This window comes from Pseudomonas cavernae (assembly GCF_003595175.1).
Classification (GTDB): domain Bacteria; phylum Pseudomonadota; class Gammaproteobacteria; order Pseudomonadales; family Pseudomonadaceae; genus Aquipseudomonas; species Aquipseudomonas cavernae.
On sequence record NZ_CP032419.1, the window covers coordinates 4,780,169 to 4,834,956 of the forward strand.

Consider the following 54,788-nt stretch of genomic DNA (forward strand, 5'->3'; position numbering starts at 1 on the left):
GTCGGGGTCAACACCGAGCTGCTGAACATGCTGGTCAAGGGCGACTTCATCCCGGTGATCGCGCCGATCGGCGTCGGCGCCGAGGGTGAGTCGTACAACATCAACGCCGACCTGGTGGCCGGCAAGGTGGCCGAGGCGCTACGCGCCGAGAAGCTGATGCTGCTGACCAACATCGCCGGCCTGATGGACAAGCAGGGCCAGGTGCTGACCGGCCTGACTACCGAGCAGGTCGACGGGCTGATCGCCGACGGCACCATCTACGGCGGCATGCTGCCGAAGATCCGTTGCGCCCTGGAAGCGGTGCAGGGCGGCGTCACCAGCGCGCACATCATCGACGGCCGCGTGCCGCATGCGGTGCTGTTGGAGATCTTCACCGACAGCGGCGTTGGCACCCTGATCTGCAACCGCAAGAAGCACTGACATGCTCGTGCGCGCCGACTTCCGTTTCAGCCACCCGCTGCGGGTACGCTGGGCGGAGGTCGACCCGCAGGGCATCGTTTTCAACGGCCACTACCTGACCTACGCCGACGTCGCCATCACCGAATACTTCCGCGCCCTCGGGGTGGCCTATCCGGCCGACCTCAGCCGCGACGGCGGCGACTTCTTCGCGGTCAAGACCATTCTCGAATACTTCGCCCCGGCGCACTTCGACGACTGCCTGGAGATCGGCGTGCGGGTCGGCCGCCTGGGGCGTTCGAGCCTGAACTTCAAGCTGGGGATCTGGCGCGAGCAGACGCCGCTGACCGCCGGCGAAGTGATCTACGTGCATGCCGACAGCGCCAGCCGCAGCAGTCGAGCGCTGCCGGACTGGCTGCGCGAGAAGGTGCGCGCCTTCGAAGTGTGCGCGCCCAGCGAATGAAGGGATGCGCTCCCGGCAGTCGCCGGCAGCGCCAAACAGCCACGCGAGAATTCAGCCCCTCAGGGCTGGACACCCAGCAACTTGGCCAGCCGCGCGCGATCGGCGCCGAAACTCGCCTCGGCCTGCTGGCGGGCCGTCTCGTAACGCTGAATGTCCTGCTGCGCGTGCTCCTGCTCGGCTTTCAGGTTGTCGATCTGCGCCAGCAGATGCTCCGGCACTTGGCGCCCGGCGCGCTCCTGATCGGCCGCCTGGCCCTGCAGGTTGGCCTGTTGGCTGCGCAGCGACTGCAGATTACCGCGCGCCACGCCGATCAAGCCGTCCAGCTCGGTGAGCTTGCGCGCCTTGGCCCGGTCGACGTCCTCCAGAGTGCTATATAGCCGCAACAATTGGGCATCCGAACTGGCGCGCGCCTTCTCGTCGAGCTGACGCTGCATCTCTTCCGCACTGGGCGCCGGCGGAATCACCCGGATCACCCGCCCCTGCTCGTTGATTACCTCGTAGCCCTTGCCGATGTACTGCGGCGGCACGCCCTGGCGATCGAGGACGGTCACGCCCTTGTCGTTGACGTAACGGTACAGCTCGGTCGCCCCCGCTCCCAACGGCAGCAGCAACCCCAGCAACAACGCAACGCGCAGCGAACCCGGTTTGAGCATGGACGACACCTTGGCGGGGTTAGATTCCGTACTGTTCGCGGTAGGCCTGCACCGCCGACAGATGCTGCTTGAGCTCGGCATCCCCGGCCAGATACTCCAGCACCTGCTGCAGAGACACAATGCTGATCACCGGCATGCCGAAGTCGCGCTCGACTTCCTGAATCGCCGACAGCTCACCCTGGCCGCGCTCCTGGCGGTTCAAGGCGATCAACACGCCGGCCGCCTGCGCACCCTGCGCTTGAATGATCTGCATGACCTCGCGGATCGCCGTGCCGGCGGTAATCACGTCATCGACGATCAACACCCTTCCGGCCAGCGGCGCGCCCACCAGGGTGCCGCCCTCGCCGTGGTCCTTGGCTTCCTTGCGGTTGAAGCACCAGGGCAGATCGCGCTGATGCTTGTCCGCCAGCGCCACCGCGGTGGTCGCCGCCAGCGGAATGCCCTTGTAGGCTGGGCCGAACAGCACGTCGAAGGCGATGCCGCTGTCGACCACCGCGGCGGCATAGAACTGCCCGAGCTGGGCCAGGGCCGAACCGCTGTTGAACAACCCGGCATTGAAGAAATACGGACTGGTACGGCCGGATTTGAGGGTGAACTGACCGAAACGCAGCACCCCGCGTTCAATGGCAAAACGGATGAAATCGCGCTGGTACGCCTGCATGAAAAAGCCCCGAACGGCACGGATTTAGCTAATTGAAGTGAGCTCGGGTATCATACACGCACGTGTTTTTGGGGGCCATTTATGCGGATCATCAGTGTGAACGTGAATGGTATTCAAGCTGCCGTCGAGCGAGGACTCCTCAGCTGGCTGCAAGCCCAGAATGCCGACGTCATCTGCCTGCAGGACACCCGCTCCTCCGCCTTTGAACTGGACGACCCAGCCCTCCAACTGGATGGCTATTTCCTCTATGCCTGCGAAGCCGAAGTGCCTGACCAAGGTGGTGTGGCGCTCTATTCGCGGTTGCAACCCAAGGCGGTGATCAGCGGACTCGGTTTCGAGACCGCCGATCGCTACGGGCGCTACCTGCAGGCCGATTTCGACAAGGTGAGTATCGCCAGCTTGCTGCTGCCGAGCGGGCAGAACGGCGACGAGAGCTTGAACCAGAAGTTCAAGTTCATGGACGACTTCACCCATTACCTGGACAAGCAACGGCGCAAGCGCCGCGAGTACATCTACTGCGGCTCGCTGTATGTCGCGCATCAGAAGATGGATGTAAAGAACTGGCGTGACTGCCAGCAGGCACCGGGCTTCCTGGCGCCGGAGCGGGCCTGGCTCGACGAAGTGTTCGGCACCATGGGCTACGTTGACGCGCTGCGCGAGATCAGCCGCGAAGGCGAGCAGTTCAGCTGGTGGGCGGACAGCGAGCAGGCAGAAATGCTCAACCTCGGCTGGCGTTTCGACTACCAGTTGCTGACCCCAGGCCTGCGCCGCTTCGTGCGCGGCGCCCGCCTGCCGCGACAGCCGCGCTTCTCCCAGCATGCGCCGCTGATTGTCGATTACGACTGGACGCTGACGGTCTGAGGTCGAAGTCCGAGGCACAAAAAAGCCGGCATTGCGCCGGCTTTTTTGTGTCTGCTGCGCCTACTTGAGCAAGCGCCAGCAGAATGGGTAACGGTAATCCAGACCCTCGTTGGCCTTGATCCCGGCGATGATGGTCAGCACCAGGGCGCCTATGCCGAGCAGCCCAAGCAGCAGGAAGCCGATCACCACCAGCATCAGCAGGATGCACACCAGCGCGGCAATCGCCACGGTGATCTGGAAATTCAGTGCCTCCTTGCCCTGGGCATCGACGAAGGGGTCGAGATCCTTCTTGATCTGCCAGACGATCAGCGGCCCGAGCAGGTTGCCAAATGGGAAGGCCAAGCCGAGGAAGGCCGCGAAGTGACAGAACATCGCCCACTGGCGGGCTTCCTGACTGGGCGCCGGGCCCGGTAGCCGGTTGTCATCGTTCATGCACCACTCCTTGCGGTGGAACGGGTCAGTCCGCCAGGGCGGCGTTCTGCAACTCGACCAGCTCGGCCATGCCCTTCTGCGCCAACGCCAGCATGGCATTCAGCTCTTCCGGCTGGAACGGCGCACCTTCGGCGGTGCCCTGCACCTCGATGAAGCCGCCGCCTTCGGTCATCACCACGTTGAGATCGGTCTCGGCAGCGGAATCTTCCAGGTAGTCCAGATCCAGCACCGGTTCGCCCTGATAGATGCCCACCGACACCGCGGCGATCAACTGCTTGAGCGGGTCGCCGCCCTTCAGGCCGCCGCGCTTCTTGAGCACCCGCAGCGCGTCGACCAGCGCCACCATCGCCCCAGTGATCGACGCGGTACGGGTGCCGCCATCGGCCTGGATCACATCGCAGTCGACGTACAGGGTGATCTCGCCGAGCTTGGACATGTCCAGCGCGGCACGCAGCGAGCGGCCGATCAGGCGCTGGATTTCCAGGGTGCGTCCGCCCTGCTTGCCGCGGCTCGCCTCACGCTGGTTACGCTCACCGGTGGCGCGCGGCAGCATGCCGTACTCGGCGGTCAGCCAACCCTGGCCCTGGCCCTTGAGGAAGCGCGGCACGCCCGTCTCGACGCTGACCGTGCAAATCACCTTAGTGTCACCGAACTCGACCAGCACCGAACCCTCGGCGTGCTTGGTGTAGTTGCGGGTGATACGGATCGAGCGCAACTGATCGGCGGCGCGGCCACTGGGACGTTTCATCTGGGTCTACCTATACGGGACGGGAATCTGCTCGCCATTATAGGGCGGCCCAGCCGGTGCGACACAGCAAATTGGGAGCGGCGGACGCTCTGCGCTACAATCCTGCGCCTTTCGTTCCGTCTCTTATCCGCGAGGTATTCCCATGGTGCACAGCATGACTGCCTTCGCCCGCGTCGAGCGGGCCGGTACCCACGGCACCCTGAGCTGGGAATTGCGCTCGGTCAACCATCGCTATCTGGAGCCGCACCTGCGCCTGCCGGAGGCCTTTCGCGACCTCGAAGGCGCGGTGCGCGAGGCGCTGCGCCAGGGCCTGTCACGCGGCAAGGTGGAATGCACCCTGCGCTTCGCCGAAGACAGCGCCGGCCAGCCGCTGCAGGTCGATCGCGAGCGCGCCGCCCAGGTGGTCGCCGCCGCCGAGAGTGTGGCCGCCCTGATTAAGCAGCCCGCCGCCCTCAACCCTGTGGAAGTGCTGGCCTGGCCCGGCGTGCTGGTAGCCGACGCCGCCGACCCGCAAGCCTTGAACAAGGCCGCGCTGGAACTGCTCGAGCAGGCCCTCGGCGAGCTGAAGGGCGGCCGCGCACGCGAAGGCGCCGAGCTGGCCAAGCTGCTCAACGAGCGCCTGGACAGTATCCTCGCCGAGGTCAGCGCCCTGCGCGCGCTGGTGCCGCAGATGCTCGCCGGCCAGCGGCAGAAGATCCTCGACCGCTTCACCGAGATGAAGGCCGAACTGGACCCGCAGCGCCTGGAGCAGGAGCTGGTGCTGCTGGCGCAGAAGAGCGACGTCGCCGAAGAGCTCGACCGCCTCAGCACCCACGTCAGCGAAGTGCGCCGGGTGCTCAAGGCCGGCGGCGCCGCCGGCCGGCGCCTGGACTTCCTCATGCAGGAACTCAACCGCGAAGCCAACACCCTCGGCTCCAAGGCCTTCGACCCGCGCAGCACCCAGGCCGCGGTCAACCTCAAGGTGTTGATCGAGCAGATGCGCGAACAAGTGCAGAACATCGAGTAAGGCAAACCCGACATGAACGCCCCCACCGGCACCCTCTACATCGTTTCCGCGCCCTCCGGCGCCGGCAAGACCAGCCTGGTCAAGGCCCTGATCGACACCCAGCCGCAGATCCGCGTGTCGGTTTCGCACACCACTCGCGGCATGCGTCCCGGCGAAACCGACGGGATCAACTATCACTTCGTCGATCGCGAGGCCTTCCTCGCCATGCTCGAGCGCGATGAATTTCTCGAGCATGCGGAAGTCTTCGGCAACCTCTACGGCACCTCGCAGCGCTGGCTGGAACAGACCCTTGGCGAAGGCTACGACCTGATCCTGGAAATCGACTGGCAGGGCGCCCAGCAGGTGCGCAAGCTGATGCCGCAGGCGAAATCCATCTTTATCCTGCCGCCGACGCAAGAAGCCTTGCGCCAGCGCCTGACCAACCGCGGCCAGGACAGCGACGAGATCATCGAGCGGCGCATGCGCGAGGCGGTCAGCGAGATGAGCCACTATGTCGAGTACGACTATCTGGTGATCAACGATGATTTCGCCCACGCCCTGGACGATCTGAGGGCGATCTTCCGCAGCAACCAGCTGCAACAAGCCCCTCAGCAGCAGCGTTTCGGCCGGTTGCTGGCGGAGTTGCTGGCCTGAGCCAGGGGCGGGGCGGAAAATCCGCTCTTCCCTAAATGCTGGCTATTTTTTAGACTATCCAGTCCGCCCGCCCATTCGGGCACGGTTTTTTGCTCATTTACGTCGCTAGAGGAACACCATGGCCCGCGTTACCGTTGAAGACTGCCTGGACAACGTCGATAACCGCTTCGAGCTGGTCATGCTCGCCACCAAGCGCTCCCGCCAACTGGCCACCGGTGGCAAGGAGCCCAAGGTCGCCTGGGAAAACGACAAGCCGACCGTAGTCGCCCTGCGGGAAATTGCCGCCGGCCTAGTCAATTATGATGTCGTCGCCCAAGAAGAAATCGTCGATGACGAGCCGTTGTTCGGCAACTTCGAGGAAGAGGCCAACGAGGCCCTGTAAGCCTATGCCTGGTCGAAGTGTCGCGACGCAGGAGCCAAGTCGGCCGGGGGTGAACCCGTGCCGAGCATAGACGCCCTCGCCGATCGACTTTCGGCCTACCTCGGCGCCGACCAGGTCAACCTGGTCCGCCGCGCCTACTTCTACGCCGAGCAGGCCCACGACGGCCAGCGCCGCCGCAGCGGCGAGGCCTACGTCACTCATCCCCTCGCGGTGGCCAACATCCTCGCCGACATGCACATGGACCATCAGAGCCTGATGGCCGCGATGCTGCATGACGTCATCGAGGACACCGGCATCGCCAAGGAAGCCCTCAGCGCGCAGTTCGGCGAGACCGTCGCAGAGCTGGTCGACGGGGTCAGCAAGCTGACCCAGATGGACTTCCAGACCAAGGCCGAGGCGCAGGCCGAGAACTTCCAGAAGATGGCCATGGCCATGGCCCGCGACATCCGCGTGATCCTGGTCAAGCTCGCCGACCGCCTGCACAACATGCGCACCCTCGATGCCATGCCGCACGAGAAGAGCCGACGGATCGCCAAGGAAACCCTGGAGATCTACGCGCCGATCGCCAACCGCCTGGGCATGCACAGCATGCGCGTGGAGTTCGAGGACCTCGGCTTCAAGGCCATGCACCCGATGCGCTCGGCGCGCATCCGCGCCGCGGTGCGTGGCGCGCGCGGCAACCGCAAGGAAATCGTCAACAAGATCGAGGAATCGCTGACCCACTGCCTGACCCGCGAAGGCATGAGCGGCGAGGTGATCGGCCGCGAGAAGCACCTCTACAGCATCTACAAGAAGATGCGCGGCAAGCGCCGGGCGTTCAACGAGATCATGGACGTCTACGCCTTCCGCATCATCGTCGACAAGGTCGACACCTGCTACCGCGTGCTCGGCGCCGTGCACAACCTGTACAAGCCGCTGCCCGGGCGCTTCAAGGACTACATCGCGATCCCCAAGGCCAACGGCTACCAGTCGCTGCACACCACCCTGTTCGGCATGCACGGCGTGCCCATCGAGATCCAGATCCGCACCCGCGAGATGGAAGAGATGGCCAACAACGGCATCGCCGCGCACTGGCTGTACAAGTCCAGCGACGACGACCAGCCCAAGGGCAGCCACGCCCGCGCCCGTCAATGGGTCAAGGGCGTGCTGGAGATGCAGCAACGCGCCGGCAACTCGCTGGAATTCATCGAGAGCGTGAAGATCGACCTGTTCCCCGACGAGGTCTACGTGTTCACGCCCAAGGGCCGCATCATGGAGCTGCCGAAAGGCTCCACCGCGGTCGACTTCGCCTATGCGGTGCACACCGATGTCGGCAACTCGTGCATCGCCTGCCGCATCAACCGCCGCCTGGCGCCGCTGTCGCAGGCCCTGGAAAGTGGTTCGACGGTGGAAATCGTCACCGCCCCCGGCGCCCGGCCGAACCCAGCCTGGCTCAACTTCGTGGTCACCGGCAAGGCGCGCACACATATCCGCCATGCGCTCAAGCAGCAGCGCCGCTCGGAGTCGATCAGCCTCGGCGAACGCCTGCTGAACAAGGTGCTGACCGGCTTCGACAGCCATCTGCAGAAGATTCCTGCGAAGCGCCTGCAGCTGGTGCTGGGCGAATACCACCTGGAAGTGCTCGAGGACCTGCTGGAAGACATCGGCCTCGGCAACCGCATGGCCTATGTGGTGGCCCGCCGCCTGCTGGCCGAAGGTGGCGAACAGCTGCCGAGCAGCCAGGGGCCGCTGGCGATCCGCGGCACCGAGGGCCTGGTGCTGAGCTACGCCAAGTGCTGCACGCCGATCCCCGGTGACCCGATCGTCGGCCACCTGTCGGCCGGCAAGGGCATGGTGGTGCACCTGGACAACTGCAAGAACATCAGCGAAATCCGCCACAACCCGGAAAAATGCATCCAGCTGTCCTGGGCCAAGGATGTCACCGGCGAATTCAACGTCGAACTGCGCGTCGAGCTGGAGCACCAGCGCGGCCTGATCGCCCTGCTGGCCAGCAGCGTCAACGCCGCCGACGGCAACATCGAGAAGATCAGCATGGACGAACGCGATGGCCGCATCAGCGTGGTCCAACTGGTGGTCAGCGTGCATGACCGCGTGCATCTGGCCCGCGTGATCAAGAAACTGCGCGGGCTGTTAGGCGTGATCCGCATCACCCGCGTCCGCGCCTAAAGGCAACCTTATTTCGCGGCGACGCAGCGCCAACCGCTGCGTCGCCCTTCCCCCGGCACCCCACAAGGAGTTCCCATGAGCAAGACCGTCATCCACAGCGACAAGGCCCCCGCCGCCATCGGCACCTATTCCCAGGCGATCAAGGCCGGCGATACCGTGTACCTGTCCGGACAGATCCCGCTGGATCCGCAGACCATGGAGCTGGTGCAAGGCTTCGAGGCGCAGACCGTGCAGGTGTTCGAGAACCTCAAGGCGGTGATCGAAGCCTCCGGCGGCTACATGAGCAACCTGGTCAAGCTGAACATCTTCCTCACCGACCTGTCGCACTTCGCCACGGTCAACGAGATCATGGGCCGCTACTTCCAACAGCCCTACCCGGCCCGCGCCGCCATCGGCGTGGCCGCCCTGCCGCGCGGCGCGCTGGTGGAAATGGACGGCATCCTGGTGCTCGAGTAAGAGCCTGTTCACAATCTCGCGAGCTAGAGCCAGACAAGGCAAAAGTGGCCGAGGGAGCGGAGTTTACGCGCTGTAAATGAGCATGACTCGCTTCGCTCGCCCCTTCGGGGCCGCACTGAAGTGCGTTAGCCGCAAGCGGCTTCCGAGGTCACTTTTAACGCCGGATGGCCGACGCGCAGCAGATTGTAAACAGGCTCCAAGACCCTCCGGCGGGGCCTGCGCCCCGCTTCTTCCCGCATCGACAAGGATTCGGTTATGCGTCACACCCGTGCGCTGCTGCTCAGTGCCGTCCTGCTCGGCGGCTGCGCCAGCGCTCCGCCGGATCCCAATGGCATCTGGATCAACCAAGCGGCCATCGATGCCGCCAGCGCCGGCGGCCCGCTGCGCGAGGCCCTGCTCGCCTATGGCCCCAATCTGGAATGGCGGATCGACAGCGGCCGCCAGCTGGCGACCTTCAGCAACGGTTTCGAGCTCGGCGAAGGGCAACTGCACGCCGACCCCACCGGCGGCTGGCAGGTGGATTTCTACGGCGACTTCCACGAGCGCCTGAATCTCGAAGACGACCAGCTGGTCCAGGTCGAAAACGCCACCAGCCCGCAACAGCGCTTCGTCCGCCCACGGGTCGAGGTCGCGGCGGATGCGCCGCAGGGCAGCAGTTTCGAACAAACCCTCTACGCGGCGTACCTGGGCGGCAGCTGGACGATCGAGCAGGGCCCTGGCCAGGGCGGCCCGGTGCGCTTCCACCCGGACGGCCAGGTCGAAGGCCTGCCCCGCGCCGAGCGCTACGCGCTGTGCCTGGCCGGCGACTGCGCGGCCATGAGCGGCGAGCACGACAGCCTGTGGCTGCAGCTCGGTCAGCAGGGCAGCCCGTGGATCTTCCGCCGCGACGGCCAGCAACTGAGCATCTTCGAGGCGCGCAACCAGGCGCAGAGCGACGAGATGCCCGACTACAGCCCCGGCGCACAGCGCTGGCTGCTGCAGCGCGACTAACGCAGCAACCCGGCCTCCGCCAGCACCGCCGCATACCCCTCGCGATAGCTCGGGTAGCGCGGCTGCCAGCCAAGCGCACGGGCGCGGGCGTTGCTGCAGCGCTTGCTGCCGGTGCGACGCATGCTCGCCGCCTCGGCCCACGCCGTCACCCCCAGATAGTCGCGCAGCCAGGCCACCACCTCGTGCAGCGGCGCCGGCGCGTCGTCGACGCCGAGGTAGCAATCCGCCAGCGCCACACCACGGGCGTCTGCCTGCAGCAGGAAGGCCAGCAGCCCGGCGGCATCCTCGGCATGGATGCGGTTGGCATACAACGGCGGCTCGCTGGCCACGCGATAGCCTTGGCGGACCTGATCGAGCAGCCAGTTGCGCCCCGGCCCGTAGATGCCGGTCAGGCGCACCACGCTGGCCGGCACGCCGCAGCCCAGCGCCAGCTGCTCGGCCTCGCGCATGATCCGTGCGGAAAACCCTTCGGCCACGGCCGGCGAACCCTCGTCGACCCACTCGCCGTGCTGCTGGCCATACACCCCGCTGCTGGAGACGAACAGCAGACGCCGCGGGCGCTGACCGTGCTGCGCCAGCCAGGCCAGCACATGGGCGAGGCCGTCGACATAGGCCCGCCGGTAGCCGGCCTCGTCAGGCGCGCTGGCGGCGGCGCTATACACCAGATAATCCAGTTGCTGCGCTGGCCAGGCCGGCGGGCAGACGGCGCTGTCGAGATCGGCGGCCAGCGGCAGCACCCCGGCCGGCAGGGCGGCGACCGTGCGGCGCAGGCCATGCACGCGCCAGCCAACCGCGAGCAGCTGGCTGGCCAGACGGCCACCGACATCGCCACAACCGGCAATCAACAGAGAGGGCATCGACAACTCCAGGAATAGGTGGGTAATCCTCAGCCTAACCAGACGCCACGCGCCGGCCAAGGTCCGGTGACGGCAACCGCCGGAGAAGAAAGCTACAAGATCTCTTTTGCTAACAAGAATTACTTGCAATAATGCCCGACCTTTCGCCAGCGTCGCCGCATGTGCCGCTGGCCAAGCTGACTTCTTTCCTTTCAGGTCCGGCCCGCATGAACGCTATCCACTCCAACGCCCAGCCTAACCCTCTTGCCCGTACCTGGCGCGGCGTCGCAGCCCTGCTCTGCAGCCTGCTGCTGGTGCCCACCCTGGCCTTGGCGCAAGAGCCCGCCAGCGCCCCGAGCGCGCCGGCCACCGCCAGCACAGCGGTCACGTCCGCAGTGCCGGCCCCGACGAGTGCCGCCGACACCGGCGCGGCGGCGCCCGCCGAGCAGACCGCCGCCGATGCAGCCGTCGTGGCCGCCGCCGAACAGCAGGAACTGCTCGCCGCCGAACAGGCGCTGGAGCATGACCTGTCGCCCTGGGGCATGTACCAGAACGCCGATATCGTGGTGAAACTGGTGATGATCGGCCTGGCCCTCGCCTCGGTGATCACCTGGACGATCTGGATCGCCAAGGGTTTCGAGCTGCTCGGCGCCAAACGCCGCCTGCGCGGCGAGCTGGCGGCGCTGAAAAAAGTACGCTCGCTGAAGGAGGCCGGCGAGCAGACGGCACGCCCGGGCAGTCTGGCCCAGACGCTGGTGCAGGACGCCCTGGAAGAACTGCAGCTGTCGACCAACACACGCGAGAAGGACGGCATCAAGGAGCGCGTCAGCTTCCGCCTCGAGCGCCTGGTGGCCGCCAGCGGCCGCAGCATGAGCCAGGGCACCGGCGTGCTCGCCACCATCGGCTCGACCGCGCCCTTCGTCGGTCTGTTCGGCACCGTCTGGGGGATCATGAACAGCTTCATCGGCATCGCCAAGTCGCAGACCACCAACCTCGCGGTGGTCGCCCCCGGCATCGCCGAAGCCCTGCTGGCCACCGCCCTCGGTCTGGTCGCGGCGATCCCGGCGGTGGTCATCTACAACGTCTTCGCCCGCTCCATCACCGGCCACAAGGCCCAGGTGGCCGATGCCTCGGCGCAGGTGCTGTTGCTGGTCAGCCGCGACCTCGACCAGCCGCCGGCCGAACGCAGCCAGCCGCACGTGGTGAAACTGGGGTAAGCCATGGGACTGCATCTGAACGACGGCGGCGACGACCTGGTCGAATCGCACGAAATCAACGTCACGCCCTTTATCGACGTCATGCTGGTGCTGCTGATCATCTTCATGGTCGCCGCACCCCTGGCCACCGTCGATATCAAGGTCGACCTGCCGGCCTCCAGCGCCCAACCGGCGCCGCGCCCGGACAAGCCGATCTACCTGAGCATCAAGGACGACCAGAGCCTGTTCCTCGACAACCAGCAGGTCAGCAAGGAGCAGCTCGGCGCGGTGCTGGACCAGCAGACCCATGCCGACAAGGAGCAGACCATCTTCGTCCGCGGCGACAAGACGGTGAACTACAGCCTGCTGATGGAGGTGATGGACGCCCTGCGCGGCGCCGGCTACCTGAAGATCGGCCTGGTAGGACTCGAGACGGTCGGCCAGCAATGAGTAAGCGCTTGCACAAGCTGTCGCGCTATGGCGTCAGCCTGGCCGTCGTGCTCGGCCTGCACCTCGGCCTGGCACTCTGGGCGCTGTACTGGCACCCGCAGGCCGCGCCGGTCGAGTTGCCGCCGGCGGCCATGCTGATCGAACTGGCGCCGCTGCCGCCCGCGGCGCCGAAGCCGGCCCCGCCACCGCCGCCCGTGCAGCCGCAGGAGCCGGAGCCGCAGCCAAAACTGATCGAAGCGCCGAAACCGAAGATCGCCCTGGCGCCCAAGCCGAAGCCCAAACCCAAGCCGCAACCACCGAAGCCGGTCGAGCCCAAGCCGCAGCCCGAGCAGCCGCCGCAGGAAATCGCGCCGGCGCCGCCGGCCAAAACCGAGAGCCAGCCCGCCGCCCCGCAGCTGGCGGCGGTCAGCGCACCGTCAAAGGCCAAGGAGACCTGGCAGAGTAAGCTGCTCGGCCACTTGGCGCGCTACAAGCGCTACCCCGACGATGCCCGCCGGCGCGGCTTCGAAGGCGTCACCAAGGTGCGCTTCCGGGTTGACGGCGACGGCAAGGTGCTGAGCGTGGGACTGGCCGGCAGCTCCGGCAGCGCCTCGCTGGACCGCGCCACCCTGGCGATGATCCGCCGCGCCCAGCCGTTGCCGAAGCCACCGGCGGAGCTGCTCGACGGCAACAGCCTGGAAGTGGTCGCGCCCTTCGTCTACTCCCTGGATCGCCGCCGCTGAACGAACTGCGCCCGGCAGCGGGCGCAGATTCCCGCACAGGTTGGTTCCATCCAGTGCAGCCGCTATGATTGCTCGCACTCTCATGGAATTTACCTATGACCCTCACCGAGCTGCGCTACATCGTCACCCTCGCCCAGGAACAGCATTTCGGCCGCGCGGCGGAGCGCTGCCACGTCAGTCAGCCGACCCTGTCGGTGGGGGTGAAGAAGCTGGAAGACGAACTCGGCGTGCTGATCTTCGAGCGCAGCAAGAGCGCGGTGCGCATGACCCCGGTCGGGGAAACCATCATCACCCAGGCGCAGAAGGTGCTGGAGCAGGCCCAGGGCATCCGTGAGCTGGCCCAGGCTGGCAAGAACCAGCTGGCCGCGCCGCTCAGGGTCGGCGCCATCTATACCGTCGGCCCCTACCTGTTTCCCCACCTGATCCCGCAGCTGCACCGGGTCGCCCCGCAGATGCCGCTGTACATCGAGGAAAACTTCACCCACGTGCTGCGCGACAAGCTGCGCAACGGCGAGCTGGACGCGATCATCATCGCCCTGCCATTCCAGGAAGCCGACGTGCTGACCATGACGCTGTACGACGAGCCCTTCCAGGTGTTGCTGCCCGCCGGCCACCCCTGGGGCCAGAAGGAGACCATCGACAGCGCGCAGCTCAACGACAAGAGCCTGCTGCTGCTCGGCGAGGGCCACTGCTTCCGCGACCAAGTGCTGGAGGCCTGCCCGACCCTGCGCAAGCACGGTGACGAAGGCAGCCAATACACCACGGTGGAATCCAGCTCGCTGGAAACCATCCGCCACATGGTCGCCTCCGGCATGGGCATCTCGATCCTGCCGCTGTCGGCGGTGGACAGCCACCACTACGCTCCGGGCATCTTCGACGTGCGCCCGCTGACCCCGCCGGTGCCGTTCCGCACCGTGGCCATCGCCTGGCGCGCCAGCTTCCCGCGGCCGAAGGCCATCGACGTGCTGGCCGACTCGATCCGCCTGTGCTCGGTGGCGCAGCCGCAGACCAGCGCCGCCTGACCATGACCGAACTGGCGGCGGTGTCGGTCACCGCGCTGAAGGGGGTCGGCGCCGCACTGGCGGAAAAGCTCGCCAAGGTCGGCCTGGAAAGCCTGCAGGACTTGCTGTTCCACCTGCCGCTGCGCTATCAGGATCGCACCCGCATCACCCCCATCGGCGCCCTGCGCCCCGGCCAGGACGCGGTGGTCGAGGGCGTGGTGGCCGGCGCCGACGTGGTCATGGGCAGGCGCCGCAGCCTGCTGGTGCGCCTGCAGGACGGTAGCGGCACGCTGTCCTTGCGCTTCTACCACTTCAGCCAGGCGCAGAAGGATGGTCTCAAGCGCGGCACCCAGCTGCGCTGCTACGGCGAGGTGCGCCCCGGCGCCTCGGGGCTGGAGATCTACCACCCGGAATACCGCGCCCTCAGCGGCAGCGACGCGGCGCCGGTGGAGCAGACCCTGACGCCGATCTACCCGACCACCGAAGGTCTCACCCAGCAGCGCCTGCGCCAGCTCAGCGAACAGGCGCTGGCACGCCTGGGCCCGCACAGCCTGCCCGACTGGCTGCCCGCCGAACTGGCCCGCGACTACCGCCTCGGCCCGCTCGACGAGTCGATCCGCTACCTGCACCGGCCGCCGCCGGATGCCGACCTCGAGGAACTCGCCGAAGGCCGGCACTGGGCCCAGCACCGCCTGGCCTTCGAGGAACTGCTGACCCACCAGCTGTCGCTGCAGCGCCTGCGCGAAGCCGTGCGCGCGCAAGCGGCGCCACGCCTGCCGCCGGCCAAGCGCCTGCCGCCGCAGTTCCTGCTCAATCTCGGTTTCCAGCCCACCGGCGCGCAGCAGCGGGTCGGCGCCGAGATCGCCTACGACCTCAGCCAGGACGAGCCGATGCTGCGCCTGGTGCAGGGCGACGTCGGCGCCGGCAAGACCGTGGTCGCCGCCCTCGCCGCCCTGCAGGCGCTGGAGGCCGGCTATCAGGTGGCGCTGATGGCGCCCACCGAGATCCTCGCCGAGCAGCACTTTCTCAACTTCAGCAAATGGCTGCAGCCGCTCGGCCTCGAGGTCGCCTGGCTGGCCGGCAAGCTCAAGGGCAAGGCGCGCGCGGCGGCGCTGGAGCAGATCGCCGCCGGCGTGCCGATGGTGGTCGGCACCCACGCGCTGTTCCAGGACGAGGTACGTTTCCAGCGCCTGGCCCTGGCGATCATCGACGAGCAACACCGCTTCGGTGTGCAGCAGCGTCTGGCGTTGCGCCAGAAGGGTGTGGCCGGCCAGCTCTGCCCGCACCAGCTGATCATGACCGCCACGCCGATTCCGCGCACCCTGGCGATGAGCGCCTATGCCGATCTGGACACTTCGATCCTCGACGAGCTGCCGCCCGGGCGCACCCCGGTCAACACCCTGGTGATCGCCGACAATCGCCGCCTCGAGGTGATCGAACGGGTGCGCTCGGCCTGCCGCGAAGGCCGCCAGGCCTACTGGGTATGCACCCTGATCGAAGAATCCGAGGAGCTGACCTGCCAGGCCGCGGAAACCACCTACGAGGAGCTCGGCGCCGCCCTCGACGGCCTGCGCGTCGGCTTGATCCACGGGCGCATGAAGCCGGCGGAAAAGGCCGCGGTGATGGACGAGTTCAAGCAGGGCCGCCTGCAACTGCTGGTCGCCACCACGGTGATCGAGGTCGGCGTCGACGTGCCCAACGCCAGCCTGATGATCATCGAGAACCCCGAGCGCCTCGGCCTAGCCCAACTGCACCAGCTGCGCGGCCGGGTCGGTCGCGGCAGCGCCGCCAGTCACTGCGTGCTGCTCTATCATCCGCCGCTGTCGCAACTCGGCCGCGAGCGCCTGGGCATCATGCGCGAGACCTGCGACGGCTTCGTCATCGCCGAGAAGGACCTGGAACTGCGCGGCCCCGGCGAGATGCTCGGCACCCGCCAGACCGGCCTGCTGCAGTTCAAGGTCGCCGACCTGATGCGCGATGCCGACCTGCTGCCGGCCGTGCGCGATGCCGCCCAGGCCCTGCTGGCGCGCTGGCCGCAACACGTCAGTCCGCTGCTGGAGCGCTGGTTGCGTCACGGCCAGCAATATGGTCAGGTGTGATCCACCACCCTACGCTGGTCGCCTGTGACCCGCAGTCTTAATGCCCGCTGGTTATACTCGGGCCACAGATTCCTAGCCGGACACCGCCCATGACCGAACTCGCCCTCGCCACCGATAGCTCGCCCCAACCACCGACGGTGATCCTGCAGCAGCTGGAAAAACTCGCCGTGCCCTACCAGGTGTGCCACGAGCAGCCGGGACTGGCGGCGGCGCGGCGGGTGCAGGCGGTGCTGCTCGAGGACGCCGTCGGCGCGCTGCTGGTGTTGTTCCCGCAGAACCAGCTGCTCGACCTCAATCGCCTGGCCGAGCTGACCGGGCGCAAACTGGCGGCGCTCAAGCCCGAGCGCCAGGAGCGCATGCTCGGCAAGCACAGCCTCGGCCGCCTGCCGGCCCTGCCCCCCCTGCTCGGGGTGCCCTGCCTGTATGACGAGCGGCTGCTGCACGAGCCGCAGTTGCTGATCGAGTCGGGGCAGCCCGGGGTCCTCCTGGCCATCCCTGCCGAGGCCTTCAAGCCGCTGCTGGCCAAGGCCAGCGCCGCCCGCTTCGGCGAACCGCTGACCGGCATCCGCCCCAACCTCGACCGCCCGCACGACGACCGCAACGAGATCAGCCAGGCGGTCCAGGCCTTCACCGCCCGGCGCATCCAGCAGCGTCTGGAGGAAACCATCGAGATCCCACCGCTGCCGGAAACCGCTCAGCGCATCATCAAGCTGCGCGTCGACCCGAATGCCACGGTGGACGACATCACCGGCGTGGTCGAGACCGATCCGGCGCTGGCGGCGCAGGTGGTCAGCTGGGCCGCCTCGCCCTACTATGCGGCGCCGGGCAAGATCCGCTCGGTGGAGGACGCCATCGTCCGCGTGCTCGGCTTCGACCTGGTGATCAACCTGGCCCTCGGCCTGGCGCTGGGCAAGACCCTCAGCCTGCCCAAGGACCAGCCGCAGCAGGCCACGCCCTACTGGCAGCAAGCGATCTACACCGCCGCCGCGATCGAGGGCCTGACCCGCGCCATGCCCCGCAGCCTGCGCCCGGAAAGCGGCCTGACCTATCTCGCCGGGCTGCTGCACAACTTCGGCTACCTGGTCCTCGCCCATGTGTTTCCGCCGCACTTCTCGCTGATCTGCCGGCATCTGGAGGTCAACCCGCACCTGCCGCACAGCTACGTCGAACAGCACCTGCTGGGCATCAGCCGCGAACAGATCGGCGCCTGGCTGATGCGCCACTGGGACATGCCCGAGGAACTCGCCTGCGCCCTGCGCTTCCAGCACGACCCCGGCTATCGCGGGGCGAATGCCGCCTATCCGAACCTGGTTTGCCTGGCCGTCAGCCTGCTGCGCAAGCGGGGCATCGGCGCCGGTCCGCAGGTGCAGATTCCCCAGAGCCTGTACGAGGATCTCGGCCTCAGCCGCGAGAAGGCCGAGGAAGCGCTGGACAAGGTGCAAGCGGCGGAAGCCGCGCTGCGCGAGCTGGCGGCGCAGTACCAGCACGGCCATTGACCAATGGCCAGGCAAGCAAAAGGGGCCCAGCGGCCCCTTTTTTACCCCTCGGCCTTTGTCACCGCAGTGCCGCGCGACGCCCGGCGAACAGCGCCGGCAAGGCTTCGACACTGGCCTTGAGCAACAAGCGCACCGGGTCCTGCTCATACAAGCCGGCATAGTCGCTCAGCTCGTTGCTGGGCATCTGTCGATAGGCGTAGAGCATGAAGGACTGCACCGCCTGGCGGCTGGAGGCCCGCAGCGTCTCGGCCTGCTGGGCGGTCTGCTGGCTCAGGGCCGCTTCGCTGAGGCTCTCGCCGCGTGCCCGCAGGGTCAGCAGGGCCTGGGTCTTGCCGGTCTCATAACGCAACAGGGTGGCCAGCTCGGTGGTGTGCGCCGCCTGGTCGAGGCGATCGACCAGGGCCAGGCGCTCCTGACGTGGCGGCTTGGCCTTGAGCTGTTCGCGATAACTGGCCAGGCCTTCGCCGCCAGCCGGCTCACCCACCACTTGCTCCGCCGCGGTGAACCGCTGGGCCAAGGGACTGGCGAGCAGCGCCTCGACCTGGCGCACCTGCGCCGCGTCCAGCTGCTTGGCGACCCGCTCGGCCAGCTCGGCGCACAGCGGCTCGGCGGCGAATTCGCGGGCCACTTGCTCCTGCTGCGCCGGCGCCAGGCCGCGCTGGATCAACGGCGCGCTCTGCTCGCAGAGCAGACGGATGCCGGCCAGCTCGAAGGCCCGGAGCACGGTGCCGGGATTGGCCGGTTCGGCCTGAGCCAGCAGCGGGGTGAACAGCAGTGGTAACAGCAGGAGAAAACGCATGGGCGGAGATCCGACAAGAACTGCCGCCAGCCTAGCGAATGGCTCTGGCGCCGGCCAGCGGCGCCCGCACGGATTGCGCGTCAGGCCGCTTTTTTCACGGCGGCCTGCTTCTTCGGCACGAGGAATTTGGTCAGGCCCTGAAACCAGATCACCAGTGCCGGATTGCCCTGGATCTGGATGTCCTTGTTCTGGATGCCCTGCATGAAGGCCAACTGCTTGTTCTTCGCGCTCATGGTGGCGAAGCCGTAGGCGGCATCCTTGAAGCCGATGGCGAAGGCCGGAGCGCTAGCCGGACCGCGCTTGCTGACCAGGCGCTGGTCCTTGACGATGAAGTGGCGAGCCAGCTTGCCGTCCAGGGTATGCAGTTGGAAGGTCAAGTCTTTGTCGGCCAGCTGCTGCTGGAAGGCGGGATTGTCGCGACTGGCTTTGGCCATCAGGCGGCCCAGCATCCAGAGGAGAAAGCGGAATTTCATGCGCACGGCCTCGGCGGGAAATAGAACGGCGGCGCATTGTAGCGATTTGCGGCAGAGGACTACAGCCAGCCTTAGGTTGGGACCAAAGGCTGGGCCAAGCAGCCCGGAGCCGGCTGGCTCCGGGCGCGAGCACGGCTCAGTTGACCGCGTCCTTGAGGGACTTGCCCGGTTTGAAGGCGACGGTGTTGCTGGCTTTGATCTTCACCGGCGCCCCGGTTTGCGGGTTCTTGCCGGTACGCGCGCCGCGATGACGCTGGATGAAGGTACCGAAGCCGACCAGGGTGACGCTGTCCTTGCGGTTCAGCGCGTTGGTGATTTCTTCCAATACCGCATTGAGCACGCGGTTGGCCTGATCCTTGGTGAGATCAGCCTTGTCCGCGATGGCGGCGGCGAGTTCCGGTTTACGCATAAGAAGCCTCTTTGACGTTTTGTTGTTGTTGTGTGTCTGTGCTGCTCGTCCAGAACAGCGCCCAAGGCGCCGCAACAGCTCTGCGCTGCGGCAGACCGCTGGGAGAATGGCACGCCAAAGGGCCTCGCGCCAGTCTTGTCGGACAGTTTTGTCAACCGATATTTGCGTCTAAAGCGACAGAACCTAAGGCATTCACGCCAGCAAGGCCGGCAGCTCCTTATTCAACGCCAGCTTTTCCTGTACGGCCGTGCCGGTCAACGCATAACCGAGCAGGCGACCGCCGCTATCTCGGCACAGCGCCTTGATATCGGCCCCGCTGCCTTCCACCGTCCACTCGCCATTCAGGCCTCGCGGCGGCGGCGAGATCACCAGCGGGCAGACCGGGGTCTTCACCAGCACCGGCATAGGCCCATAACTCACCGCCGTCGGCTTGCCCGCCAGGGTCTGCGCCAGGGCGCGGGCGCAGCTCATCAGCGGCATGACGTAGAGCAGATTGAGGCCGTCGACCTCGGCGCAGTCGCCCAAGGCGTAGATGTTGGCGTGCGAAGTTTGCAGTTGGCGGTCGACCACCACGCCGCGATTCACCGCCAGGCCGGCGGCGGCGGCCAACTCGGTGCGCGGCCGCAGACCGACCGCCGAGACCACCAAATCGCACTCGATCAGGGTGCCGTCGGACAGATGCGCCTCCAGGCTCTCACCCTGGCGTTGCAGGCGGGCCAGCACCGGGCCGAAATGGAAGCGCGCGCCGAGGCTTTCCAGCCCGCCCTGTACCGCGGCGGCGGCGGCCGGATGCAGCAGGCCGGGCAGCACCTGTTCGCAGGGCGCCACCAGTTCGACCTGGTAGCCGCCGAGGCTGAGATCGTTGGCGAACTCGCAGCCGATCAACCCGGCGCCGAGCAGCAGCACGCGCTGCTTGCCGGCCGCCGCGGTGCGGAAGCGGGCGTAATCCTCCAGATCGTTGATCGGGAAGATCGCCTCCTCGGCATCGCCCTCCACCGGCACGCGGATGGTCTCGGCGCCCCAGGCCAGCACCAGGTCGCGATAGGCCACGGCTTCCTCGCCGATCCACAGGCGCTTGTGGCCCGGATCGATGCCGGTGATGCGCGTATGGGTACGGACCTCGGCCTTGAGCTGCTCGGCCATGGCGCCCGGCTCGGCCATGGCCAGGCCGTCGGCGTCCTTGTTCTTGCCGAAGCCGGTGGACAGCATCGGCTTGGAATAGGAGCGGCCGTCATCGGCGGTGATCAGCAGCAGCGGCGTGTCGCCATCCAGCTTGCGAAACTCCTTGGCCAGGTTGTAGCCGGCCAGGCCGGTGCCGACGATCACCACGGGTGCACTCATGACTCACTCCTGAAATTCATAAAACCTGCTGACAGAAACGACACGGCGACCCGCAGGTCGCCGTCCAACTGTATCGCGGGCCGCTGGCGTCAGCTGATCGCGATCATCTCGAAATCCTGCTTGCCGGTGCCGCAATCCGGGCACACCCAGTCCGCCGGGATGTCCTCCCACGGCGTACCCGGAGCGATGCCTGCCTCCGGCAGCCCTTCGGCTTCGTCGTAGATGAAGCCGCAGACGATGCATTGCCACTTGCGCATCTGCCCACCTCCCCGGCGCAAACTCTCACTTCGACCCTACCGCAATTGCCCGCGCGCCGCCAACCGCGATGCGGGCCCACCCTACTGAGGATAGGCCCGCTGGCGACCTGCCAATCACAGCGCGGTGAGGAAGGACACCCCATACACGCCGACGAAACCCGGCCCCGCGGCCACCGGCTGGCCGGCGGTCGCATCGCCGTGGTCGGCGTTGAGCACCCGCGCCACCCGGTAGCGGTGCAGATTGGCGAGGAACTGCCGGGCCGGCAGCACCGGCTCCTCGCGCAGGCCATCGCCGAACAGCTGGCGATGCAGCGCCGGCAGGCGATACCAGGGCGTGGTCGGCTTCTCGTGGTGGGCGTTGTGGTAGCCGAAGTTGAGCACCAGCAGGTTGAGCGGCTTTGAATGGCCGAACGGATTGGAGAAGGTATTGCGCTGCTCGTAGGCGTAGCTCGGCCGCTCGCCGGGCTCGGCGTCCAGACCGACCACCACCTCGTAGGTGTGCTGATGCATGTCCAGGCTGCGCATGACGTTGAGGAACAGCAGGTAGGCGACGATATAGCCGAGCAGCGCCGGCCACGCCAGCCAGGCGAGCAGGGCCAGTGCGCTGCCGCGCAGCGCCAGCCAGGTCAGCACGCGGCGCCGGCGCGGGCGGTACTGCGCGACGACGAACGGGCTGAAGATCACCAGGCCATGCATGAGCATTTCCACCGCCGGCACATAGGCCCACTCCAGCGCCTGCACCAGGCGCAGCAGCCAGGGGCGGGCGAGGAGCATGGCGCGGTAGTCGAAGGCGACCACGTCGGCGCGGTCGACGTGGTGGCGCATGTGCTTCAGGCGCAGGCCGTCGTAGGCGCCGTAGCAGCCGCCGACCAGCACGCTGAGCAGGCTGCCGAGGCGGGCGTTCCAGTCGCGCCCGAAGAACACCGCCTGGTGCGTGCAATCGTGGATCAAGTAGGCGCCGATCACCAGGCCGTGGCCGAGCAGCAGCACGCCGAGCGACCAGCTCCACCAGCTGGCGTGGATCAGCAGGGCGAAGCCGCCGAGGTAGGCGGCGAAGGCGTAGGACAGGGCCAGCGCGGTGGGCAGCAGGCCATCGGGATGACGCAGTTTCGGCAGTTTCATCAGACAGTCCTCACCGCTGGCCGGTGGCCGCGCAGCGCTGGAAGTGCGCGCGCTCGGTGCTGGCGATCCAGCGGTTGATCTGCCAGAGGTCGGCCACCGGCTGGTCGGTGAAGGGCAGGCAGTGCAGGTAGCCGTCCGGACCGAATTCCGGGGTCAGGCTGGTCAGCGCATAGCCGCGGCGGCGCTGCGACGCCCACACCGCGGCCCAGAAGCGCTGGTGGAATACCAGGCAATCGGCGTACTCCGGCGCCGCCGGATGCGGCACCTGCGGGCCCTGCGGATAGCCGATGCGGCCATGGAGGTGATGGACCTGCTCGGCGATGGCCAGCAGCAGCTCCCAGTCGTCATCCAGCAGGCGCTCGCTGACCACCACCCAGTGGCTGATGTCAGCGGTCAGGCGCAGCTCCGGCAGCTGGCGGAGCAGCTCGGCGGTGACCCAGGGGTTGAACAGCGAGCGGCCGCGATGGGTCTCGAAGCTCAGTTGCACGCCGTGCTTGCGCCCCACTTCCAGCGCCGCGGCGAAGAACTCCAGCTGCACGGCCAACGGCCAGGCGTCGCAGCCGGCCGTCACGTTGAAGAAGCGCGGCGCCAGCGGCAGACCGTTGACCAGCTTGCGCTCCAGATCGGCGAGGTGCTCGGCCGGCGTGGCATGCCGCGCCGGCACGTAGCTGCCGGCGGTGCAGATCTCGGCGATGAAGTCGAGGTTATGCTCGGCCAGCAGCGCGGCAAAAGCCGCGCACTCGCCCGCCGGCTCCGGCGCCGGTGCTTCGAGGCCATCGAAACCGGCATCCAGCGCCTGGCGCGCCGCCTCTTCGACGCTGCCGGCATGGCCCCAGAAGGTTTTGAATAACTTCAACTGCATGGCATTCTCCCCGCTCGGCATGAGCACTTGAATGCCTTTGAGCAACTGCTGTGCCAGCTGCGTGGAAACACTATTAAAGTGCTATATTTCATGCACTTCTGCATATTTAAGGATGCACAAAGCCGACTCGAATACCTCGAGAGTGCCCTCGAATAGCGCAATACATGCAGAACTGCACAAATATAATCACAACCCAGGACGAGATCGGCCCATGACCCGCCGCTATAGCCAGAGCAACCGCCGCGCCGTCGCCGCAGCGATCATCCAGATGGACGAAAGCTGGATCGCCCTGTTCAGCGACATCGGCCTCAGCGACCTGTGCTACTGCGACCTGTTCACTCACATGTGGCTGCGCCGTGAGCAGTCGCTGCGCAAGACCGACCTCTACACCTACATGCCTAGCATCAGCCGGCGCACGGCGGTGAAGTACGTGCAGCAGTTGATCGACCAGCAGTTGCTCGAGGAATGCAGCGCGGACAACGACAAGCGCGTGCGCTGGGTGACCCTGACCGTGCCGGTCAGCGAGCGCCTGGAGCGCTTCTACGATCAGGCATTCGAGAATTACAGCCGCCTGGGTAAGGTTTGAGGCAAAGCCCCTTTCCCGCAGCCAAGGAGCGGGCGGAAATCTCGTCCCTCTCCCCGGCCCTCTCCCGTAAACGGGAGAGGGGGCTTAAGAACGCAGAAACGACAACGGCGACCAATGGTCGCCGTTGTCGTGAATCGCCTCAGTCAGAACCTGTTCATGGGCTCGCGAGCTAAGGCGAGACAAGGCAAAAATGGCCGAGGGAGCGGAGTTTACTGATGTAAATGAGCAGCCCGAGGCCATTTTTAACGCCGTATCGCCGACGCGCAGCAGGCCATGGGCAGGTTCTCAGGCGATTTCGATCATCTCGAAGTCGCCCTTGCTGACGCCACAGTCCGGGCACAGCCAGTCTTCCGGCACGTCCTGCCAGGCGGTGCCGGCGGCGATGCCTTCATCCGGCCAGCCCTGGCTTTCGTCATAGATCAGGCCACAGACCACACACTGCCACTTCTTCATCGCAAACTACCTCGGTTCTCAGGCTTACGGCACGGCGGTCGATGCAGAAAGGGTGCCGCCCGGCTCAGGGCGTTTTGTACTGATCCAGCGGCCCGGGCGCAAGTGCCATCCGGCGCCCCCAACCTTTTGGCTGGTCGCCGGAGGGCACGGGCAATCGTGCTAAGCTCGCCGCCTCCCATCCGCTTAGATAGCCGCTTCCGTGCCGCACGCCGCCCTTGCCCGACCGCCGCGCTGGCTCAGCGCCGCCCAACTGCACCCCAGCCCCGTCGCCGCCCTGGCCGACTGGCTGTTCGACCAGGGTTCGCTGACCCGCCGCCTCACCGCCTTGGCCGCCGGCCAGTTCAGCGTCAGTCCGTTGCAGGAGGGCTGGCAGCCGCTGCGCCTGGACGAGTGCCAGGCCCTCGGCGTGCCCGCCGACAGTCAGGGCTGGGTGCGCGAGGTGTATCTGCACGGCCATGGCCAGCCCTGGGTGTTCGCCCGCAGCGTGGCCGCGCGCAGCGCCCTCGAAGGCTCCGGCCTGGCCCTGCACGAACTGGGCAGCCGCTCGCTCGGCGAACTGCTGTTCAGCGACCGCGCGTTCGACCGCGGCAGCATCGAGGTCTGCCGCTACCCGGCGCTCTGGCTGCCGCTGGAGGTGCGCGCCGAACGGCTGTGGGGACGGCGCTCGTGCTTCAGCCGCAGCAGCCTTGGCGTGCTGGTCGCCGAGGTGTTTCTGCCCGAGCTGTGGCGGCAGGCCCGGGTCGACGCCGTATAATCCCGCGGCCTGGAATCGCCGCACCTCGCTGGGAGCGCCCTCGATGTACCAACACCTGCTGAAATCGCTGAACCGCCTGCACCCGCGCACCTGGGACTTCATCCAGCTGATGCGCCTGGACAAGCCGATCGGCATCTATCTATTGCTGTGGCCGACCCTGTGGGCGCTGTGGATCGCCGGACAGGGCGCGCCCAGCGGCAAGAACCTGCTGATCTTCGTCGTCGGCGTGATCCTCATGCGCGCCGCCGGTTGCGTGATCAACGATTATGCCGACCGTGACTTCGACGGCCACGTCAGGCGCACCCAGGCACGCCCATTGGCCGCCGGCAAGATCAGCGCCAAGGAGGCGCTGGTGCTGTTCGCCACGCTGGTGGCGGCGAGCTTCGGGCTGGTGCTGTTCACCAACGCCACGACTATCTGGCTATCGTTCGGCGGCCTGGCGCTGGCGGCCTGCTACCCGTTCATGAAGCGCTACACCTTCTACCCGCAGGTGGTGCTCGGCGCGGCTTTCTCCTGGGGCATGCCGATGGCCTTCACCGCCGAGACCGGCGCGCTGCCGGCGGCGGCCTGGCTGCTGTATCTCGCCAACCTGCTGTGGACGGTGGCCTATGACACCTATTACGCGATGACCGACCGCGACGACGACCTGAAGATCGGCGTGAAGTCCACCGCCATTCTGTTCGGCGACGCCGATCGCCTGATTATCGCCAGCCTGCAGAGCCTGGCGCTGTTCTGCCTGCTGCTGGCCGGTAACCGCTTCGAGTTGGGCGGCTACTTCCACCTCGGCCTGCTGGCCGCCGCCGCCTGCTTCGTGTGGGAATACTGGAGCACGCGCACGCGCGAACCACAGGCTTGCTTCCAGGCCTTCCTGCACAACCACTGGGCCGGGCTGGCGATCTTTATCGGCATAGTCGCCGACTACGCCCTGCGCTGAAAACCTATCCACGATTTGCTGCGCGTCGGTCATACCGCGTTGAAATCGGGCTCGGGCTGCTCATTTACAACTTGTAAACTCCGCGCCCTCACCCGATTGACTCGCTACGCTCGCCCTACGGGCCAGCCTTCGGCTGTTACTCCGCTTCGCTGCGTTACGCCTTGTCTGGCCTTAGCTCGCGAAATCGTGCAACAGGTTTGAGCACATAGGCAGGATGGGTATCGCTGCGCTCAACCCAGCCTACGGTTCCGCGCTACGTCCGCGAGCTTCACTCCGGTTTGGCGATGTGCCAGACGCCCATCTTGCCGTCGCCGGTGACATCCCCGGGTTTCTTGTCCTGGATGAAGGTGTACAGGGGTTTGCCGTAGTAGGCCCATTGCATGCTGCCATCGTCGCGCTTGACCACCGTCCAGTCGTCATCGGCCTTGGCACCGGCGGCGGCCATCAGCGGCGGCCAGTTGGTCGCGCACTGGCCATTGCAGTTGGACTTGCCCATGGCGTCCTGGTCGTAGGTGTACAGGGTCATGCCCTTGGCGTCGACCAACATGCCGTCTTTGGTCATCGCCGGCTCATCCGCCCAGGCCAGCCCGGGCAGGACCAGCAACGCGCCGGTCAGGGTCAGTAAAGGCAAAGTCTTGCTCATCGTATGGCTCCTCTGGATCAACAGAGGCGATCTGACGGCAAACGCGAAGGTTTCGGATAGCCTCGCCGGGGGGGTTGGAGACCTGCACCATCGAGGTTCGGCACTCCGGATTCGACAGTACCCGACTCGGGAATCGGGCACCGCTGACAGCATAGTCCACGTCGCCAGCGGCGAAGCGTTAACATCGGCATGTCACATGCCTGCAATAATTCCGTTATCTAATGCCCAGCACTCAAGAACTACCCCGAGGTTCTCCATGGTTGGCAAGAACATCCTCATCGTTGACGACGAAGCGCCGATCCGCGAAATGATCGCGGTGGCCCTGGAAATGGCCGGCTACGACTGCCTGGAAGCGGAAAACACCCAGCAGGCCCATGCCATCATCGTCGACCGCAAGCCGGATCTGATCCTGCTCGACTGGATGCTGCCCGGCACCTCCGGTATCGAACTGGCCCGCCGTCTCAAGCGCGACGAGCTGACCGGCGACATCCCGATCATCATGCTCACCGCCAAGGGCGAAGAGGACAACAAGATCCAGGGCCTGGAAGTCGGCGCCGACGACTACATCACCAAGCCGTTCTCGCCGCGCGAGCTGGTGGCGCGCCTGAAGGCCGTGCTGCGCCGCGCCGGCCCCAGCGATGGCGAGGCGCCGATCGAGGTCGGCGGCCTGTTGCTCGACCCCATCAGCCACCGCGTGACCATCGACGGCAGGCCGGCGGAGATGGGCCCCACCGAATACCGCCTGCTGCAATTCTTCATGACCCATCAAGAACGGGCGTACACCCGCGGCCAGCTACTCGATCAGGTCTGGGGCGGCAACGTGTATGTCGAGGAACGCACCGTCGACGTGCATATCCGCCGCCTGCGCAAGGCACTCGGCGAGGTCTATGAGAATCTGGTACAAACCGTACGCGGTACCGGCTACCGTTTCTCCACCAAGAGCTAGGGCGCTCGATTGACGAACCAAGACTGGCGCGGCGCGGTCATCCGCAACCTGTTACTGCTGGTGAGCGCCTGCCTGCTGGTCGGCCTGCTCAGCGGCGAATACGCCTGGGCCCTGGCCGCCGGCCTCGGCGCCTACCTGGGCTGGATGCTCTGGCAGCTGCTGCGCCTGCAGCACTGGCTCAAGCATCACCAGCCGGAGGAACCGCCGCCGCACGGCTACGGTCTGTGGGGCGAAGTGTTCGACAGCATTTACCACCTGCAGCGCCGCGACCAACGCGCCCGCGGCCGCCTGCAGGCGGTGATCGACCGCATCCAGGAGTCCACCGCGGCGCTCAAGGACGCGGTGGTCATGCTCGATGCCGATGGCAACCTGGAGTGGTGGAACCGCGCCGCGGAATCCCTGCTCGGCCTCAAGACCCCGCAGGATAGCGGCCAGTCGGTGACCAACCTGATCCGCCACCCGCGCTTCAAGGAATACTTCGAGCAGAACCAGCATCCCGACCCGCTGGAGCTGCCCTCGCCGGTCAACGACCGTCTGCGCCTGCAGTTCCAGCTGACCCGTTACGGCAACGGCGAGCACCTGATGCTGGTGCGCGACGTCACCCGCGTGCATCAGCTCGAACAGATGCGCAAGGACTTCGTCGCCAATGTTTCCCACGAGCTGCGCACGCCGCTGACGGTGATCGCCGGTTATCTGGAAACCCTGCTGGACAACGCCGACGATCTCAACCCGCGCTGGCTGCGCGCGCTGCAGCAGATGCAGCAGCAGGGCGGGCGCATGCAGACCCTGCTCAATGACCTGCTGTTGTTGGCCAAGCTGGAAGCCACCGACTACCCCTCGGACAACCTGCCGGTGGCGGTCGACCTGCTGCTGCTGTCGATCCAGGCCGACGCCCAGGCACTGTCGGCCAACCGCCACCACAAGATCAGCCTGGAAACCGACTTCAGCATCAAGCTCAAGGGCAGCGAGGCCGAGCTGCGCAGCGCCTTCTCCAACCTGGTGTTCAACGCGGTGAAATACACCCCGAACGAAGGCGAGATCCGCATCCGCTGGTGGGGCGACGAGCAGGGCGCGCACCTCAGCGTCAGCGACAGCGGCCCGGGCATCGAGGCCAAGCACCTGCCGCGGTTGACCGAGCGCTTCTACCGGGTCGACTCCAGCCGCGCCAGCCACTCCGGCGGCACCGGCCTCGGCCTGGCCATCGTCAAGCATGTGCTGCTGCGCCACCGCGGGCGCCTGGACATCAGCAGCACGCTCGGCCAGGGCAGCACCTTCACCTGTCACTTCCCCGAGCCGCAGCTGCTCCGGCGTTAGCTTGGCCGCCGGTCGCGATCTGGCCCGCGGCTTGCAAACTCACGACTCAACCTGCACCCTTATCCGGTCATTAGCCAACCCAAGCCGCAATGGACCCCTCCTCTAGTAGCTCTACCCTCCTCACCTACTTCGCCGATTTCGGCCTCATTCTCTTTGCCCTGTTGCTGGTGTTGCTCAACGGCTTCTTCGTCGCCGCCGAGTTCGCCATGGTCAAGCTGCGCGCCACCAAGGTCGAAGCCATCGCCAGCCAACATGGCTGGCGCGGGCATATCCTGCGCACCGTGCACAACCAGCTGGACGCCTACCTGTCGGCCTGCCAGCTGGGCATCACCCTGGCCTCGCTGGGCCTCGGCTGGGTCGGCGAACCGGCCTTCGCCCACCTACTCACGCCGCTGCTGGCAGAGCTCGGCGTCGGCTCGCCGGCCGTGATTCACGGCATCGCCTTCTTCACCGCCTTCTTCATCATTTCCTACCTGCACATCGTGGTCGGCGAGCTGGCGCCGAAATCCTGGGCGATCCGCAAGCCGGAACTGCTGTCGCTGTGGACGGCGGCGCCGCTGTACCTGTTCTACTGGCTGATGTACCCGGCGATCTACCTGCTCAACGCCAGCGCCAACACCATCCTGCGCATCGCCGGCCAGGGCGAGCCGGGGCCGCATCACGAGCACCATTACAGCCGCGACGAGCTCAAGCTGATCCTGCATTCCAGCCGCGCCAGCAATCCCAGCGACCAGGACATGCGCGTGCTGGCCTCGGCGGTGGAGCTGGGCGAACTGGAAGTGGTCGACTGGGCCAACTCCCGTGAAGACCTGGTCTACCTGGAGCTGAACGCGACCCTGGATCAGGTCTTCAGCGTGTTCCGCCGGCACAAATACAGCCGCTACCCGGTGTACGACGAGGCCAGCGGCGACTTTGTCGGCGTCCTGCACATCAAGGATCTGCTGCTGCACCTGTCGCTGCTGGAAATGCTGCCCTCGGCCCTCAAGCTGGGCGAGCTGATGCATCCGCTGGAGCGGGTCAGCCGGCACATGCCGCTGTCCAGCCTGCTCGAGCAGTTCCGCCAGGGGGGGTCGCACTTCGCCGTGGTCGAGGAGGCGGACGGCAAAGTCATCGGCTACCTGACCATGGAAGACGTGCTGGAAGCCCTGGTCGGCGACATTCAAGACGAGCACCGCAAGGCCGAGCGCGGCATCCTCGCCTACCAGCCGGGCAAACTGCTGGTGCGCGGCGACACCCCGCTGTTCAAGGTCGAGCGCCTGCTCAGCGTCGACCTCGACCATATCGAGGCGGAAACCCTCGCCGGGCTGGTCTATGAAACCCTCAAGCGCGTGCCGGAAGAGGAAGAAGTGCTGGAGGTCGAGGGCCTGCGCATCATCGTCAAGAAGATGAAGGGGCCGAAGATCATCCTCGCCAAGGTGCTCAAGCTGGATTGAGCGGCGGGCGCCCCTTTCACGGGCCTGCGCCGCCCTGCCGCCCCCTATCCCCGCCTGCGCGGGGATCCAGCAACCGCCGCGCCGGCGTCAATGCAGCTCGGCAAGGTCGTCATGTAGCAGGCCGAGGATTTGCCGCTTCATGCCGATGAACTGCGCTTCCATGACCATGTCGAGGGTGCGCGGTCGGGCGATCGGCACGTCGAGGATCTGCTTGATCCGCCCCGGCCGGGCGCCCATCACGTAGACGCGGTCGCCGAGCAGGATCGCCTCGTCGATGTCGTGGGTGACGAACACCACGGTCTTCTTGCTGTGCTCCCACACGCGCAGCAGCAGCTGCTGCATCTGCAGGCGGGTCTGGCTGTCGAGGGCACCGAAGGGTTCGTCCATCAGCAGGATCTGCGGGTCGTTGGCCAGCGCGCGGGCGATCGCCACGCGCTGCATCATGCCGCCGGAGAGCTGCTTGGGATGGTTGTCGGCGAACGCCTTGAGGCCCACCTCGTTGAGGTAGTACTCGACGATCTCGCGCCGCTCGGCGGCGCCGATGCCGCGGCGCTTGAGGCCGAACTCGATGTTCTCGCGCACCGTCAGCCAGGGGAACAGGGTGTAGCTCTGGAACACCATGCCGCGGTCGGTGCCCGGCCCCTCGACCTTGGCGCCGCCGACATAGATGGCCCCGGCGCTGGGTTCGGCGAGGCCGGCGGTGAGGTACAGCAGGCTCGACTTGCCGCAGCCGGACGGCCCGACTATCACCGCGAACTGTTGATCCGGCACCTCGAAGGAGACCTGCTCGAGGGCGCTGAAGGTGCTGCCGCTGGGCGTCTGGTAACGCAGGCTGACATTCTCCACCCGCAGCCGCGGTGCGGCCTCGCTGTGTGGCGCGGCGGCTGCCGCGCTGGTCGGTTGCATCATCGCTACTGCGCCCATGCGGCAATCCTCAGTCGAAGAAGTCGGAACAATTGGTCGGTGATCAGCCCGAGCAGGCCGATGATGGCGATGGCGAGGAAGATCACGTCGACCTGGAAGCCGCGCATCGCCTTGAGGCTGATGTAGCCGAGGCCGCTGCTGGCGGCGACCAGTTCGGCCACCACCAGGTAGGTCCAGGCCCAGCCCATGGTCACCCGCAGGGTATCCAGCACGCCGGGCAGCGAGGCTGGGGCGAGCACGTGCAGGACCACGTCGCGGCGGTTGGCACCGAGGGTGTAGCTGGCGTTGATCAGGTCCTTGGCCACGCCCTTGGAGACGTCGGCGATCATCACCAGCTGCTGGAAGAACACGCCGAAGATGATCACCGTGACGCGCTGCTCCAAGCCGATGCCGATCCACAGGATGAACAGCGGCACGAAGGAGGTCACCGGCAGGTAGCGGATGAAGTTGACCAGCGGCTCGAGCAGCGCCTGGACGATGCGGAAGCTGCCCATCAGCAGCCCCAGCGGCACCGCCACCAGCGACGACACCGCGAAGCCGATCAGCACCACCTCGACGCTGGCCAGCACATGCTTGCCGAGCGTGCCGTCGGCGCCCAGGCGCAGCGCGGCATCGACCACGGCGCCGGGAGTCGGCAGGAACATCGCCGGCACCACGCCGCCATAGGACAGCCCGGCCCACAGGCCGAGCACCAGCAGCCAGCACAGGGTGCTGGCGGCGAACACGAGTCGCGCCGGCAGCCCGACCTTGGGGGTCAGGCAGCGGTTCAACCAGGATTTTGCAGTGGCCATGGCGCCACCTCCACTTGAACAGGGCTAGGGACGCCGCCACGCCCGCCTGCGCAGGCGCGGCGGCAGGCAGTTACGGGGTGACGAAGGCGCTGTTCACCAGGTCGTCGTAGCTGACCTCGTAGCGCTTGCCCTGCAGGCTGCTCCAGGTCTCGTTGGCCAGGCGGATCACACCCTTGATCTCGCCGGGCTTGCCGGGGGTGCCGAGCAGTTTTTCGCTCATCGCCTGGTCGTAGAAGCGCACGCCCTTGGCCGCATTGGCCATCTCGAGCGGGTCGGAGAGGTAGCCGCCGACGCCCTTGGCCATGATCGCGTAGGCCTCCTGCGGATGCGTCTTGGTGTACTCGACAGCCCTGTACAGGCCCTTGACCAGCGCCTTGACGTCGTCCGGCTGCTGCTCGACCACGTCGCAGTTGAGCGCTACCACGTCGACTATCACCCCCGGGGTCTGGGTGCTGTCGACCAGCACCTTGCCGCCGCCCTTGGCGCGCACCAGCGACAGGTGCGGCTCCCAAGTCACGGCGGCGGGCACGCGACCGGCGATGAAGGCGGTGGCGGCATCATCGGCGGTCATGTTCTGGATATCCAGATCGGCCATGGTCATGCCGTTGTGCTTGAGCAGGTAGGACAGCCAGAACTGCGACACCGAACCTTCGTTGACCGCCACCGACTTGCCCTTGAGCTCCTTCAGGCTGGTCACCTCGTTGCCGACCAGCACGCCATCGCCGCCGTAGCTGTCGTCCAGCGCGGCGACCGCCTTGAAGCAGAAATCCTTGGAGCGGTACTTGAGAATCTCGTCGATGGTCGAGGCCGAACCGGAGAGTTTTCCCGAGGCCTGCGCGGCCATGTACATCGAAGCTTCCTCGATGGTGGTCAACTGCAGGTCCAGGCCCTGCTCCTTGAAGTAGCCGAGGTCACGGGCCAGGTACAGGGTGCCGTAGCCGACCCACGTGGTATGGCCGATGGTCAGGGTGCCGGCCTGGGCGCCGCTGGCGACGCCGGCGGCCAGCGCAGTGAGGGCGAGGGGACGGGTACAACGGGTAAGCAAGGACTTGATCATGAAGCACTCCCACAGCCTATTGGCTTAGTTATTGGATTTCTGCGGCAGCGACCAGATGGCCGGAAGATCTCATCTCACCTGTAAGCGCGCTGCGCCCCTGAATCTCTGCGGATTCTGCTTCCCGACCCGGAAACGCTCCGGCGGGTGGCGGCATGGCGGTACACAAGGCAAGGCCGATGGTGGACGAAGCGGCTGACACGGAAAATTAGTAAATATGTCGTCGCAACATAAGAAAAAGCTGGGTTGCGCCGGCCGACGCAATGTCTGCGGCGATCGGCTGCGCCCGCACTATGGTTAAGGCATCATGCCGTTTCCCCCATCGAAGGCCCTCCCCGATGCCCAGCCGCCACCCGCTGTATTGCCTGCCCCTGCTGTTCTGTCTGCTGCTCGGCCTGCCGCCGACCTACGCGGCGCAGCCGCAGACGGCGCCGGCGCCCTCGCCGGCCACCCTGCAATGGCCGCGGGACTTCACCGCCGGTGAGCAACATATCCAGATCTACCAGCCGCAGATCGAAGACTGGGACGGCACCCACATGGCCGGCCGCGCGGCCATCGCCGTGGGCGCCCCCAAGGCCGCGCCGACCTACGGTGTGGCGCACTTTTCCGCCACCGCGGATATCGACAAGAGTTCGGGGCTGGTGCAACTGAGCGAGATCAAGATCGACAAGGTCGAGGTGCCCACCGCGCCGGACAGCGCCGAGCAGATCGGCCAGGCCCTGAGCGCCCAGCTGCCGGCCAACGGCCTGACGGTGCCGCTCGACCAGCTGCAGGCCAGCTACGTGGTGGCCCAGCAGCTGGACAAGGTCAAGCAGGCGCAGGTGAAGAACGACGTGCCGCAGATCCTCTTCGCCAACACCCCCAGCGTGCTGGTGCTGATCGACGGCACGCCGCGCTGGCAAGCCGTGGAGGGCAGCGCCTTCGAACGGGTGCTCAACAGCCGCGCGCTGATCCTGCGTGACGCCGACGGCAACTGCTACCTGCAGGCCGCCGGCTACTGGTATCTGGCCCGCGACCTCGAGGGCAGCTGGTTGGTGCTCAGCCAGCCGCCGCAGAGCCTGCTGGCAGTCGCCAAGCAAGCCATCGCCACGGCCAAGCCGGACCCGCTGCTGCCGGCGGACGGCAAACAGGCGGCGCAAGCGCCGAGCATCGTCCTCGCCAGCCAGCCCAGCGAACTGATCATCACCAGCGGCGCCGCGCAGCTGAGCCCGGTGGCGGGCGTCGGCCTGCTGACCCTGGCCAATGCCGACCACGCGGTGTTCGTCGATCCGGCCAGCAACACCTACTACGTGCTGATTTCCGGGCGCTGGTTCAGCGCCCCGGGCGACCAGGGGCCGTGGCGCTATGTGCCCGGCAAGGAGCTGCCGGCCGACTTCGCCAAGATCTCGCCCGAGGACCCCAAGGCCAACGTGCTGGTCTCGGTGCCTGACACCCCGCAAGCCAAGGAAGCCGCAATCGCCGCCAACATCCCGCAGACCGCCAGCGTGTCGCGCAGCCAGGCGAGACTGACAGTCGACTATGACGGCACGCCGCAATTCGCGCCGATCACGGGCACCGCGCTCAGCTATGCGGTGAACACCGCGACGCCGGTACTCGAGCTGGCGCCCAACCAGTTCTACGCGGTAGCCAACGGCGTGTGGTTCGTCGCGCCGACGCCGACCGGCGCCTGGCAGGTCGCCACCCAGGTGCCCGCGGCGATCTACGCGATCCCCGCCAGCTCGCCGCTGTACTACGTCACCTACGTGCATATCTACTCGGTGACCCCGACCACCGTGGTGGTCGGCTACACCCCCGGCTACCTGGGCGTGGTGGTCAGCCCGAACGGCACCGTGGTGTATGGCACCGGCTACAGCTACGCACCCTACGTCGGCAGCGTCTACTACGGTTACCCGCCGACCTACGGTTACGGCGCCGGCTTCGCCCTCGGCACTGTCGAGGGCTTCGCCTTCGGTTTCGCCGCAGGCGCCATCTGGGGTTCCGCCTCGCCCTGGTGGGGGCCGTACTGGTGGGGCCCGCATCCCTACTATGGCTGGAGCTACACCAACATCAACCGAGCCAACTTCTACGGCCGCTGGGGCCAGGGCACGGTCAGCCACGCCTACGGCTGGAACGCCTGGACCGGCACCCAGTGGCAGGGCAGCGCCGCCAGCGGTTTCAACCCACGCACCGGCGCGCACTTCCAGGGCAGCCAGGGCGGGGCCTTCAATCCCTATTCGGGCAACTTCGCCGCCGGCCGCCAGGGCTCCTTCGTCAACCCCGCCACCGGCCGCGAGGGCGCCGCGCGCGGCGGCGTGGTCGGCAACCAGTACACCGGCGACTATGCCGCCGGCCGCCAAAGAGTCGGCTACAACGCCCAAACCGGCCGCGCCGGTGCCGCCGAGATCGGCGTCAGCGGCAATGTCCAGACCGGCGAGCGCACGGTGACCAGCAAGGGCGCGGTGGTCAACCGCAGGACCGACAGTGCCGTGGTGTGGAACAACGGCGACGTCTATGCCGGCCACGACGGCAACGTCTACCAGCACAGCCAGGACGGCGGCTGGCAGAAACACACCAGCAGTGGCTGGCAACCGGTGCAAACCAACAACCACGTGGCGACCCAGTTGAATCAGCAACACCAAGCCCGCAAGCTCGGCCAGCAGCGTTTCAGCCAGACCGCTCACCAGTGGAACCTCGGCGGTGGCGGGCATTTTGGTGGCGGGCGCTTGCGCCGCTAAGAACCTGTATCGGATCTGCTGCGCGTCGGCCAAACGGCGTTAAAAACGGCTTCGGAATGCTCATTTACAACTCGTAAACTCCGCTTCCTCAGCCGTTTTTGCCTTGTTCGACTCTAGCTCGCGAGATCCGAAACAGGTTCTAAGCGCCGCCGGCGTCGAACACTCCCGGATTACAGGCGGGCTACCTGGGGCCTCGCCTGTGCGGGCACGACGGCGCGGGCGGAAATCTGCCCCTCACCTCGTCATTCCCACGCAGGCGGGAGCGCGGCTTGGTTGCGTAACAACGCTGGCGCGGATGGAGACAATGCCAAAGATGCCGGAACCGCGGAACGACGCTCGCACCGCCGGCTGTTCCTGCGCCCTACCATCTGGGCGCCGGGCAGCTCAGGTCGCCAGCCTCGCACTGCGCCAGCGCCTGCAACTCCGCCGTGCGCTGGGCGGTCTTCTGCGCCAGGCAGCCGTTCAGCACCATGGCGTAGGCCGGGTCGCCCGCCACCCCGGAGGCCTCGAACTTGCAGGCCAGGTCGCGGAACCTCAGCCAGGCCTGCTGGGCATCCGCGAGGGCTTGTTTGTGCGGCTTCTCCAGGCCTTTGTGATAGCCGTTGTAGAGCGCTCTGAGGCGCTTGTCGCGGGCCGCATAATCCTTCGCCGCGCAGCGGTTGAGGCTCTGCTGGTCGGCAGGCTTGGCGCAGTCGTCGGCCGCCTGGACCAGCGGCGCGACGGACAGCAGGGCAAGGGCAAGCACAGCGGTTTTCATCGGCGGCTTCCGGCAATGGCCATCACCCCCTTCACTCTAGCCGCGCTTGCAGCCCAGGTCAGACCGGATCAGCGTGCCGCCCAGGCGTTGAAGCGCTGCTCCAGCTCTTCCCCATAGTCGACCCAGAATTCGGCATCCACCGCGCGGGCGCCGGCGAGGTTGGCCGGGGCGGTCGGCAGGTTGGCCTGGACCTCGGCCGGCAGCAGCGCGAGGGCGCCCTTGTGCACCGGGCCGTAGGGGATGTTCTCGGCGAACACCTTCTGGGTCTGCGCCTGGCTGGCGAAGGCGATGAACTGCTCGGCCAGCGCCTTGTTCGGACTGCCCTTCACCACCGCCCAATACTCCGGGTCATACAGGCTGCCCGGCCAGGCGATGGCCAGCTTGACGCCTTCCTTCTGCGCGGCGGCGATGCGCCCGTTGTAGGCCGCGCTCATCACCACGTCGCCGGCGGCCAGCCATTGCGGCGGCTGCGCCCCGGCTTCCCACCACTGGATACTGGGCTTGAGCTGATCGAGCTTGGCGAAGGCGCGGCTGACACCGGCCGGGGTCGCCAGCTGCGTATAGATGTCCTCCGGCTTGACCCCGTCGGCCAGCAGGGCGACCTCCAGGGTGTACTTGGCGCCCTTGCGCAGGCCGCGCTTGCCGGGGAACTCCGCGACGTTCCAGAAATCCGCCCAGGACACCGGCGCCCTGGCCAGCTTGGCGCTGTTGTAGGCCAGCACCATCGACCACACGTAGGTGGCCACCCCGCACTCGCTGAGGGTGCCGGGCAGGTACTGGCCGGCATCGCCGAAGCGCGCCGGGTCGAGGCGCTCGAACAGGCCCTCCTCGCAGCCGCGCAGCAGCTCGGGACTCTCCACTTCGACCACGTCCCAGCTGACCTTGCCGACATCGACCATGGCTTTGACCTTGGCCATCTCGCCGTTGTACTCGCCGGCCACTATGGTGCCGGCGCCGGACTGGTTGAAGGGTTTGAAATAGGCCTGCTCCTGCGCCGCCTTGGTGGCGCCGCCGAAGGAAATCACCGTGAGGTTTTGCGCTTGGGCCTGGGCGATGCCGGCACACGCGGCGAGGGCGGCACAGGTGAGGGGAAGACGCTTGAGCAAGGACGGATACATGGAACTACTCCCACAGACGATTGATGTTGTCGTGATGTTGCTGGGCAGTTGCTGGCCACGGGCCAAAACGGTTCCACCGCGCGGGCTTCCTGAGCCCGCGGCGTTGTGTCAGGACCTTCCTGGTCGGTGAGGGGATGATGCGCCGGCCATTGCCACCCAAGGGGCGCTGGCCGGCGCTGCGGCGGCCGTTACAAGCGGCCGATTTCCTGCGCGGTGCGATCCACCGCGCGTTTGGTCTTCTCCACCAGCTCGTCGAGCTCGGCGTGGGTCGCCACCAGCGCCGGCGCCATGATCATGCGACCGAGGGTGGAGCGGATGATCACCCCTTCCTCGAAGCCGATGGTGCGGCAGCGCCAGGTGATGTCGCTCTCGTTGGCGAAGCGCTTGCGGCTGGCCTTGTCCTCGGCGAACTGCAGCGCGGCGACCAGGCCGGTGCCCTGGATCTCGCCGATCAGCGGGTGATCGGCGAACGCCTCGCGCAGCGCCTTGTGCAGGTAGGGGCCGGTGTCCTGCTTGACCTGTTCGACGATGCGCTCGTCGCGCAGCGCCTGGAGGTTGGCGATGGCCACGGCGGCGGCCACCGGGTGACCGGAATAGGTCAGGCCGTGGGCGAACACCCCGCCCTGCTCGACCAGCACCTCAGCCATGCGCTTGGAGAGCACCAGGCCGCCCATGGGGATGTAGCCGCTGGTCAGGCCCTTGGCGATGGTCAGGGTGTCCGGCTGGAAGCCGAAGTGCTGGTGGGCGAACCATTCGCCGGTGCGGCCGAAGCCGCCGATCACTTCGTCGGCGCACAGCAGCACGTCGTACTGGCGGCAGATGCGCTGGATTTCCGCCCAGTAACCGGCCGGCGGGAAGATCATCCCGCCGGCGCCCTGGAAGGGTTCGGCGACGAAGGCGGCGACGTTCTCGGCGCCCAGTTCGAGGATCTTGCTCTCCAGCTCACGGGCCGCCTTGAGGCCGAATTCCTCCGGGCTCAGGTCGCCCCCCTGGGCGTACCAGTAGGGTTCGCCGATGTGGGCGAAGTCCGGCAGCATGCCGCCCATTTCGTGCATGAAGCCCATGCCGCCGAGCGCGGTGCTGCCCAGGGTGGAGCCGTGGTAGCCGTTCCAGCGGCCGATCATGATCTTCTTCTGCGGCTTGCCGAGGATCTGCCAGTAGCGGCGCACGGTGCGGATCAGCGCCTCGTTGGCCTCGGAGCCGGAGTTGGTGTAGATGGCGTGGCTGTAGTGGTCCGGCAGCAGGCTGAACAGCAGCTCGGACAGCTCGATCACCCGCGGGTGGGTGGTGTGGAAGAACAGGTTGTAGTACGGCAGCTCCTCGAGCTGGCGGCTGGCGGCGGCGGCCAGGTCCTTGCGGCCGTAGCCGAGGTTGGTGCACCACAGCCCGGACATGCCGTCCAGGTAGCGCTTGCCGTCGTTGTCCCAAAGGTTCAGGCGCTCGCCCTTGACTATCACCAGCGCGCCTTTCTCGTTCAGCGCCTTCTGGTCGAGGAAGGCATGGATGTGGTGGGCCGCATCCTGGGCCTGGTAGTCACGGGTGCTACGGGTAGGGTTGTGGGGGACTGTCATAACAGCGACCTCGCCTGTTTACGTGTTATCGAATGGCCGGGGCAGCAACGCCCCGGCGGTAGCTCATTTGCGCGCCAGAACCTCGTCCAGCGGCACCGGGGTGAACAAGGGTTTACGCATCACCAGTTTGATCCACAACACCGCGATCAGCGACACCAGGCCCAGCACCACGCCGGCACTGGTGAAGATCGAGACGGCCATCTCCGGGGTCGGTGAGGCGTAGTAGATGGACACCAGCATGCCGAGGATGCCGAGCAGCTGCGGCAGCGGGTAGAAGGGCGTCTTGAACGGCCGCGCCAGTTGCGGATAACGGCGGCGCAAGGCGATCACGTCCAGGTGGCAGACGATGTAGGCCAGCAGCCAGGCGATGGCGGCGGCGAGCAGCAGCTGGTTGACCGCGCCTGGGTTGTCGCCCATCAGCAGGATCGGACCGCCGGTGATGGCGGCGACGAACAGCACGGACACCCAGGGGGTGTTGAAGCCACGGCTGAGTTTCTTGAACTGCGGGAAGGCCTGGCCGTTCTGCGCCATGCCGTAGAGCATGCGCGGGATGGCCGCCAGCGAGGTGTTGAGGGTGCTGCAGGTGGCGGTGAGCGCGGCGATCACCAGCACGTGCTTGCCGGTCTCGCCGAACAGCGCGGTGGCATACAGGAAGTGCGGCAGCGCGCCGCTGGCCAGCTGGTCCTGCGGCACGTAGTACAGGGCGCCGATGGCATACAGGCCGATGGTCAGGAAGATCACCGTCACGCCGATGATCATCGCCCAGGGGATGTTGCGTTCCGGGCGACGCGACTCTTCCACCAGCGGGCAGACGAACTCGGCCCCGACGAAGCCCCAGATGGCCATCGCCACCAGAACCAGCACCCCGGTGCCCATGGGATTCCACTCCTGCGGCAGGCTGGCGCTCAGCGCCGGCTCGCTGCCGCTACCGCTGACCGCCGCCAGGCCGAGGGCCAGCAGGACAATCACCATCACCGTGGCCAGGGCGGTCTGCAGGCGGGCGAAGATGTCGATGCCGAGCAGGTTGAGCAGGGTGAACAGCACCAGCACGCCGAAGGCGATGCTCATGTGCGGGAACACGCCTGGATAGACCTGGTTGATGATCAGGTCGAGCAGCAACAGTTCGGCCGAGAGGGCGAACATGGCCACCACCACGTAACCGGAGAAGGTCGAGACGATCGCCGGGAAATGTCCCAGGGCCACCTCGGTGTAGCTGCTCAGGCTGCCGGCGCGGGGAATCATCAGCGACAGCTCGGAGAAGGAGAAGATGTAGGTCAGCGCCAGCAGGAAGGCCAGCGACAGCGGAATCAGGAAGCCCACACCGGCGATGCCGACGCCCTGCAGCATCAGCACCATCACGCCCTGGGACACCACCAGGCCGATGGAGACCGACAACAGGGCGCCGAGGCCTAGGGTCTTGCTGAGTTTGCCCTTGGTCACAACGCCCTCGACGTGCGGAGGGGACAAGGTGATATCGGGATCGTACATGCGGTGTTCTCCTGCAATTTTATTGTTGTGCGCGGTAGAAGCTTGCTAGTGACTCGCGCGGACAGGCCGCGCCCTCTCAGAACCTCGGCAACGTCTGCGGCCCTGCCGCTCGGGCGCGGGCCACGCAGACGCGCCGTGGCACTCAGGAGCGCAGCTGGAACCAAGTGGTTTTCAGATGGCTGTACTTGTCGAAGGCGTGCAGCGACAGGTCGCGGCCGAAGCCGGACTGCTTGCAGCCGCCGAAGGGCACGCACACGTCGAGGGCGTCCACCGTGTTCACCGACACGGTGCCGGCGCGCAGCCGGCGGGCCACGCGATGGGCGCGGTGCAGGTCGTCGGTCCACAGCGAGGCGGCCAAGCCGTACTGGCTGTCGTTGGCCAGGCGCACGGCCTCCTCCTCGCTGCCGAAGGCGCTCACCGCCAGCACCGGGCCGAACACTTCCTCGCGGGCCAGGCGCATGTCCGGAGCAACGCCGGTGAAGATGGTCGGCTGAATGAAATTGTCCGAGCCGTTGAAGCGCAGGCGCTGGCCGCCGCACGCCAGGCGCGCACCTTCGCCCTGGGCCTGGTCGATGAAGGCCATGATGCGTTCGGCCTGGCGCGCCTCGACTATGGCGCCCATGCGGCTGGCCGGGTTCAGCGGGTCGCCGGGTTGCCAGTCGCGGGCCTTGGCCAGCAGGCGCGCGACGAACTCGTCGTGGATCGAGCGCTCGACCAGCAGGCGCGAGTTGGCCGAGCACACCTCGCCCTGGTTGAAGAAGATGGCGAAGGCGGCCTTCTCCGCCGCCAGGTCGAGATCGCCGCAGTCGGCGAACACCAGGTTCGGGCTCTTGCCGCCACACTCCAGCCAGACCTGTTTGAGGTTGGACTGCGCCGCATAGGCCATGAAGTACTTGCCCACCTCGGTGGAGCCGGTAAAGGCCAGGCAGTCCACATCCATATGCAGGCCGAGGGCCTTGCCGGCGGTCTCGCCCATGCCCGGCACCACGTTCAGCACGCCTTCCGGCAGGCCGGCTTCCAGGGCCAGCTGGGCCAGGCGCAGGGCGGAGAACGGCGACTGCTCGGCCGGCTTGAGCACCACCGAGTTGCCGGCGGCCAGGGCCGGGGCCAGCTTCCAGGCGGCCAGGTCCAGCGGGAAGTTCCACGGCACCACGGCGCCGATCACCCCCAGCGGTTCGCGGGTGATGGTGGCCAGGGCATCGGAGGCGGTAGGCGCGACCTGGTCATAGAGTTTGTCCAGACTCTCGGCGTACCAGGCGAACACCTGCGCGGCGCCCGGAACGTCGACGTTGTAGGCATCCAGCACCGGCTTGCCCATGTTCAGCGAGTCGAGCAGGGCCAGCTCCTCGCGGTTGGCCAGAATCAGCTCGGCCAGACGCAGCAATACCTGCTTGCGCTCGCGCGGCGCCATGCGCGCCCAGGGGCCTTGGTCGAAGGCACGGCGAGCGCTGCGCACGGCGGCATCGACATCCGCCGCATCGCAAGCGGCAACCCGCGCCAGCAACTGGTTGGTGGCCGGATTGATGGAGGCGAAAGTGGCGCCGGACTGAGCCTCGCGCAGCTGGCCATCGATCAATGCGCCGGTGATAAAGCCCTGGGCGGCAGCCCGTTGCTGCCAATCGCTGAGTTGCAACATCGCCTCGATCCTCATACCGACCGCTCACGGCGGCCTGGGTTGTTGTCGAGGCTGATGGTGTATCAGGGGCGCGCACAGGAAAATTAGTAAATATATGTTCGCAGCCCATGAAAAAACTGCTCAGCCGCAAAGCCCGGCGCAGGCCGCTGTGGAGTATGTTGGGCACACATAATCAGCACACAGAACCCTCCCCTCTCCCCTTCTTGTTCATGAAGGGTGGGAGAGGGGCCGGGGCAGAGGGCAACAGGCCCCTCAGCAGTAGCGATCGCACCGGAGACCCCATGGCAACCTACACCCTGCGCCAGCTCAAGTATTTCGTGACCACCGTGGAATGCGGCAGCGTGGCCGAGGCCTCGCGCAAGCTGTACATCGCCCAGCCGTCGATCTCCACCGCGATCAAGGGCCTGGAAGACAGCTTCGGCCTGCAACTGTTCATCCGCCACCACGCCCAGGGCGTGTCGCTGACCCCCGGCGGCTCGCGCTTCTACCGCAAGGCCCAGGAACTGCTGCGCATGGCCCGCGAGTTCGAACAGAACGCCCTGGCCGACCTCGACGTGGTGGCCGGGCAGATCGATATCGGCTGCTTCGAGACGGTCGCCCCGCTCTACCTGCCGCGGCTGATCGCCGGCTTCAACGCCCAATACCCCGGCGTGGAAATCCGCCTGCGCGACGGCGAACAGCAAGAACTGGTGCAGGGCCTCACCGCCGGGCGCTTCGACCTGGCCATCCTCTACGACCACGACCTCGACGCGACCATCGACACCGAACCGCTGATGGCCCCGCAGAAGCCCTACGCCCTGCTCCCCGCAGGCCACCGCTTCGCCGCTCAGGCCCAGGTCTCGCTGCGCGACCTGGCCCTGGAGCCGATGATCCTGCTCGACGTGCAACCCAGCCGCACCTACTTCGTCAGCCTGTTCGAAGAGCTGAACCTGACGCCCAACATCGTCTTCAGCTCGCCCTCCATCGAAATGGTGCGCGGCATGGTCGGCCAGGGCTTCGGCTTCTCCCTGCTGGTCACCCGCCCGCACTCGGAATGCACCTACGACGGCCAGAAGGTGGTGGCGGTGGAGATAGTCGAACCGGTCAGCGGCTCCGGCTTGGTCGCCGCCTGGCTCAAACGCGCCCAGCCGACCAAGTCGGCACAGTTGTTTATCGAGTTCTGTCAGCAGCAGTTGGGGCAGGCTGGGGCTGAGTAGGCCGCTGCGGCTCAGTGCATTGAGGGGCGCACGCTGCTGCAATGGCAGGCTGTGCGCCCAATGCAGGCTCAAACCCGGACGATGGACAGGCGGTTGCTGACACAGTAGCGTCGGGATCGAGATAGCGGGTGAATGCCCAAACTCTGCTCTTGCCACCCATGTCACGTTTGTCTCTTCAGGACTGTCGTGTTTCCCAAGACGGCCTGTAGGCAAAACAACGATTTAGGGCATGACAAGGAAGGTTATCCGACACAGGTGGCGCAAAGCTTCACCCCCTCTTGTGTCGCCTACTTATAGTTAGGCAAGGAGAGACTCTTGCTACCAGAAAATTACACAGCACTAGATCCAGATTTCACAACAACATCAGTGCCTTTAAGGTTTTCCAGAAAGACAACCCCGAAAGATTATTATCATTTTGCAATCCAAGATCTATCTATAGAGCCGGACACCAGAAGCCTAGTAAATGCGCTGTCCAATACCAAAAGAGCTCTTCATCTTCAAGTGGAGATGCTCTCCACAGCTTTTGGACTTGATAAGTTCTCAAAGAAAGCGAAATCCTTCCCAGCAATGGTTGATTTTTTATCAAGCTGCGGCCTGGTAACCCCAAGAATACTAAGCAAAATTAATAAACTGAGAAATCTAGTTGAACATGAATACCACATCCCTGAAAAAGATGAGGTCGAAAATTTTATTGATGTAACAGAGCTATTTATTGCGGCCACCGAAAAATACATTAAGAATTTTCCGTGTGGAATCGAGTTCTTGGCAGAAGCAATAGATCCAAACCACCCACAAATCTCATACGTTGACTTAGAGCCATATGAAGGCGTAATAACCTTCAGCCACGGACTGGTTGCCAATACAGAAGGCCATGACTGGGAAAAATCTGAAATTCATGCACCAGATCCCGCTTACTTTAAATGGGTCAAGTTCATCGTAGATAACTCCTAGACATTCGCGAGACGCCTAACAAATGGTTCAAGCCATTCGCTTCGCTCTCTCGGGACCGGCTAAAGCCGGCCCCTTAACCAAACGTTAGGCCATCATGCAAGCCAATTTCCTAGCCGACGTACTGCGTAACAGCAACAACGCACAAATCGTTGAACGGTGGGATGCATTGAATCTGAAAGATGGCTGGCTAGTTGCCGGCTGCCTTTTTCAAACTGTTTGGAACGTACTTTCGGGGCAAGCACCCGAGAGCAAGATCAAGGACTACGATTTCTTCTACTTCGATTCTCTAGATCTCAGCGCGTCTGGAGAACGCGCAGTGCAACATCACGTAGAAGGCGTGTTGGCGGACTTGGGCATAACGGTGGAGGTAGCCAACCAAGCTCGGGTGCATTGTTGGTACGAAGAGCATTTCGGTCACCCCTATGCCCCCTTGAGCAGCGCAAAGGAAGGCATCGATCGCTTTCTCATACCGGCAACGTGCGTGGGCATCAATGCTCATGAGGTGTATGCACCAAACGGCCTTCACCTTTTGTACGAGGGAACCCTCACGATGAACCCTCTCACGCCACACGAGCTCCTATTTGCAAAGAAGGCGGCCTCTTATCAGCAGAGGTGGCCCTGGCTGCGTACCCCACATACTCCTTTGCGAATTGACGCATCAAGCGCAACGCTATGAGCAACTCAATCGCTAGCGCATCACTAATCGCGCTCGAGCTTCAAAGCCTAACAAACGGTTCAAATCGTTCGCTTCGCTCACTGGGACCCCGTTCCGCGGCCCCCTGAGGACACCGCCATGCTCAAGACCTATACCGGCAGTTGCCACTGCGGCGCCGTGCAGTTCGCAGCCGACCTCGACCTCACGGAAAGCTCCTACCGCTGCAACTGTTCCATCTGCCGGCGCACGCGTTTCTGGGCAGCGGTGGCCAAGCCGCAGGGGTTTCGGCTGTTGGCCGGCGAGCAGGAGCTGACCGAGTACCTGTTCAACACCCGCAAGAACCAGCATTTCTTCTGCAGGCACTGCGGTGTGCGGGCCTTCGGGGTCGGCAACGACACGCCGATCGGCCAAATGTACGGGATCAATATCGGCTGCCTGGAGGGGGTGAGCGAGGAGGAGCTGGCGCGCATCCCGATCACCTATGTGGATGGCCTGCATGACAGGTGGCAGCAGGCGCCGGAGTTCTTCGCCCATCTGTAGGCGACCTCGGAACCTGTCGCGGATCTTGGGCCAGGCCCTCTCCCCAACCCTCTCCCGTGAACGGGAGAGGGGGTAGAAGCAGCCGGTGCATGCTCTGTGAGTCTGGACGGGGGCTACGCCGAAGATCACAAGCCGGCTCTTAGAGCCTGTCTCGGATCTGCTGCGCGTCGGCGATACTGCGTTAAAACCGCCTCGGAATGCTCATTTACAACTCGTAAACTGCGCTTCCTCGGCTGCTTTTGCCTTGTCTCGCTCTAGCTCGCGAGATCCGAGACAGACTCTTAGTCCCGACGCAGCAGCAGGGCGAACAGCTCGGCGTGACCGCTGACGTTGAGCTTGTGGTAGAGGTTGCGCCGGTGCACCTTGACCGTCTCCGGCGAGATGCCCATGTGCTGGGCCATCGCCTTGCTGGAGAAGCCCTGGAGGATCAGCCGGGCGGCTTCGCTTTCGCGCTCAGACAGCCGCGCGCCCAGCCCCTCCAGCATCACCGTAAAGTCGCCAGCCGCAGGCTGGGCGGCGGGCACTTCGAGCGCACAGAGTTGCAGGTGGCGACGCATCGCCGCCAGCACCCAGTCGCGCACGCAGAGCAGGCGGCCGAACTCGGCATGGCTGAAGGAGGTCTGCCGGCCCAGGGACAGGCCCAGCACGGCGCCCTGGTGGTTGATCAGGAACTGCAGCTCGCCATTGCCGACCACCGAGCGGAAATAGCTCAGGTAGTACTCGCTCTGCTGAAACTGGTCGGGCGCCACCGATTCCAGGCTGTGCAGGCCATCGGCGATGCCGGCGCAGGCGGCCTGGTAGAAGGGATCGAGCAGGTACATGCCGGCGCAGTAGTCGGCCAGGTCCTCGCCCTCGCCGGCCACCGCACGGAACTCGAAGTCGGCCAGCAGGCTGGGCACCCGGCCCTGCTGCATCAGGGCCGCCAGGGCATTGTCCAGCGGCACCAGCAGGCGCAGGCAGTCCACCAAGGCGCGCCAGAAAGCGTCCTGGCCCAGGCTGGCGAATACCCGCGCCAGCCCTTGGTGCAGCGGCAACTCCTTGAGCAAGGCGTCCACTCTCTACCCCTTTCGTGTAACCCATGGTGGGAATTGGTTTGCCCCATGCGCAGCACTAGCCTGAGGCCTCCTGAATCAACGGGCCTGCAGCAGGCCAGGAGTGCCGCATCATGCTTCGTCACCGCCTGTATCTCAACACCGGCCTGGGTGCCGGCCTGGCGCTCTGGCTATCCACCGCCAGTGCTGCTGTCGATGGCCCCAGCGTGCATGTGTACAACTGGTACGACTATATCGGCCCCACGACCCTGGCCGACTTCAAGCGCGACCTGGGCATCATGCCCGTCTACGACACCTTCGACAGCGCCGAAATCCTGGAGAGCAAGCTGCTCACCGGCGGTAGCGGTTACGACGTGGTGGTGGCCAGCAACTTCAGCCTGCCGACCCTGATCAAGGCCGGCGTGCTCGAACCGCTGGACCCGACCAAGCTGCCGAACCTCAAGCACATGGACCCCGCCCTGCTGGCCAAACTGGCCAGCAATGACCCGGGCAACCGCTATGCCGTGCCGTACCTGTGGGGCACCAACGGCATCGGCTACAACGTCGACAAGGTTCGCGCCGTGCTCGGCGAGCAGGCGCCGGTGGATTCCTGGGACCTGCTGTTCAAGGAAGAAAACCTGGCCAAGCTCAGCCAGTGCGGCGTGGCCCTGCTCGACTCGCCCTCCGAGATCCTGCCCATCGCCCTGCAGTACCTGGGGCTGCCGCCCAACAGCAGCAACCCCGACGACTATCAGAAGGCCGAGGCGCTGCTGCTCAAGCTGCGCCCGCACATCGCCTACTTCAACTCGTCCAAGTTCATCACCGACCTGTCCAACGGCGATATCTGCGTGGCGGTGGGCTGGGCCGGCGGCATGCTGGACGCCAAGGCCAACGCCGAGCAGGCCGGCAACGGCGTGCACATCGAATACAGCCTGCCGAAGGAAGGCGCGCCGGTGTGGTTCGACACCCTGGTGCTGCTCAAGCAGGCGCCCCATCCGACCCAGGGCCTGGCCTTCATCGACTACCTGATGCGCCCGGAAGTCATCGCGCCGATCACCGACCACCTGCGCTACCCCAACGGCAACCGCAGCGCCACGGCCCTGGTCGGCGCGGCGACCCGCAACAACCCGGCCGTCTACCCGTCGGCAGAAACCATGGCCCGGCTGTTCACCCTGGAGCCCCTGCCGAAGAAGACCGAGCGCATCCGCACCCGCGTGTGGAGCAAGGTGAAGAGCGGTCAGTGAGCCCGCCGACCTTTTCCTGATAAACCCCTGACAACGAGAAAGACCATGAAACTGCGTGCCCGCGACCTGCACATCCAATTCGGCCAACTGCAACCCGGCCCCCTCAATGCCATCACCGATGTACCCGGCGTGCGCGTCGGCCACAGCGATGTGCGGGGGCGCACCGCCAACGGCCGCGACATCAACACCGGGGTCACCCTGATCGAGCCGCGCCCGGGTTCCACCACACATCATCCGTGCTTCGCCGGGGTGCATATCCTCAACGGCAACGGCGACGCCACCGGCCTGGAGTGGATTCGTGAGGCCGGCCTGCTGACCAGCCCGATCGCCTTCACCAACACCCACAGCGTGGGTGTGGTGCGCGACGCGCTGATCGCCCTGGACCGCCAGAGCCAGCCCGCTGACGGCCGCCTGTACTGGAACATGCCGGTGGTGCTGGAGACCTTCGACGGCCTGCTCAATGACATCAATGGCTTCCACGTGCGCGCCGAGCATGTGGCCGAAGCCCTGGACCGCGCCATGGGCGGCCCGGTGGCCGAAGGCGCCGTCGGCGGTGGCAGCGGCATGATCTGTCACGAGTACAAGGGCGGCATCGGCACCGCCTCGCGGCGCCTGAGCGCGGCGCAGGGCGGCTGGACCGTGGGCGCCATCGTCCAGGCCAACCACGGCACGCGCCGCGAGCTGCGTGTGGATGGCTACCCGGTGGGGCGCTACCTGGAGAAGGCCAGCTCGCCGTTCCTGCGCGCCGACCTGCCGCATCCGGGCATGGGTTCGATCGTCGTCTGCCTGGCCACCGATGCGCCGCTGCTACCGCACCAGTGCACCCGCCTGGCCCAGCGCGCCAGCATCGGCATCGCCCGCACCGGTGGCGGCAACGAGGACTGCAGCGGCGACATCTTCGTCGCCTTCTCCACCGGCAACCAGCAGCTTGAGGCAACCGCTTACGAGCGCAAGGGCGCCTTCACCTGCGACGGCCTGCGCATGGTCAACAACGACCATATCGGCGACCTGTTCCTCGCCGCCTCGGAGGCCGTGGAGGAAGCCATCATCAATGCGCTGCTGGCGGCCAATACCGTCGAGGGCAATGGCCACCGGGTCCAGGGGCTGGACAGCGCCACCCTGCTGGAAGCCCTGCGCAAGGCGGGGTGGCCGGGGGCGGCAGGGCAAACTGCATAGGGTGCCGGCAATCGCCTCAGTGTTGTCGGCGCCCTCTCCCCCAGCCCCTCTCCCACAAGTGGGAGAGGGGAGCTTCCGTGCCAACCCTCATGGCCATATCGAGTGGATAGCGCTGGGGGCCAGCACGGAGCGTTTTGGCCCCCTCTCCCGTTCACGGGAGAGGGTTGGGGAGAGGGGCGTTTTTGATGGCTCCCACGCTCCGCGTGGAAGCCGATCCCGTGACGCTCCGCGTCACAGTGGTCTGGGGCGGCACCGCACCGCCAGTGGACGCGGGAGCGTCGAGGGCTGCATTCCCACGCGGAGCGTGGGAACGATCAGTTTCCGAGACCCAGCCCGCCCAACGCATTGCAACCCAATAGAAAAAGCCCGCCACCCGAGCCTGCGCAGGTGACGAGCCAAGCCCGGATCAGGCGTCCTGCTGCAGCCACTGCAGCAGCCGCCGTAGCATCGCATCGCAACCATCCAGCTGCTGCTGGCTGACGAACTCGTCCGGCTTGTGGCCCTGGTCCATGCTGCCGGGGCCGCAGACCACGGTGGGGATGCCGGCCTGGTGAAACAGGCCGCCTTCGGTGCCGAAGGCCACGGTGGCAAACTCCCGGCTGCCGCTGAGCAGCGCCAGCAGTTCGGCCGCCTCGCTGTGCGGGTCGGTGGCCAGGCCCGGATAGGCCGAGAGCGGCTGGAAACGGATCGCCGTGTCGGCGCTGCGCGCACGCATCTGCGGCAGCAGCTCGCGCTCGGCGTAGTCCTGCAGTTCGTCGGCCACCTGCTGCGGGTCGGCCGCCGGCAAGGCGCGCACCTCGAAGTCGAACTGGCATTCGGCCGGCACTATGTTGAGCGCCCGGCCGCCGCTGATCAGCCCGGTCTGCACCGTGGAATACGGGGGGTCGAAGCGCTGGTCGTGGTACTCGGGCGCGGCCAGGCGCTGGCCGATCTCGCCCAGCTTGCCGATCAGCCGCGCGGCGTATTCGATGGCGTTGACCCCCTGCGGTGCATAGGCCGAATGGCAGGCGGCGCCGTGCACCTGGCAGCGCATGGCCAGCTTGCCCTTGTGGCCGAGCACCGGCTTGAGTTCGGTGGGTTCGCCGATGATGCACAGCACCGGCTTGTGCGGGCGGCGCTCCAGCTCGGCCAGCAGCGAGCGCACGCCGAGGCAGCCGACTTCCTCGTCGTAGGACAGCGCCAGGTGCAGCGGCAGGCGCAGCTTGCTCTGCAGAAAATGCGGCACGGCGGCCAGCATGCAGGCGATATAGCCCTTCATGTCGGCGGTGCCGCGGCCGTAGAGCTTGCCGTCGCGCTCGGTGAGCTCGAAGGGCGGCAGCGTCCAGGCCTGGCCGTCCGCCGGCACCACGTCGGTATGCCCGGAGAGCACCACGCCGCCGCGATCGCTCGGGCCGATGGTGGCGAACAGGTTGGCCTTGGTGCGCTCGGCGTTGTAGTCCAGCTCGCAGGCCACGCCCAGGTCATTGAGGTAGTCGCGGACGAACTCGATCAGCGCCAGGTTGGAGTCGCGGCTGACGGTGGCAAAGGCCACGAGTCGGGCCAGCAGGTCACGGCTGATGGGCATGGGTTATCTCCATAGGATGGGTTGCGACGCGCAGCGGCGATACCCATCGGGACCGGGTTGATGGGTATCGCCGCTGCGCTCAACCCATCCTACATAGGCGTTCTCAGAGCCTGTTTACGATCTCGCGAGCTAGAGTCAAACAAGGCGAAAACGGCTGAGGAAGCGGAGTTTACGTGTTGTAAATGAGCATTCCGAAGCCGTTTTCAACGCAGTTTGACCGACGCGCAGCAGATCGTAGACAGGCTCTCACTCATCCCCCGGCACGCCATAGCTGGGCGCGGCGGTAGGGTCTAGGGCGCGGGTGATGTAGTCCTGCTGCTGCGGGCGGTAGGCCTGCCAGAGCTTATCCAGCTCGCCGATGGGGTCGTGCTCGGCCCAGTCCACGCGCAGGTCGATGATCGGCCAGACCAGGTCGCCGACCACCTTGAGCGCCGCCGAATGCACCGGCCCGGCTTCGCCGCCGGCGGCCATGGCCGCGTGCATCGCCGCCAGCAGGCGTTCGGCGAGGGCGCCGGGGGTCTGCTCGAAGGCGCTGATCATGGCCGCGATCACCGCCGGCGAGGACAGCAGGTTGCCGGCCGCCACGCATTGCTCGCCGGCCAGCGCGTTATGGGTGCCGAGCGCCTCGCTGCCGGAGAACAGCGCGCTGCGCCCCTGGCTGTCGAGCAGCGCCACCTGGCGGTACTGGCTGTAGCCGTTGCGGGTCAGCGCCTGGTCCAGCGCCACCGCTGGTTCCTGGCCGGCTTCCAGGGCGTCGAGGATCTGCGGGCCGAGGGCCGGCAGGGTGACGTTCTGCGAGGCCACCGCACCAACCCCGGCGCGCAGCCAGGGGCAGCGCGCGCCGACGGCGATGCTCGACGAGCTGATGGCGATGCCCAGCTGCCCGGTTTCGGCGCAGCGGCCGACGATGGAAAAGGTCATGGCGTGCTCCTTAGGCTTTTGGCTGCCAGTCGTCCGGGATCACCGCGATCACGTCGATCTCCATCAGCCACTGCGGCTGGCCGAGGCCGCTGATCACCAAGCCGGTGGAGATCGGGAACACACCCTTTAGCCACTTGCCGACTTCCTGGTAGACCGGCTCGCGGTAGCGCGGGTCGATCAGGTAGGTAGTGGTCTTGACGATGTGTGACAGGTCGCTGCCGGCTTCTTCGAGCAGTTGCTTGACGTTCTTCATGGCCTGCTCGGCCTGTGCGCGCGGGTCGCCGAGGCCGACCAGGTTGCCCTCGAAATCGGTGCCGATCTGGCCGCGGACATACACGGTGTTGCCGGCGCGCACGGCCTGACAGAGGTCGTTGTCCAGCGCCTGGTTGGGATAGGTGTCTTTGGTGTTGAACATGCGGATGCGGGTATGAGTAGGCATCAACGGACTCCCATAAGGCTGGCTTTTTGAATGTGTGAATCGGGCTGTGCGCCATCAGGCATTTGCTTTAGATCAGCCTCTGCCTGGCGTTGCGAGGCATCCCGATAGGCGAGGTAGGTGCGCTGTTTTACGATGTGGTCGGCAATATGCTTGGCATCGTGCCAAACGCCCCAGATGAACGCGGAGCCACGACGCGACAGCCACGGCAGGCCCACGAAATAGACGCCAGGCTCGGTCGAAACACCGCGCTGATGCTGCGGCTTGCCGTTGGCGTTGAAGGCGTCGACCTTCAGCCAGCTGTAATCAACTGAATAGCCGGTTGCCCAGACGATCGAGGTCACGCCGGCCTCGGCCAGATCGAGCTCAAGAATGGGGTTGGTCACACATTCCGGATCCGGGAGCACAGTGCGGGCTTCAGGTTCTTCCGGAAGGTCGAGACCATTGCAGGCAATGTAGGCGTCGGCCGCATCGAGCAGCGCCAGATAGTTCTCATCGCCGCGCGCCAGGTTGTCGGCAAGATTCGATTCGAAGCTCACCACACCGTCGTTGAACGCTTTGGTCAGACCAACGAGCGTCATCCCCTGATGGGCAAGCCTGCGGAAGTCAACCGTATGGCCGCCACGCGCACCGCTTACGGCGATGGTGACATGCTCCTTGCCCGGCTGGACGCCTTCCGCATCCCATTCGCCGAGAACGCCCAGCCACCAGCAGAAGTCACGGTTGCGATAGGCGCGTGGCGGACGATCGTGCGCGCCGACCGAGAGGTAAACCTGCTTGCCGGCACGCTGCAGCTCATCGGCGATCTGCACCCCCGACGACCCGGCACCCACCACCAGAACGGCACCTTCGGGCAGTTGCTGCGGATTTCGATATTGGGCGGAGTGGATCTGCGTGAGTTGCTCATCTTCAGGCGCGATCGGCGGGATAACCGGGCGCTGGAAGGGTCCGGTTGCGACAACCACCTGGTTGGCCTCGATCACGCCCTCGGAGGTTTCAATAGTGAAGCCCGGGCGGCCAGCATTGCGTTCCACCTTCTTCACTTCCACCCCAGTGCGGATGGGAGCGTTGAACTTCTTGGCATAGGCTTCGAAATAATCCGCAACCCGCTCTTTCGGGGCAAAGGCGTCGGGGTCGAGACCGTCGAACTCCAGACCCGGGAAACGATCGTGCCAGGCCGGGCCATTGGCCACCAGCGAATCCCAGCGTCCCGTGCGCCAAGCTTCGGCGATACGATTGCGCTCCAGGACGAGGTGGGACACCCCGAGTTTGCTCAGGTGTTCACTCATGGCCACGCCGGCCTGACCGGCGCCAACAACAAGCGTATCGATTTCTATTTTTTCAACTGCCCTGTCTGTGTACTTCTGAAAGGCGGTTTGATTCAGGTCGGTCATGGCTTGATTCCTCAGACTCTGATCATCGTTGTGCTGCTGTTGCGGCTATCTATGGGGGTGTTGGCCGCATTCTGTTCAGAGCCGGGGATTCGCGAAATTATGATTTTTGTAGTCGTTGGCTAGGGAAAAGCTGCCCGCACGGAAAGCGCGGGGCCCACAGGGCAAAAGGCTTGGGATATAGGATTTTTAGCTTCAGGCACGACAAATTAGATAGGTTCGCGAACCCCACGGCGCTCGCGGAATCGGCCGCACTTTCCTGCCACGAAGAGGATTCGTGAGATGGATGCGGTGCTGGTGTTGCGCTTCGACGAACAGCTGCGCCAGCTCGGCAGCCACGCCTTCGTCGAGGACCCGCTGATCCGCGGCGCGGCCATCCAGCAGCTGGTGATCGGCGATGACTTCCGCTGCGGCAGCGACCGCTCGGGGGACTTCGCCCTGCTGCAGCGCTATGCCCCGCACGGTTTCTTCACCCTGGAGCGGGCGCCGACCCTGCGCTACAGCGCGCAACGCATCAGCAGCACGCTGATCCGCCAGTGCCTGCAGGATGGCGCCCTGGCGACCGCCGGCCTCCTCCTCAAGGCCCACCCGCCAGCCGGCTGGGCCGAAGCCGCTGCCCCTGTAGTGAGCCGCCTGGAGGGGCTCCGGCGGCGCTGCAGGCTAGCGTAGAGCGGCCATAGCCCTGTCCGCTTTACGCCGCAGCGGCGGCTCAAGCCGCGCCGCGGTTTGTCCCCGGCCTATCCCGGGGCGGCGTGCAGAGCCAGTTCCAGGCCCTGATCCAGATGCTGATCCACCAGCCACTTGCCGTGGGCCAGCGAGGCGCGCTGCGCGCTGTCCAGTTCGGCCAGGAAGGCATATTTCAAGGGCAGGGACAGACGCTTGGTCGTGCGGCCGTCGGGGCTGGTGATCTGACAGCCGCCGGCCCAAGGCGTGGGAATACCCGGATGCTCGATGACGTCGGCGCTGATGGTATGGTCGCGATGGACACACTGCAGGCTGCTCATGGGCAGAACCTCGCTGTGAATTGCCGCCAGCAGGCGTTACGACAACTTAGGCCCGCACTGACTCGCTGGCTCGGCGTGGATGCTCCAACTGAAGATCGGCTCTTCGTGCGCGATGCTTCCTCTGCATACGCCACCATAGAACAGATAGCGGCGCCCTGGCCTCGCAGCCGACGAAGGGCCACCCTCCGCAGGGAGCGCGCGGGCGACGGCCGAAATCAGCTATTCGCCGCCGACGGCGAAGTTCGGCAGGCTGTTGACCGGTTGGTTGAAACGGAAGGGAATCGACTCCAGGGCCAGGCCGACGTTGCGCTGGACCACGAAGTGCAGGTGCGGGCCGCTGCTGTTGCCGGTGTTGCCGGAGCGTGCCAGCGGCGTGCCGAGAGCGACCCGCTGGCCCTCGCCGACCAGCACCGAGCCGCGCAGCAGGTGCAGGTAGACGCCCATGGTGCCGTCGTCGTGGAGGATGCGCACATAGTTGCCGGAGGGGTTGTTGCCGCGCCCGCTCTGGCGGTTCTCGGTCTTCACCACCACGCCGGCGCGGGCGGCGACGATCGGCGTGCCTTCCGGCATGGCGATGTCGATGGCATAGCGGCCCTTGGGGGTGAAATGGCTGTACTGGCCGTTGGCGCCCTGGGTCTGGCGGAACGGCCCGC

58 protein-coding genes (2 of these 58 running past the window's edge) are annotated in these 54,788 nt (G+C 66.0%); 29 read left to right on the forward strand and 29 right to left on the reverse strand.

The features are described from left to right. On the forward strand, positions 1-420 hold the end of the coding sequence (gene argB / locus D3880_RS21765; protein WP_119895490.1) for an acetylglutamate kinase. It extends 486 nt beyond the left edge of the window; the window shows 420 of its 906 coding nt (coding positions 487-906); its start codon lies off the left edge, out of view; the stop codon is at positions 418-420. A gap of 1 nt (position 421) precedes the next feature. Next, positions 422-859: an acyl-CoA thioesterase gene (locus D3880_RS21770; RefSeq protein WP_119895491.1), complete on the forward strand. Its 438-nt coding sequence runs from the start codon at positions 422-424 to the stop codon at positions 857-859. Between the two features lie 59 nt (positions 860-918). Here the strand turns inward: D3880_RS21770 and D3880_RS21775 are convergent, their stop codons facing one another. Together D3880_RS21775 and pyrE are read right to left on the reverse strand one after the other, a co-directional pair. After that, positions 919-1,512, reverse strand: a complete 594-nt coding sequence (locus tag D3880_RS21775; protein WP_119895492.1) for a DUF4124 domain-containing protein — start codon at positions 1,510-1,512, stop codon at positions 919-921. A gap of 19 nt (positions 1,513-1,531) precedes the next feature. Further along, positions 1,532-2,173 carry an orotate phosphoribosyltransferase gene (pyrE, locus tag D3880_RS21780; protein ID WP_119895493.1) on the reverse strand — a complete coding sequence of 214 codons (642 nt, stop codon included), beginning with the start codon at positions 2,171-2,173 and terminating at the stop codon, positions 1,532-1,534. Positions 2,174-2,254: 81 nt separating this feature from the next. Between pyrE and D3880_RS21785 the strand changes: the two genes are divergently transcribed. Then, positions 2,255-3,034, forward strand: coding sequence for an exodeoxyribonuclease III (locus D3880_RS21785; protein ID WP_119895494.1), 780 nt, complete (start codon positions 2,255-2,257; stop codon positions 3,032-3,034). 60 nt (positions 3,035-3,094) lie between these two features. Here the strand turns inward: D3880_RS21785 and D3880_RS21790 are convergent, their stop codons facing one another. Continuing rightward, complete coding sequence (locus D3880_RS21790) at positions 3,095-3,466, reverse strand: DUF4870 domain-containing protein (RefSeq protein WP_119895495.1); 372 nt, start codon at positions 3,464-3,466, stop codon at positions 3,095-3,097. A gap of 25 nt (positions 3,467-3,491) precedes the next feature. Continuing rightward, positions 3,492-4,214 carry a ribonuclease PH gene (gene rph / locus D3880_RS21795; RefSeq protein ID WP_119895496.1) on the reverse strand — a complete coding sequence of 241 codons (723 nt, stop codon included), beginning with the start codon at positions 4,212-4,214 and terminating at the stop codon, positions 3,492-3,494. Positions 4,215-4,356: 142 nt separating this feature from the next. Here rph and D3880_RS21800 point away from each other — a divergent pair, with 142 nt between their 5' ends. The 6 genes from D3880_RS21800 (at position 4,357) to D3880_RS21825 (ending at position 9,847) form a co-directional block, all read left to right on the forward strand. Next, positions 4,357-5,220, forward strand: a complete 864-nt coding sequence (locus D3880_RS21800; RefSeq protein WP_119895497.1) for a YicC/YloC family endoribonuclease — start codon at positions 4,357-4,359, stop codon at positions 5,218-5,220. Between the two features lie 12 nt (positions 5,221-5,232). Further along, positions 5,233-5,853, forward strand: coding sequence for a guanylate kinase (gmk, locus tag D3880_RS21805; protein WP_119895498.1), 621 nt, complete (start codon positions 5,233-5,235; stop codon positions 5,851-5,853). Between the two features lie 118 nt (positions 5,854-5,971). After that, positions 5,972-6,235: a DNA-directed RNA polymerase subunit omega gene (rpoZ, locus tag D3880_RS21810; RefSeq protein WP_119895499.1), complete on the forward strand. Its 264-nt coding sequence runs from the start codon at positions 5,972-5,974 to the stop codon at positions 6,233-6,235. Between the two features lie 57 nt (positions 6,236-6,292). Next, the gene (spoT, locus tag D3880_RS21815; protein ID WP_119895500.1) at positions 6,293-8,401 is read left to right on the forward strand and encodes a bifunctional GTP diphosphokinase/guanosine-3',5'-bis pyrophosphate 3'-pyrophosphohydrolase; all 2,109 of its coding nucleotides are present in this window, start codon (positions 6,293-6,295) and stop codon (positions 8,399-8,401) included. 75 nt (positions 8,402-8,476) lie between these two features. After that, on the forward strand, positions 8,477-8,857 hold the full coding sequence (locus tag D3880_RS21820; RefSeq protein WP_119895501.1) for a RidA family protein: 381 nt from the start codon (positions 8,477-8,479) through the stop codon (positions 8,855-8,857). Positions 8,858-9,112: 255 nt separating this feature from the next. Further along, complete coding sequence (locus D3880_RS21825; RefSeq protein WP_119895502.1) at positions 9,113-9,847, forward strand: putative periplasmic lipoprotein; 735 nt, start codon at positions 9,113-9,115, stop codon at positions 9,845-9,847. Here the strand turns inward: D3880_RS21825 and D3880_RS21830 are convergent. Further along, entirely contained in the window at positions 9,844-10,704 is an 861-nt protein-coding gene (locus tag D3880_RS21830; protein WP_119895503.1) for an NAD-dependent epimerase/dehydratase family protein, read from the reverse strand. The genes D3880_RS21825 and D3880_RS21830 overlap by 4 nt on opposite strands. A gap of 206 nt (positions 10,705-10,910) precedes the next feature. On the opposite strand from D3880_RS21830, the gene exbB reads away from it, so the two are divergent. The 6 genes from exbB (at position 10,911) to D3880_RS21860 (ending at position 17,647) form a co-directional block, all read left to right on the forward strand. Beyond that, positions 10,911-11,900: a tonB-system energizer ExbB gene (gene exbB / locus D3880_RS21835; protein WP_119895810.1), complete on the forward strand. Its 990-nt coding sequence runs from the start codon at positions 10,911-10,913 to the stop codon at positions 11,898-11,900. Positions 11,901-11,903: 3 nt separating this feature from the next. Then, positions 11,904-12,329: a TonB system transport protein ExbD gene (exbD, locus tag D3880_RS21840; RefSeq protein WP_119895504.1), complete on the forward strand. Its 426-nt coding sequence runs from the start codon at positions 11,904-11,906 to the stop codon at positions 12,327-12,329. Continuing rightward, positions 12,326-13,051 (forward strand): energy transducer TonB family protein, encoded by a 726-nt coding sequence (locus D3880_RS21845; protein WP_119895505.1) that lies wholly within the window; start codon positions 12,326-12,328, stop codon positions 13,049-13,051. Before exbD ends, D3880_RS21845 begins: the two co-directional genes overlap by 4 nt. Positions 13,052-13,146: 95 nt before the next feature. Next, positions 13,147-14,073 carry a hydrogen peroxide-inducible genes activator gene (locus tag D3880_RS21850; protein ID WP_119895506.1) on the forward strand — a complete coding sequence of 309 codons (927 nt, stop codon included), beginning with the start codon at positions 13,147-13,149 and terminating at the stop codon, positions 14,071-14,073. Positions 14,074-14,075: 2 nt separating this feature from the next. Beyond that, complete coding sequence (gene recG, locus D3880_RS21855; protein ID WP_119895811.1) at positions 14,076-16,151, forward strand: ATP-dependent DNA helicase RecG; 2,076 nt, start codon at positions 14,076-14,078, stop codon at positions 16,149-16,151. An 89-nt stretch (positions 16,152-16,240) separates the two neighbouring features. Next, entirely contained in the window at positions 16,241-17,647 is a 1,407-nt protein-coding gene (locus D3880_RS21860; protein WP_119895507.1) for an aminoacyl-tRNA deacylase and HDOD domain-containing protein, read from the forward strand. Between the two features lie 58 nt (positions 17,648-17,705). Here the strand turns inward: D3880_RS21860 and D3880_RS21865 are convergent, their stop codons facing one another. The 7 genes from D3880_RS21865 to D3880_RS21895 all read right to left on the reverse strand — a co-directional run bounded on the left by D3880_RS21865 (position 17,706) and on the right by D3880_RS21895 (position 22,910). Beyond that, entirely contained in the window at positions 17,706-18,446 is a 741-nt protein-coding gene (locus D3880_RS21865) for a hypothetical protein (RefSeq protein WP_119895508.1), read from the reverse strand. Between the two features lie 80 nt (positions 18,447-18,526). Further along, the gene (locus D3880_RS21870) at positions 18,527-18,919 is read right to left on the reverse strand and encodes a helicase (RefSeq protein WP_119895509.1); all 393 of its coding nucleotides are present in this window, start codon (positions 18,917-18,919) and stop codon (positions 18,527-18,529) included. A 136-nt stretch (positions 18,920-19,055) separates the two neighbouring features. Continuing rightward, complete coding sequence (locus tag D3880_RS21875; RefSeq protein ID WP_119895510.1) at positions 19,056-19,328, reverse strand: HU family DNA-binding protein; 273 nt, start codon at positions 19,326-19,328, stop codon at positions 19,056-19,058. 192 nt (positions 19,329-19,520) lie between these two features. Then, positions 19,521-20,669, reverse strand: a complete 1,149-nt coding sequence (locus tag D3880_RS21880) for an NAD(P)/FAD-dependent oxidoreductase (RefSeq protein WP_119895511.1) — start codon at positions 20,667-20,669, stop codon at positions 19,521-19,523. A gap of 89 nt (positions 20,670-20,758) precedes the next feature. Then, positions 20,759-20,926, reverse strand: a complete 168-nt coding sequence (locus tag D3880_RS21885; protein ID WP_119895512.1) for a rubredoxin — start codon at positions 20,924-20,926, stop codon at positions 20,759-20,761. Positions 20,927-21,040: 114 nt separating this feature from the next. Then, positions 21,041-22,048, reverse strand: coding sequence for a fatty acid desaturase (locus tag D3880_RS21890; protein ID WP_177412188.1), 1,008 nt, complete (start codon positions 22,046-22,048; stop codon positions 21,041-21,043). 10 nt (positions 22,049-22,058) lie between these two features. Further along, the gene (locus tag D3880_RS21895; RefSeq protein ID WP_119895513.1) at positions 22,059-22,910 is read right to left on the reverse strand and encodes a sugar phosphate isomerase/epimerase family protein; all 852 of its coding nucleotides are present in this window, start codon (positions 22,908-22,910) and stop codon (positions 22,059-22,061) included. Between the two features lie 211 nt (positions 22,911-23,121). Between D3880_RS21895 and D3880_RS21900 the strand changes: the two genes are divergently transcribed. Beyond that, a complete protein-coding gene (locus D3880_RS21900; RefSeq protein WP_119895514.1) occupies positions 23,122-23,496 on the forward strand; it encodes a MarR family transcriptional regulator in 375 nt (124 codons plus the stop codon). 285 nt (positions 23,497-23,781) lie between these two features. Here the strand turns inward: D3880_RS21900 and D3880_RS21905 are convergent, their stop codons facing one another. Beyond that, complete coding sequence (locus tag D3880_RS21905; protein WP_119895515.1) at positions 23,782-23,949, reverse strand: rubredoxin; 168 nt, start codon at positions 23,947-23,949, stop codon at positions 23,782-23,784. Between the two features lie 199 nt (positions 23,950-24,148). Between D3880_RS21905 and D3880_RS21910 the strand changes: the two genes are divergently transcribed. Then, positions 24,149-24,703: a chorismate--pyruvate lyase family protein gene (locus D3880_RS21910; protein WP_119895516.1), complete on the forward strand. Its 555-nt coding sequence runs from the start codon at positions 24,149-24,151 to the stop codon at positions 24,701-24,703. Between the two features lie 43 nt (positions 24,704-24,746). Further along, positions 24,747-25,637, forward strand: a complete 891-nt coding sequence (ubiA, locus tag D3880_RS21915; RefSeq protein WP_119895517.1) for a 4-hydroxybenzoate octaprenyltransferase — start codon at positions 24,747-24,749, stop codon at positions 25,635-25,637. Between the two features lie 268 nt (positions 25,638-25,905). Here ubiA and D3880_RS21920 read toward each other — a convergent pair whose 3' ends face one another. Beyond that, a complete protein-coding gene (locus tag D3880_RS21920) occupies positions 25,906-26,280 on the reverse strand; it encodes a COG4315 family predicted lipoprotein (protein ID WP_119895518.1) in 375 nt (124 codons plus the stop codon). Positions 26,281-26,536: 256 nt separating this feature from the next. On the opposite strand from D3880_RS21920, the gene phoB reads away from it, so the two are divergent. The 3 genes from phoB (at position 26,537) to D3880_RS21935 (ending at position 29,973) form a co-directional block, all read left to right on the forward strand. Beyond that, entirely contained in the window at positions 26,537-27,226 is a 690-nt protein-coding gene (gene phoB / locus D3880_RS21925) for a phosphate regulon transcriptional regulator PhoB (RefSeq protein WP_119895519.1), read from the forward strand. A gap of 9 nt (positions 27,227-27,235) precedes the next feature. Continuing rightward, positions 27,236-28,540: a phosphate regulon sensor histidine kinase PhoR gene (phoR, locus tag D3880_RS21930; RefSeq protein ID WP_119895520.1), complete on the forward strand. Its 1,305-nt coding sequence runs from the start codon at positions 27,236-27,238 to the stop codon at positions 28,538-28,540. 89 nt (positions 28,541-28,629) lie between these two features. Beyond that, the gene (locus D3880_RS21935) at positions 28,630-29,973 is read left to right on the forward strand and encodes a hemolysin family protein (protein WP_119895521.1); all 1,344 of its coding nucleotides are present in this window, start codon (positions 28,630-28,632) and stop codon (positions 29,971-29,973) included. Between the two features lie 87 nt (positions 29,974-30,060). On the opposite strand, the gene D3880_RS21940 is transcribed toward D3880_RS21935, so the two are convergent. The 3 genes from D3880_RS21940 to D3880_RS21950 all read right to left on the reverse strand — a co-directional run bounded on the left by D3880_RS21940 (position 30,061) and on the right by D3880_RS21950 (position 32,745). Continuing rightward, positions 30,061-30,897: an ABC transporter ATP-binding protein gene (locus tag D3880_RS21940; RefSeq protein ID WP_119895522.1), complete on the reverse strand. Its 837-nt coding sequence runs from the start codon at positions 30,895-30,897 to the stop codon at positions 30,061-30,063. Next, positions 30,885-31,688 carry an ABC transporter permease gene (locus D3880_RS21945; protein ID WP_119895523.1) on the reverse strand — a complete coding sequence of 268 codons (804 nt, stop codon included), beginning with the start codon at positions 31,686-31,688 and terminating at the stop codon, positions 30,885-30,887. Before D3880_RS21945 ends, D3880_RS21940 begins: the two co-directional genes overlap by 13 nt. A gap of 70 nt (positions 31,689-31,758) precedes the next feature. Continuing rightward, positions 31,759-32,745 (reverse strand): ABC transporter substrate-binding protein, encoded by a 987-nt coding sequence (locus tag D3880_RS21950; RefSeq protein ID WP_119895524.1) that lies wholly within the window; start codon positions 32,743-32,745, stop codon positions 31,759-31,761. Between the two features lie 335 nt (positions 32,746-33,080). On the opposite strand from D3880_RS21950, the gene D3880_RS21955 reads away from it, so the two are divergent. Next, positions 33,081-35,456 carry a carbohydrate-binding family V/XII gene (locus D3880_RS21955; RefSeq protein WP_119895525.1) on the forward strand — a complete coding sequence of 792 codons (2,376 nt, stop codon included), beginning with the start codon at positions 33,081-33,083 and terminating at the stop codon, positions 35,454-35,456. Between the two features lie 361 nt (positions 35,457-35,817). Here the strand turns inward: D3880_RS21955 and D3880_RS21960 are convergent, their stop codons facing one another. The 5 genes from D3880_RS21960 to D3880_RS21980 all read right to left on the reverse strand — a co-directional run bounded on the left by D3880_RS21960 (position 35,818) and on the right by D3880_RS21980 (position 42,026). Beyond that, on the reverse strand, positions 35,818-36,213 hold the full coding sequence (locus tag D3880_RS21960) for a lysozyme inhibitor LprI family protein (RefSeq protein ID WP_119895526.1): 396 nt from the start codon (positions 36,211-36,213) through the stop codon (positions 35,818-35,820). 68 nt (positions 36,214-36,281) lie between these two features. Then, positions 36,282-37,331 (reverse strand): ABC transporter substrate-binding protein, encoded by a 1,050-nt coding sequence (locus D3880_RS21965; protein WP_119895527.1) that lies wholly within the window; start codon positions 37,329-37,331, stop codon positions 36,282-36,284. A gap of 188 nt (positions 37,332-37,519) precedes the next feature. Next, complete coding sequence (locus D3880_RS21970) at positions 37,520-38,902, reverse strand: aspartate aminotransferase family protein (protein ID WP_119895528.1); 1,383 nt, start codon at positions 38,900-38,902, stop codon at positions 37,520-37,522. A 63-nt stretch (positions 38,903-38,965) separates the two neighbouring features. Continuing rightward, positions 38,966-40,390: an APC family permease gene (locus tag D3880_RS21975; protein WP_119895529.1), complete on the reverse strand. Its 1,425-nt coding sequence runs from the start codon at positions 40,388-40,390 to the stop codon at positions 38,966-38,968. Positions 40,391-40,532: 142 nt separating this feature from the next. Next, the gene (locus D3880_RS21980; RefSeq protein ID WP_119895530.1) at positions 40,533-42,026 is read right to left on the reverse strand and encodes an aldehyde dehydrogenase; all 1,494 of its coding nucleotides are present in this window, start codon (positions 42,024-42,026) and stop codon (positions 40,533-40,535) included. Positions 42,027-42,307: 281 nt separating this feature from the next. On the opposite strand from D3880_RS21980, the gene D3880_RS21985 reads away from it, so the two are divergent. The 4 genes from D3880_RS21985 to D3880_RS21995 all read left to right on the forward strand — a co-directional run bounded on the left by D3880_RS21985 (position 42,308) and on the right by D3880_RS21995 (position 45,368). Continuing rightward, positions 42,308-43,222: a LysR family transcriptional regulator gene (locus D3880_RS21985; RefSeq protein ID WP_119895531.1), complete on the forward strand. Its 915-nt coding sequence runs from the start codon at positions 42,308-42,310 to the stop codon at positions 43,220-43,222. A gap of 315 nt (positions 43,223-43,537) precedes the next feature. Then, on the forward strand, positions 43,538-44,173 hold the full coding sequence (locus D3880_RS22840; RefSeq protein WP_162935030.1) for a hypothetical protein: 636 nt from the start codon (positions 43,538-43,540) through the stop codon (positions 44,171-44,173). 94 nt (positions 44,174-44,267) lie between these two features. Next, on the forward strand, positions 44,268-44,849 hold the full coding sequence (locus tag D3880_RS21990) for a nucleotidyltransferase family protein (protein ID WP_119895532.1): 582 nt from the start codon (positions 44,268-44,270) through the stop codon (positions 44,847-44,849). A gap of 117 nt (positions 44,850-44,966) precedes the next feature. After that, complete coding sequence (locus D3880_RS21995; RefSeq protein WP_119895533.1) at positions 44,967-45,368, forward strand: GFA family protein; 402 nt, start codon at positions 44,967-44,969, stop codon at positions 45,366-45,368. A gap of 281 nt (positions 45,369-45,649) precedes the next feature. Here the strand turns inward: D3880_RS21995 and D3880_RS22000 are convergent, their stop codons facing one another. Next, on the reverse strand, positions 45,650-46,423 hold the full coding sequence (locus D3880_RS22000; RefSeq protein ID WP_119895534.1) for a helix-turn-helix transcriptional regulator: 774 nt from the start codon (positions 46,421-46,423) through the stop codon (positions 45,650-45,652). Between the two features lie 110 nt (positions 46,424-46,533). On the opposite strand from D3880_RS22000, the gene D3880_RS22005 reads away from it, so the two are divergent. Further along, positions 46,534-47,643 carry a polyamine ABC transporter substrate-binding protein gene (locus D3880_RS22005; RefSeq protein WP_119895535.1) on the forward strand — a complete coding sequence of 370 codons (1,110 nt, stop codon included), beginning with the start codon at positions 46,534-46,536 and terminating at the stop codon, positions 47,641-47,643. A gap of 45 nt (positions 47,644-47,688) precedes the next feature. After that, entirely contained in the window at positions 47,689-48,819 is a 1,131-nt protein-coding gene (locus D3880_RS22010; protein WP_119895536.1) for a DmpA family aminopeptidase, read from the forward strand. 406 nt (positions 48,820-49,225) lie between these two features. On the opposite strand, the gene argE is transcribed toward D3880_RS22010, so the two are convergent. The 4 genes from argE to D3880_RS22030 form a co-directional block, all read right to left on the reverse strand. Next, a complete protein-coding gene (gene argE, locus D3880_RS22015) occupies positions 49,226-50,383 on the reverse strand; it encodes an acetylornithine deacetylase (protein ID WP_119895537.1) in 1,158 nt (385 codons plus the stop codon). A 246-nt stretch (positions 50,384-50,629) separates the two neighbouring features. Next, the gene (locus D3880_RS22020; protein ID WP_119895538.1) at positions 50,630-51,304 is read right to left on the reverse strand and encodes a DUF1028 domain-containing protein; all 675 of its coding nucleotides are present in this window, start codon (positions 51,302-51,304) and stop codon (positions 50,630-50,632) included. Positions 51,305-51,314: 10 nt separating this feature from the next. Then, positions 51,315-51,743: a RidA family protein gene (locus tag D3880_RS22025; protein ID WP_119895539.1), complete on the reverse strand. Its 429-nt coding sequence runs from the start codon at positions 51,741-51,743 to the stop codon at positions 51,315-51,317. Beyond that, entirely contained in the window at positions 51,743-53,134 is a 1,392-nt protein-coding gene (locus D3880_RS22030; RefSeq protein WP_119895540.1) for a flavin-containing monooxygenase, read from the reverse strand. The genes D3880_RS22025 and D3880_RS22030 overlap by 1 nt, the downstream gene beginning before the upstream one ends. 279 nt (positions 53,135-53,413) lie before the next feature. On the opposite strand from D3880_RS22030, the gene D3880_RS22035 reads away from it, so the two are divergent. Further along, on the forward strand, positions 53,414-53,800 hold the full coding sequence (locus D3880_RS22035; RefSeq protein WP_119895541.1) for a nucleotidyl transferase family protein: 387 nt from the start codon (positions 53,414-53,416) through the stop codon (positions 53,798-53,800). 68 nt (positions 53,801-53,868) lie between these two features. Here the strand turns inward: D3880_RS22035 and D3880_RS22040 are convergent, their stop codons facing one another. Next, positions 53,869-54,135 carry a hypothetical protein gene (locus tag D3880_RS22040; RefSeq protein ID WP_119895542.1) on the reverse strand — a complete coding sequence of 89 codons (267 nt, stop codon included), beginning with the start codon at positions 54,133-54,135 and terminating at the stop codon, positions 53,869-53,871. A gap of 219 nt (positions 54,136-54,354) precedes the next feature. Beyond that, positions 54,355-54,788, reverse strand: partial view of a peptidoglycan DD-metalloendopeptidase family protein gene (locus tag D3880_RS22045; protein WP_119895543.1) — the 3' end only. The gene runs 463 nt beyond the window's last position; 434 of the gene's 897 nt are visible here — the last part of the coding sequence; its start codon lies beyond the right edge, outside the window — the gene reads right to left on this strand; its stop codon occupies positions 54,355-54,357.

Excerpts from the sequence above, each read along its gene's own strand:
- D3880_RS21770 (WP_119895491.1), top strand. The coding sequence starts at position 422 with ATGCTCGTGCGCGCCGACTTCCGTTTCAGCCACCCGCTGCGGGTACGC.
- D3880_RS21775 (WP_119895492.1), bottom strand. The coding sequence starts at position 1,512 with ATGCTCAAACCGGGTTCGCTGCGCGTTGCGTTGTTGCTGGGGTTGCTG.
- pyrE (WP_119895493.1), bottom strand. The coding sequence starts at position 2,173 with ATGCAGGCGTACCAGCGCGATTTCATCCGTTTTGCCATTGAACGCGGG.
- D3880_RS21785 (WP_119895494.1), top strand. The coding sequence starts at position 2,255 with ATGCGGATCATCAGTGTGAACGTGAATGGTATTCAAGCTGCCGTCGAG.
- D3880_RS21790 (WP_119895495.1), bottom strand. The coding sequence starts at position 3,466 with ATGAACGATGACAACCGGCTACCGGGCCCGGCGCCCAGTCAGGAAGCC.
- rph (WP_119895496.1), bottom strand. The coding sequence starts at position 4,214 with ATGAAACGTCCCAGTGGCCGCGCCGCCGATCAGTTGCGCTCGATCCGT.
- D3880_RS21800 (WP_119895497.1), top strand. The coding sequence starts at position 4,357 with ATGGTGCACAGCATGACTGCCTTCGCCCGCGTCGAGCGGGCCGGTACC.
- gmk (WP_119895498.1), top strand. The coding sequence starts at position 5,233 with ATGAACGCCCCCACCGGCACCCTCTACATCGTTTCCGCGCCCTCCGGC.
- rpoZ (WP_119895499.1), top strand. The coding sequence starts at position 5,972 with ATGGCCCGCGTTACCGTTGAAGACTGCCTGGACAACGTCGATAACCGC.
- D3880_RS21820 (WP_119895501.1), top strand. The coding sequence starts at position 8,477 with ATGAGCAAGACCGTCATCCACAGCGACAAGGCCCCCGCCGCCATCGGC.
- D3880_RS21825 (WP_119895502.1), top strand. The coding sequence starts at position 9,113 with ATGCGTCACACCCGTGCGCTGCTGCTCAGTGCCGTCCTGCTCGGCGGC.
- D3880_RS21830 (WP_119895503.1), bottom strand. The coding sequence starts at position 10,704 with ATGCCCTCTCTGTTGATTGCCGGTTGTGGCGATGTCGGTGGCCGTCTG.
- exbB (WP_119895810.1), top strand. The coding sequence starts at position 10,911 with ATGAACGCTATCCACTCCAACGCCCAGCCTAACCCTCTTGCCCGTACC.
- exbD (WP_119895504.1), top strand. The coding sequence starts at position 11,904 with ATGGGACTGCATCTGAACGACGGCGGCGACGACCTGGTCGAATCGCAC.
- D3880_RS21845 (WP_119895505.1), top strand. The coding sequence starts at position 12,326 with ATGAGTAAGCGCTTGCACAAGCTGTCGCGCTATGGCGTCAGCCTGGCC.
- D3880_RS21850 (WP_119895506.1), top strand. The coding sequence starts at position 13,147 with ATGACCCTCACCGAGCTGCGCTACATCGTCACCCTCGCCCAGGAACAG.
- recG (WP_119895811.1), top strand. The coding sequence starts at position 14,076 with ATGACCGAACTGGCGGCGGTGTCGGTCACCGCGCTGAAGGGGGTCGGC.
- D3880_RS21860 (WP_119895507.1), top strand. The coding sequence starts at position 16,241 with ATGACCGAACTCGCCCTCGCCACCGATAGCTCGCCCCAACCACCGACG.
- D3880_RS21865 (WP_119895508.1), bottom strand. The coding sequence starts at position 18,446 with ATGCGTTTTCTCCTGCTGTTACCACTGCTGTTCACCCCGCTGCTGGCT.
- D3880_RS21870 (WP_119895509.1), bottom strand. The coding sequence starts at position 18,919 with ATGAAATTCCGCTTTCTCCTCTGGATGCTGGGCCGCCTGATGGCCAAA.
- D3880_RS21875 (WP_119895510.1), bottom strand. The coding sequence starts at position 19,328 with ATGCGTAAACCGGAACTCGCCGCCGCCATCGCGGACAAGGCTGATCTC.
- D3880_RS21880 (WP_119895511.1), bottom strand. The coding sequence starts at position 20,669 with ATGAGTGCACCCGTGGTGATCGTCGGCACCGGCCTGGCCGGCTACAAC.
- D3880_RS21885 (WP_119895512.1), bottom strand. The coding sequence starts at position 20,926 with ATGCGCAAGTGGCAATGCATCGTCTGCGGCTTCATCTACGACGAAGCC.
- D3880_RS21890 (WP_177412188.1), bottom strand. The coding sequence starts at position 22,048 with ATGAAACTGCCGAAACTGCGTCATCCCGATGGCCTGCTGCCCACCGCG.
- D3880_RS21895 (WP_119895513.1), bottom strand. The coding sequence starts at position 22,910 with ATGCAGTTGAAGTTATTCAAAACCTTCTGGGGCCATGCCGGCAGCGTC.
- D3880_RS21900 (WP_119895514.1), top strand. The coding sequence starts at position 23,122 with ATGACCCGCCGCTATAGCCAGAGCAACCGCCGCGCCGTCGCCGCAGCG.
- D3880_RS21905 (WP_119895515.1), bottom strand. The coding sequence starts at position 23,949 with ATGAAGAAGTGGCAGTGTGTGGTCTGTGGCCTGATCTATGACGAAAGC.
- ubiA (WP_119895517.1), top strand. The coding sequence starts at position 24,747 with ATGTACCAACACCTGCTGAAATCGCTGAACCGCCTGCACCCGCGCACC.
- D3880_RS21920 (WP_119895518.1), bottom strand. The coding sequence starts at position 26,280 with ATGAGCAAGACTTTGCCTTTACTGACCCTGACCGGCGCGTTGCTGGTC.
- phoB (WP_119895519.1), top strand. The coding sequence starts at position 26,537 with ATGGTTGGCAAGAACATCCTCATCGTTGACGACGAAGCGCCGATCCGC.
- D3880_RS21935 (WP_119895521.1), top strand. The coding sequence starts at position 28,630 with ATGGACCCCTCCTCTAGTAGCTCTACCCTCCTCACCTACTTCGCCGAT.
- D3880_RS21940 (WP_119895522.1), bottom strand. The coding sequence starts at position 30,897 with ATGGGCGCAGTAGCGATGATGCAACCGACCAGCGCGGCAGCCGCCGCG.
- D3880_RS21945 (WP_119895523.1), bottom strand. The coding sequence starts at position 31,688 with ATGGCCACTGCAAAATCCTGGTTGAACCGCTGCCTGACCCCCAAGGTC.
- D3880_RS21950 (WP_119895524.1), bottom strand. The coding sequence starts at position 32,745 with ATGATCAAGTCCTTGCTTACCCGTTGTACCCGTCCCCTCGCCCTCACT.
- D3880_RS21955 (WP_119895525.1), top strand. The coding sequence starts at position 33,081 with ATGCCCAGCCGCCACCCGCTGTATTGCCTGCCCCTGCTGTTCTGTCTG.
- D3880_RS21960 (WP_119895526.1), bottom strand. The coding sequence starts at position 36,213 with ATGAAAACCGCTGTGCTTGCCCTTGCCCTGCTGTCCGTCGCGCCGCTG.
- D3880_RS21965 (WP_119895527.1), bottom strand. The coding sequence starts at position 37,331 with ATGTATCCGTCCTTGCTCAAGCGTCTTCCCCTCACCTGTGCCGCCCTC.
- D3880_RS21970 (WP_119895528.1), bottom strand. The coding sequence starts at position 38,902 with ATGACAGTCCCCCACAACCCTACCCGTAGCACCCGTGACTACCAGGCC.
- D3880_RS21975 (WP_119895529.1), bottom strand. The coding sequence starts at position 40,390 with ATGTACGATCCCGATATCACCTTGTCCCCTCCGCACGTCGAGGGCGTT.
- D3880_RS21980 (WP_119895530.1), bottom strand. The coding sequence starts at position 42,026 with ATGTTGCAACTCAGCGATTGGCAGCAACGGGCTGCCGCCCAGGGCTTT.
- D3880_RS21985 (WP_119895531.1), top strand. The coding sequence starts at position 42,308 with ATGGCAACCTACACCCTGCGCCAGCTCAAGTATTTCGTGACCACCGTG.
- D3880_RS21990 (WP_119895532.1), top strand. The coding sequence starts at position 44,268 with ATGCAAGCCAATTTCCTAGCCGACGTACTGCGTAACAGCAACAACGCA.
- D3880_RS21995 (WP_119895533.1), top strand. The coding sequence starts at position 44,967 with ATGCTCAAGACCTATACCGGCAGTTGCCACTGCGGCGCCGTGCAGTTC.
- D3880_RS22005 (WP_119895535.1), top strand. The coding sequence starts at position 46,534 with ATGCTTCGTCACCGCCTGTATCTCAACACCGGCCTGGGTGCCGGCCTG.
- D3880_RS22010 (WP_119895536.1), top strand. The coding sequence starts at position 47,689 with ATGAAACTGCGTGCCCGCGACCTGCACATCCAATTCGGCCAACTGCAA.
- argE (WP_119895537.1), bottom strand. The coding sequence starts at position 50,383 with ATGCCCATCAGCCGTGACCTGCTGGCCCGACTCGTGGCCTTTGCCACC.
- D3880_RS22020 (WP_119895538.1), bottom strand. The coding sequence starts at position 51,304 with ATGACCTTTTCCATCGTCGGCCGCTGCGCCGAAACCGGGCAGCTGGGC.
- D3880_RS22025 (WP_119895539.1), bottom strand. The coding sequence starts at position 51,743 with ATGCCTACTCATACCCGCATCCGCATGTTCAACACCAAAGACACCTAT.
- D3880_RS22030 (WP_119895540.1), bottom strand. The coding sequence starts at position 53,134 with ATGACCGACCTGAATCAAACCGCCTTTCAGAAGTACACAGACAGGGCA.
- D3880_RS22035 (WP_119895541.1), top strand. The coding sequence starts at position 53,414 with ATGGATGCGGTGCTGGTGTTGCGCTTCGACGAACAGCTGCGCCAGCTC.
- D3880_RS22040 (WP_119895542.1), bottom strand. The coding sequence starts at position 54,135 with ATGAGCAGCCTGCAGTGTGTCCATCGCGACCATACCATCAGCGCCGAC.